We start from the raw sequence: 57,671 nt of genomic DNA on the forward strand, positions 1-57,671 counted from the left end.
AATCTATCTCCAATTGTAGCCTTTTATGATATTCGGAATGGGTATTGGTTTGTCAAGCGGACTCAAAAAAGAAAATTGAAGACTTTTACGGCTTTCTGTTATGCATACTATAAGGCATTAAAAAAACTCTTAAAAGTATTTATTATGAATCAGAATAAAAAGTGGAGAAGATTATTGTATATCCATCGAGCGTTAGTCAATATCGGTAAATAACCGTTTTTTATGCAATTTTTGATCCTTTACCAAAAGTTGTACTTTGACTATTCCAGAACATACCTTCCTTGCACTCACAAAGAAATTTGGATGTGAATCTATGTTAGTGAATTTGTTTCACTACAGTAAATGATATTTGGAAGAATGGTTTGAACTTTTTTCTCTCCTGTCAACCTTGGTGATTTGATGTTGTTTCAAATACGTTTTTGATACAAGCATTATTGGAAGAGGATAAAATTATGAAACATCTTAACAGTGCCTCTAAAAGAGATTATTTTTTATTTTATTCACTATTATTTTTTTTATTAGGGTTGTGTTTTCCTCTTAAACTTGAGATGTATAAGATTTTTTCTGAAAAATATTTTTATGACTCTTATAAAATTTTATATTTAATGCGTTCCGGGGTTAATTTAGGTGATAAGGCTTTCGATTTCAGTGCTAAATTTTACAATTTTTTAAATATATTTAATATTTATATCTGGGATGTATGGGCCTTAATTCTAACTTTTATAACCGTATTTATTCTTTTATTATCAATGTCTTTCATAAGAATACCAAGAATGGATTTGCTTTTGGCGTTTTGGTTGCCAATGTCAATAGTATTATTGGTGATTTATGTTACTCATATTAGTAAAGAGTGGATTACATTTCTATTCTCCCTCCTGTTTTCAGTGGTCTTAAAAAAAATGAAGAGTAAAAAATTGTTTTTGGTCCTGTGTATTTTGATATTTTTATATTCTTATTTTTTTCGAACTTATTTCGGGTTGGTTTTTATATATTTTTGTATCTTCTTTATGTTTTTCAATCATAAAAAATCTAGACTTTGGATAGCATTAATTGTGATTTTTATTTTAATTGTGGTTCCAAATAAATATTTGTTCGGAATATTCTACATTAGAGAAGATTTAAATTATTATCGAATGGGTTCTGTAGATGCTCAAACTATAATATCAGATGTGCTCATTTCAAATAATAATTTTATAATGTTTTTTAATTATTTACTAAATATCTTTAGATTGCTATTTCCTTTAGAGATAATGTTTGTGTCGCTAAATATAAAATATGTTTTTTTTGTCATATATATGTTATTAAACTCATACATTATTTTCTTCAATATTAAAAACTATAATAAATTGTCAACAACACAAAAAAATATACTCATTTTTTTGCTAAGCATAATTGCTGTCCATGGTATTTTCGAACCTGATTATGGCTCGTATATAAGGCATTTTATATCATACTTCTTTATTATCTATCTCAATGTTTTAATTTATATTCATTTGAAGTTTAATAAGATTAATTTGAGAGATTGATATAGGTAGAGGCTTTTACGCTAAGCAATAGAGCCTTTATATAAGTTTCTGTAGATGAGCATTTTTGATTACAATAATTTCCATGTTCTGAGAGGCAAACAGGGTACCCCTTAGGCGACATGGAGCTGTTTTTTGATCACATCAATGGGAATATCTTGCCTATTTTACCCAAGGAGTCCGGTTCATGTCTCCTTTTTTGTTTGGTTGTCAATTTATGTTAGTGAATTTGCTCATCTACAGTAAGTTTGAAAATTAATCTATATACCCGTGGTGCTAGTTGAGTCTTAACGCTCAACTAGCCCAAGAACAACAAGCGAGTAAGCCAGTAAAATACCATCCAGTGCCGTTTCAAATCCAGAAACCGAGTTCGCTCGAATCTCGGTGATCCGATACGAATCGACTAAAATCGAAAACACGGTTTCCACCACTTTGCGTTTTCGCTTCATCCACTGTTTCCATGCGTCCGATTGGCGAATTCGCTGATTTTTTCGAACGGGCGTCCAAAAAGCGACTCGGTGCTCTTCGTACAGCTTCTTTTGCAGCTTTTGGCTGATATACCCTTTGTCACCGAGGTTATACGATCGTTGAGCCGATACAAAAAGCAAAATCGATGCATATTGTTTTGGAAGTTTAACACGATCTGTTGTAAAATGAAAGTGCTCTTGCATGGGAACTTCTTCTTTTGATGTTTGGTTGCACTTTCATTTTAAGGAGATCCTCATGCAAGGGCTATTTTTTATGCTTGTCTGATTTTATCTAGCACCACGGGTATCTATATACATCCAAATTGACATCTTAATCTCTGATTTGTGCAGCACATCCGGTAAGGGGAGCACCTCATTTGGATGCTGTAAGATCTATTGTTCACAGCATGTAGGGGCAGTATAATCATGAAAAAGGGTTCATACAGAAGTCATTACTTTAATTTGATGCAAAAAAGCTTTCACCATATACATGCCCATTAAAAGATTAACCTTCGTATAACCAGTGCCCACTCCGGTTATCCTGTTTCGAAGGAAACCAATGGAAAAGGAGCGGGATCATTTATGAAACGTCCGCGCATCACCAACGATCACGGATGGACACCTCGGACACTTCGCAAACAGGAACGGAAAATCAAAAATGCCCTTCTTCGCCAACGGGTGATGGCGGTTCGCCTGGTCATGGAAGGCTATTTGGGCAAAGAGGTGGCCTCCATGGTCAACGTGTGCCGACAAACCGTTTCCCATTATGTGTCGCTGTTCAACGAAGGCGGTCTGGAGCTCTTGCTTCATCGGGATTTCGCCCCCGGGCGGGAGCCGTTTCTCACCGAAGAACAGCAGGAAGAGATCAAACAGCTTGTGTTGACCACCACTCCCGTGGGAACTGGGCTGGGACGTCGCTTCGACGTGGAACACCAAACTCCTGCAATCCTATGTCGCCAAGCAATTCGGTGTTTCCATTTCCCGCGAAGCGCTGCGAAAACTCCTGCACCGTCAAGGTCTGTCATGGACTCGCCCGACGTACACACTGGCGAAAGGAAATCCGGATCGACAAAAGCAATTGGAAAAGCAAATGGATCTGATCAAAAAACTTGATCACCAAGGAGACAGAAGATGCCGTTCTTCTGTACATCGATGAAACCCATATCCGCTCTTACCATGTCTTGCGGTCCACATGGTCGGAAGTCGGCCGCCAAAAACAAGTGCCGGCGTTCGGCCATCATGCCCACGTATCGCGGTTTGGCGCGGTCAACATCCACGATGGTGAAACGGTGCTTCATCCAACGACCGCTGCCCATGCCGCGACGTTCTTGGATTTCTTGAGAATGCTTAAAGAGCGCGATCCAGACCGTCTCATCATCTTGGTGTTGGATCACGCCCGCATTCACCATGCCAACATGGTCAAGGAATTTTGGCGGGAAGAAGGGCAGTGTTTTCACTTTCTTTCCCTTCCTCCCTATTCGTCACAGCTGAACCCGATTGAACGCTTATGGAAATGGCTGAAAGACACCGTGATCGCCAATGTGTTTCACCAAAATCGAGACGATATCGTCCAGGCCATTGCTCGGTTTGTGGACGACATCCACGAACGTCCGGAGGAAGTGCTGCAGCGCTTAGGATGTGCAGGATAACGGAAAGGCTAACTCTTCATGTTGTATGTATATAATTTTGGGTAACCAACACTCGTGATAATTAACAGGTGAATAAAAATGAACATTTGTCTAATTTGTATTAATTCCTCGAGGAGTGCAATAGGAGATTCTTTTAAAAGTCTATGTAATAATTTATCAGAAAAAAAGAACATCTATATAATTAAAAGCTTTTGTTACAACGATTCAGAATTTGATTACGAAAGTCACAGAATACTAAGTGTTAATTTTGATAAAAGAGACAAGAATATTTTTAAAAAAATTGATTCATTAATAAAAATCAAAAGATTTATCAAAGAAAATGATATTCAGCATTTATTCTTTTATTCGGATAATCCTTTTAATTCTTTGGTCAAGATATTGAATAATAAAATTGATTACAGTTTTTGGTGGCACGATCCCAAACCTCATACAGGTGTTAAATTATTAAATAAGATCTTGTTTAAAATCAATGAAAGTGTGTTGTTAACAGGTAAAAGGCTTAATAATATATTTGTAGCTAGTAACTATCTAAAAGAATTGGCAGAAGAAAATCCTTTGACTGATTCGAAAAAGATAAAAGTAATTTACCTACCTTATATGGAAGAAATAACATCGTTAGTTCAGGAGGAAGTACCATATGATAAAAGGTATTATGATTTTATATTTTTTGGTCGAATTGAGCAATACAAAGGATTGGATGTACTAGAGCAAGCTTTGTATAAGTTACATATAAACGGAATTGATTATAAAGCATTAATTGTTGGTCCTGGAAATCTTAACAATTGTACCAATGGTCTTCTCATGAAATTAAAAGATAAAGTTGAAGTTATTAATAAATATGTATCTAATGATGAGTTAGCTAAATATATTCTTAATAGTAGAGTTGCTGTGTTTCCTTATAGGGATTCGACAGGTACACAAACAGTGCAAACTGCTATATATCTCGGATGTATTGTAGTAGCAACTGATACAGGTAGTTTTAAAGAGTACCTTTCAGTGAAAAGTCCTATATTAGGATATGTAATAAAACCTAATGATAGTAATGAGTTATATGAAGTTTTACTTAATTTTTTAGAGAATGATATGACTTGCGGGAATAACAAAAGTACCATCGATGAATTTTTTCATCCTAAAACCATGGCATGTAATTTATACAGTGCCATTCATAACAAAAATAGGGATTAGACGGTCTCTGTGTGTTTGGTTGGTGAAGAGACCGAACGAATGAATGTTAGAACAAGGGTGCGCGGTACATTGATGATCGGAAGATCATCGATCTGAAGTTTCCAGTACGGTTTTTGGATGGATTCGTCTGAGCTCTCGAGATTCAACAATTTTCTCAATATCACACCAATCAAATATACAATCAAGCAAATAGTCTAATCAATGAGGCAACAAAGCTTGTTATCCCTTTGTTTTGGATGCTAAGTGTGTGACTGCTTTAGTGATGGCTGGAAACGACGGCAGTGGCAAGCTTTTTTGCGTTTAGCCGTTGAAACTCAAGGGAAAATCGCGAGTGTAGAGGATAAACTTTTGACAATGCCACATTTCTAGAGGAAGGGTGAAAAATTGGAGAAGGTAAGACTACTATATATATGTGAAGCTATGGGTGGAGGAGTGCGGAGACATCTTTTGGATATTATTAAAAATATTGATTTAGGTTCGTATGATATACATCTAATTTATGGAAAAAAAAGAGCTGATAAAGTATTTTTTGATAACATTCCAAATTTAAAACGAAAAGGTATCCATCTGTATGAACTTAAGGAATTAGATCGAGAAATATCGATCAAAAAAGATAGCAAGGCATTAATAAAAATAATGAAAATAATTAATCGGATTAATCCTGATATTGTTCATTGTCATAGTTCGAAAGCTGGAGCATTAGGTAGAGTTGCAGCCTACTTATGTGGCATTAAAAATATAATTTATACTCCACATGCGTATATAGCACAGTCACCGAATCTTTCCCAAACAAAAGTAAAGTTTTACGTGGGGTTAGAAAAAATATTTGGTAAAATCACAAAAGTAACTATAAATGTTTCTGAAGGGGAAAGACAGTTTGCCCTACAAAGTGGAATAGTTACAACTAGCAATAGTATGGTTATTTATAATGGCATATCTAAAAAAGATAGATCAAAAAAAATTCAGAAAAAAAACAGAATAATTATTGGGACAGTTGCAAGACTGTCCGAACAAAAAGATCCTATTACGTTCTATAACATAGCTAAAAATATAGTGTCTAAATATGACCCTGTGGATTTTCGGTATGTAGGAGATGGACCTTTTTATGAAATATTAAAGAATAAAATTGAAAAAGATAATCTTCATAAAAGAATTCAATTGGTTGGCTTTAAAAACAATATTTCTGGTGAACTAGCAGAATTTGATATTTTTATTACAACTTCCTTATATGAAGGGATGCCATATGCACTTATTGAAGCACTTTCCCAAGGATTACCTATTGTTGGTACTAATGTAACCGGAAATAACGAAATAATTTTCCATGATATAAACGGTTACTTATTTAATATTAAGGATGTCAATGGAGCAGTTCAGATTTTAGAATTTCTAATTAATAATCCACAAAAAATTAAAAGTTTAGGTGAGCAGAGTTATAAAATTTATATAGAAAAGTTTACTATAGACAAAATGATAGAAAAACTAGAAAAAACGTATGAACAATTTAGAAGAAGGTGAATGCTGATGAAGATAATTTTACTTTCCGGCGGCTCGGGCAAACGCCTTTGGCCCCTATCGAACGACGCACGTTCAAAGCAATTTTTAAAAGTGCTAGAAAATCAAAATGGTGAGTTACAATCAATGGTGCAGCGCGTATGGGGACAATTAACAAATGTCGGCCTAGCTGATTCCGCTGTGATTGCGACAAGCAAATCCCAAGTGGATATGATTCAAAGCCAATTAGGACAAGATGTCCCGATGATCATTGAACCGATGCGGCGCGATACGTTTCCAGCGATCGCGTTAGCATCGGTTTATTTGTATAGCGTTGAAGGAATTGGTTTAGATGAAGTCATTGCGGTGTTGCCTGTCGATCCGTATGTTGAGGATCGTTTTTTTGATAGAGTGAAAGATTTAGAGGAAACTGTGCTCACGAGTGGGGCTGATTTGGCGTTAATCGGTGTCGAGCCAACGTATCCATCAGCGAAGTACGGTTATATTGTTCCCGCTTTTAAATCTAGTGATGGTCATTATTTAAAAGTGATCCATTTTACAGAGAAGCCAACCGAAGAAAAAGCAGCAGAGTTAATCAAGCAAGGTGCGCTTTGGAACTGCGGGGTGTTTGGGTTTCGGTTGGGTTATGTGATTTCGTTATTGAAGGAGAAGGGATATTCTGTTCAATATGAGGAATTGTTGGTGCAATACAATGAACTGCCGAAAATCAGCTTTGACTATGAGATTGTTGAAAAGACGAAGCATATTGTCGTGTTGCCGTATGATGGGTATTGGAAAGACCTTGGCACGTGGAATACGTTAACCGAAGAAATGGGGACCAACCAAATCGGCAAGGGGATTGTGGTGGAGTCGGAAAACACCCACTTGATTAATGAGCTTGACATTCCTGTCGCTGTGCTGGGAGTGTCCAACGCCATTGTAGCGGTAAGCCCGGACGGAATTTTAGTCGCCGATAAAGCAAAAAGCCCGAAGATTAAAGACCTCGTCAATGGGTTTGATCAACGTCCGATGTATGAGGAACGCCGCTGGGGCTGGTATCGGGTGCTGGATTATACAAAATTCGAAGACGGTCGGGAAGTATTAACAAAACGGATTGGCGTGGCGGCAGGAAAAAATTTAAGTTATCACATGCATCGCTATCGAAGGGAAGTATGGACGATCATTCGAGGTGAAGGGGAATTTGCGTTGAATGGTGAAATTCGCCGCGTGAAGTCGGGGGATGTGCTTGACATTCCAGTTGGCATGAAACATGGGATGAAGGCGATTACGGACTTAGAGTTGATTGAAGTGCAGATAGGAACACCATTAATGGAGGAAGATATTATTCGCATTTTTATGTCATGGGATGAGATTGAGCAGTTTTGTCGTTATGCGAGGTGATTTTTTAATAAAATGTCGAAAATTGCTATATCTTAATTGCCAACTTGTGATAAAATAAAGAGAGAAATTAACTTTACTACTATGAATTTCAATTTTCTGTTGCAATTTGGTCGGGATATGGGGGAATCGTTATGATTCGAGGACGAGAACGATTTTTGACAAAGGTTTATGCTTCGATGGATTTTGCGATCGTTCAGTTCGCATTTATTCTATCATGGGTGATAAAGTTTCATCTATTTCACGATGGGACTGATGCCCATTTGCCATTGAAAAATTATTGGTTTTGGAGCCTCATTTATGGTGCGATTGCTGTTTTAGTGGGATATCTTATAGAATTGTACAAATCGAAACGAAAGCAGAAGTTTTTGAATGAATTAGCGAAAGTATTGCAAGTACATACGCTGAGTATGTTTCTATTATTAAGCGTATTGTTTACGTCGAAAACGGTTGATATCTCAAGGATATTTCTCTTGCTGTATTTTATATGGAACGTCACGCTTGTCTCGACATATCGCTATATAGTGAAGCAAAGTCTTCGTCAATTACGAAAAAAGGGGTATAATAAGCAATTTGTCCTAATTGTTGGAGCAGGATCGATCGGAAGGAAGTACTTTGAAAATCTCCAAATGCATCCGGAATATGGGCTTGAGGTCGTCGGGTTCTTGGACGACTTTCGGACAAAGCATGAGCCGCGCTTTGCTCACTATAAACCTATTATTGGGAAAGTATCGGATTTGGAACATATTTTGATCCACCAGTTAATTGATGAAGTGGTTGTGGCGCTCCCGTTGCAAGCCTATCCCAAATATCGAGAGATTATATCGGTTTGCGAGAAAATGGGAGTGCGTGCTTCGATTATTCCTGATTTTTATGATATCCTTCCAGCTTCGCCTCATTTTGAATTGTTTGGCGATTTGCCGATCATCAATGTGCGGGATGTGCCGTTGGATGAATTGCGAAATAGAGTGCTGAAAAGATTATTTGATATTCTGTTTTCACTGCTGGCTATTATCTTAACGGCCCCGCTGATGATTGCCATTGCCATTGGAATCAAGCTGACTTCGCCAGGTCCAATTATTTTTAAACAAGAGCGGGTTGGATTGAATAGAAGGACGTTTTATATGTATAAATTTCGTTCCATGAACCATATGCCTCAGTCCGTTTCCGATACTCAATGGACAGTCGAAAACGATCCGCGTCGGACGAAATTTGGAGCGTTTTTGCGGAAAACAAGCTTAGATGAGTTGCCTCAGTTTTTCAATGTCTTGAAAGGAGATATGAGTGTAGTTGGCCCACGGCCTGAGCGTCCTTATTTTGTTGACAAGTTTAAAGAAGAAATTCCGAAATATATGATTAAGCATCATGTCCGTCCAGGGATCACTGGCTGGGCTCAAGTGTGCGGCTGGCGTGGTGACACATCGATTCGTGCGAGAATTGAACATGATCTTTTTTATATAGAGAACTGGAGTTTATGGCTAGATATTAAAATCATTTTACGTACGATTACAAATGGTTTGGTGAATAAAAATGCCTATTAGGATTCCCGTGAACGGGTGTACTTATGTGATTGGTGACAATCCATTGAAGAAAGTCAACATTATACTCCCCGCCGCGAAAGTTAGGCAATACTTGTGTAAATTAGCACATTATTTCAGAATCACTTTTTCAAATTATTTCAGATGGATTCTGAAATAATGTGCAAAATTTTTGCGGATTGTTCCGGATTTTGCACATTCTTTCGGAATGTTTGCACGCTCTTTCAGATGAAGATTTCCAGCGTGCCTGATGGACCGATGAAAAAGAGAAGGCACAAAAGAGGCCGATTCGGCCCCTTTCGTGCTAATACCCCATTTCCTCTGCAGCCATGCGCACCACTTCTTCGTCAATGACGTCCTTTTTCAGCTGATGCCCGTACAGCAGGCACGTCGTGGCCAACGTGTTGATGACACGGGGCCAACCACGTGATTGCAGGGCAATCGCCTCTAACGCCGATGGAGTGAAGATCGGATGCTTCGCCCCAGCCTGTTTCATCCGATGCTCGATGTAGCCCGCCACCTCTTCCTTCTCCAGCGGCCCCATCCGGTACCGCATGATGATCCGCTGATCGAGAGGGCGGTGCTGATTGAGCCGCAGCTTCCCCTGTAAATGGGGCAGCCCGGCCAACATCAAGACAAATGGGTTGGTCGAATCCATCTCAAAGTTGAACAAGATGGCGATGTCCTGTAAAAAGGCATCCTTTGCTAAATGCATCTCGTCCAACATGAACACCGGCGTGATCCGTCGTTCATGATACAAACGCTCGATCGCCTGCTGGATTTGGCGGAAGAGGTCTACCTTGCGGTACTTCGGTTCCTCTCCTAATCCCAAGGCCAGTCCACGGTAAAAATCCATCACGCCTCCGGTCGATAACGGGAAGTAGATCACATGATACAACGAAGGGGACAACGATTCCTTCCACGCCCGAAGGGCGAACGTCTTGCCCGCCCCCGGCTCTCCGATCAACAGCCCGATCCCCCGGGTTCGCTTCACGTACTCCAGCGCCCGCAACGCTTCTTGAAACGCCGCCCCTTGATACGCCTCGGACGGGTCGGTTTCTTTCGCAAACGGCTCCCGCGAGAGGGAATAAAACGTTTTATACATCCTGTTCGCCCTCCTTCGCCGAAACCGCCGCAAACGGCGACCGGTGGCGCTTCACATAGGCATTGTCCTCCAAACGCACCCGAATGGCTTCTGCCACCTGTTTGCCATCTTCGTACACATAGACGCCTCGTTCATCATAGCGGAGCTCAATCGATTGCCCAATGAACCGAGGCGGCACTTCATATAGCTGTTTATTCAGGGTGATCGTGCCATCGGCTTTCACCTTGCGGTGCTCCCGTTTCAGAAAAATCGCATCCAGCCAATCGCCATCTTCGATGAACGACACGAGATGCACTTGCGATTGAAACACCTCATGCGGCGTTTTTCCGTCCAGTGAGGCGTGCGGTTTTCGATGATACTCCTCTTCAAGCCACTTCCAAAAACGCTCGTTCAACTCGTCAAGCGATTTCGGCGGATTCAGCTCCAACAGTGGATAAAACCGTGTCTGTACGGTGCGGAAGAACCGTTCGATTTTTCCCTTGCTTTGCGGGTCATACGGCTGGGTGTGGATGAGTGTAATCCCCATCTCGGCGCACGCATACTGCAGCACCTCGGACCGATAAATTTTCCCGTTGTCCGAGTAAATGCGTTTCGGCTTCCCGCAACGAAGCACCGCTTCCTTCGTGACGATCCGCAGCCCGTCAAACTTCTCCGAAGGGAAAAATTGGGCATATGGCACTAACCGCGAGCAGTCATCGATATACGCGATCAAAAACGTTTTCTGGGCTTTCCCATGGACGCGAATCGTGGGTCCATGGGATAAGTCCCCTTGCCATAGCTCATTGATCTGGTCATACGCAAAACGCTTTCGCTCCGGCATCGGCAAGATTTCTTTTCCGTGTGAGTAAAATATTTGTGGGTGACATTCCGAAATGATCCCCGACGAGGGTTGCGAACTTTTGTTCGCGACGCTCGTCGGGGCCACCAAGCGAAGCGCGGTAGAAAAAAGCAAATGTCATGCAAAAAGGACTCTCTCCCTGCTATGATGGTGATTGTCAACATCAACCGAAAACAGGAGGGAGAGAGTCCATGAAACATCTTACCACAGAATGGCCTTTATTAAAAGAGCTGGAGGAACAATTAGTCAGAACTCTTCAAAAGGTGTTCGCTGTCTTGTTGGCGGCCCTTTTGGAGGAGATTGATCAACAACTGGCGGAAGCGCGGGACAAGCGCCGGTATCAGCTGAAAGACAAACGGCCGACTACGATCCAAACGCTGTTTGGGGAAGTGACGTTCCGACGGAACTACTACTATGATCGACAAACGGGGGCGTATACGTTCTTGCTGGATGCCGAACTGGGCTTTGATGGAGCGCAGTCGATCAGCCCTTGCCTCGAGGAAACGGCGGTCGAGTTGGCCGTCGAGTGCTCTTCCTACCGCAAAGCGGCTCGCACGCTGGAGTCGATCGTGGGGTATGCGGTCCTCAGCCACGAGGCGATTCGCCAACTGGTGCTGGAGGCCCCTGTCTCGCTGCATCACCCTGTTTCCAAACGGCACGGCCGGGTGCTGTTTGTGGAGGCCGATGGACTGTTTATTTCCCGCCAGGGGAAAGGGAAACGGGCGAAAGAAGAGAAAATCCTGGCGGTTCACGAGGGATGGAGACGAAACGGGTCGCAGCTTGAGCTGGTGAACCGGCGCCACTACCTCCATGAAGGGACGGGGGACGTGTGGGAACAGTTTGAGGAGTGGCTGATGAAGGAATATGCCTATGATCCGTGCCAAGACCTGTTGGTCATCAACGGCGACGCGGCGTCGTGGATCACGGCCTGCCGGGAGTATTTTGGGAAGCGGGCGTGCTTTCAGCTGGATCGATTTCATGTGGCGCGGGAGCTGCGTCAGTGTCTGTCCGGCCATCCGCGTTGGCGGGAGGTGCGGAAGAAGCTGGCGAAACAAGACGAAGAGGGGCTTCTCGTGGAGCTGAACAGCGCGGTCGGCACGTTGGAGGACGAAGCGAAAGAGAAGCAGATGGCTGCCATGATCCGCCGGATCGAGTCGATGCCGGGATGCATCCGGGACTATCGGGAGTGGCTGTCGGAGCAAGGGGTGGAGACGACCGGCATGCGTCCGATGGGCCACGCCGAGAGCGTGATGAGCCGGTTTGCGCATCGGGTGAAATCCCGCCGCAGCTGGAAAGACCAAGGGCTTCGGGCGTTTCTGAGGGCGATGGCAGCCCGAATCGACGGGATTTGGCGGAGAAATGGGCAGTTGGTGGAGGAAGAAGAGACCCGAACGGCGGCCTCGGCCTCAACAAAGTCCAAGCGGATCGAACAGGCCAAACGGAAGGCCGGACGGTTATGGGCAGATGTGGTGCGTCAGAATCTACCGTGTCTGCAACAGTCATCCGGGACGCCGATCCATCAAGCGTTGTCGGCGCTCCGGGATGGTGGTTGGGTGTAAAAAAATGGAATATCGTATCATCGCCTCAAGATGAGGGATGAGAGTCCGAAAGCGCTTACGATATGAATTCCTGAAAATGGTTCGCTAACTATATACATGCAACATGAAGAGTTAACTTCTCAGTCATCCTGCACACCCTAAGCGCTGCAGCACTTCCTCCGGACGTTCGTGGATGTAGTGGACAAACCGAGTAATGGCTTGAATGATATCGTTGCGATCCTTGTGAAATACATTGGCAATCACCGTATCTTTCAGCCATTTCCATAAGCGTTCGATCGGGTTCAGCTGTGGCGAATAGGGAGGAAGGTAAATAAAGTGAAAACACTGCCCTTCTTCCTGCAAAAACTCCTTGACCATTTTGGCATGGTGAATGCGGGCGTTATCCAACACCAAGACCATGAGACGGTCCGGATAGCGCTCTTTGAGCATTCTCAAGAAATCCAAGAACGTCGCGGCATTGGCAGCGGTCGTTTGATGAAGCACCGTTTCGCCATCGTGGATGTTGACCGCGCCAAACAGCGATACGTGGGCATGATGGCCGAACGTCGGCACTTGTTTTTGGCGGCCGACTTCCGACCATGTGGACCGCAAGACATGGTAAGAGCGGATATGTGTTTCATCAAGGTACAACAAGACCGAATCAGGATCCATTAAGTTTTTTTTTATGAAGTCGATCTGTTTCTCAAAATTCTTTTGTCGATCCGGATCGCCTTTCGCCAATGTGTAGGTCGGCCGTGTCCACGACAGCCCTTTGCGGTGCAGGAGTTTTCGCAACGCTTCGCGGGAAATGGAAACACCGAAGTGCTTTTCGACATAGGATTGCAGGAGTTTGGTGTTCCACGCCGAAGCGACGTCCCAGCCCAGTTCCGCGGGAGTGGTGGTCAACACAAGCTGTTTGATCTCTTCCTGCTGTTCTTCGGTGAGAAACGGCTCCCGCCCGGGGGCGAAATCCCGATGAAGCAAGAGCTCCAGACCGCCTTCGTTGAACAGCGACACATAATGGGAAACGGTTTGTCGGCACACGTTGACCATGGAGGCCACCTCTTTGCCCAAATAGCCTTCCATGACCAGGCGAACCGCCATCACCCGTTGGCGAAGAAGGGTGTTTTTGATTTTCCGTTCCTGTTTGCGAAGTGTCCGAGGTGTCCATCCGTGATCGTTGGTGATTTTGAGACGTTTCATGCAGAATTCCGCTCCTTTTCCATGCTTTTCCTTAGGAGCAGTATAACCGGAGTGGGCACCACTTATACGAAGGTTAACTTTTCAATGAGCATATATATAGTGATTGACAACGCCCGTAGTGAACCGAAAAAATGTTCTCCACAAAGTCTTGACTGACTCCATCCGAAACAAGTTTTTGCATCAAATTCGGGAGTGTGGTATGCTTGTTCATAGAGAGCACCTCCTGGGTTTGTTTGTGTTGCTACTCACATTCTACAGGAAAGGTGCTCTTTTTTCTATACCCTTTGGATTTTATTGGATAATCAACACGCCTGTTTTAGGAATATACCCACAAAGGAACGGTATAATAATTATTACTTTGAGCTTTTCAAACAATTATCGGCGAAGAAACAGCTATACATTATATCGATGGAAACCATTTATCAATTAGAAAAAGGAATGACGAAAAAGCAATACATATTTGATGCGATGAAACAACTAGCTTTGGAAGCTTTCAGAGTAAATAGAGATATTATTCATAACCTGGAACGATGTGAATTATCCTCTTTTTCGGATCTTCCGAAATTGAGACAAATCATTTTACATAACGGAAATAATGCAGGAGAGCGCTTTATTTGTTTTTTCTCATTATTGCTTGTTCATCAGTACTACGGTCCTGCCTATATATGTAGTGATGACGGCAAAGGTGTATATACGATGTATAATACTTTTGTAAATAACGAAAGTTTATTTGGAATATTAGGTATCGATGATTTTTTAGGATTTAAACAGCAATACATCCTGCTGTCTTATGACCGTATTCTACAATTATCCATTCAAAATACGAAATTAAGCTCCGAAGAAATCTATGCTTTTGTGCACAGCAGCGGTCGAAACGAGTCGAGGAAGGTCATTTATTCGTTAGATGGACAGTCATTCCATACAGAAATTAAAAATGCCAATTTGGCAAAATGGATTGAAGAAGGAAAAATAGAGATTTCCTTTTAACGGAGGGGCATCCGTTGCTTCTCAAAAGTTGCGAAAGCTCGATAGAGGCAGAGAGCCGCAAGGAAGATCCGTTATGAATGTAAAAAAGAAGATTGAAAAGATCAACCATCCCCAAGAATAGGACATTGTGCTTTCCTCTATCTCTTTCGATATTGTCTGTTTATTTCCTCTATTTTTTTGTTTGTTTTTTCTATCAAAATTTTGTTGCTTTTATGGTAATATGTATAGAGATGACAATGATTTGATCTGAGTGAGGGGGATGGACATTGAAAAAACGGAAGAAATACGCGGCGGCGAGCGTGGTGTTGGCGTTGGGGCTGCTTGCTCCGGCTGTGTTGCCGACCGCAGCGGGCGCGGAAGATCGAGATGTCGTCAAGCTGCGCATTTTAGAGACGACGGACGTACATATGAATCTCGTCAACTACGATTATTTCAAAGATAGTCCGACGAATGAGTTTGGGTTGTCGAAGACAGCGCGTTTGATCGAGCAGGCGCGCGCTGAGCAGCCGAATACGCTTCTGTTTGACAACGGGGATTTGATTCAAGGAACGCCGCTTGGCGACTATGTGGCGAAAGTGAAGCCGCTGCAAGACGGCGAAGTGCATCCAGCGGTGAAACTGTTGCATTTGTTGAAGTACGATGCGGCGACGGTTGGGAACCATGAGTTCAACTATGGCTTGGATTTCCTCAATGAAGTGTATGACGATGCCAAGCTGCCGATCGTGAATGCGAACGTGTACCGTGACGATCATGACCAAAATCCGGATAACGATGTCAACTATTTCACGCCGTATCAAATTTTAGCGAAAGAAGTCGTTGATGAAGACGGGGAGAAGCATACGCTGAAGATCGGCGTCATCGGCTTTGTGCCGCCGCAAATTATGGATTGGGACAAAGCGAATTTGCAAGGGAAAGTGATTGCGAAAGACATTGTGCAGTCGGCGCAAAAGTATATTCCAAAAATGAAAGCGGAAGGGGCCGATTTGATCGTTGTGCTATCGCACTCGGGCATTGAGACCGGCGGAAACAGCCCGAATATGGAAAACGCATCGTATTATTTGACGCAAATTCCGGGGGTCGACGCCGTGTTGACCGGCCACCAGCATAAAAAATTCCCGGCGCTTCCGGGAACGACGCCCGATTTTCCGGATGGGAACGGTATCAACAATGAAACAGGCACGATCAACGGTGTTCCGGTGACGATGCCGGGGGCGTGGGGCGATACGCTCGGCGTGATCGACTTGACGGTCGAGCAAATCGACGGAAAATGGAAAGTGACGCAAGCGAAAGCCCAACTCCGTCCAGTGTATGACAAGGCGACGAAAACGCCGTTGGTTGACAGCGATTCGGCCGTTGAGCAGGCCATTCAGGCGGAGCACGAAGCGACGATCCAGTATGTCCGCAGCCCGGTGGGAAAAACTACGAGCCCGATCAACAGCTATTTTGCGCTTATCAAAGACGATCCGTCCGTGCAAATCGTCACGAATGCGCAAAAATGGTATGTCGAAAAGATGTTGAAAGGGACGAAATATGAAGGCCTTCCGGTGCTGTCGGCCGGCGCTCCGTTCAAAGCCGGCGGACGCGGCGGGGCGAGCTATTATACCGACATCCCGGCAGGGGAAATCGCCATTAAAAACGTCGCCGATTTGTACTTGTATCCGAACACGGTGTATGCGTTGAAAATTACGGGAGCCGAGTTGAAAGAATGGCTTGAGTGGTCGGCGGGGCAATTCAACCAAATCGACCCGAACAAGACAGACGTTCAGCCGCTTGTGAACAACGACTTCCCGACGTACAACTTCGACATTATTGATGGAGTGACGTACGAGATCGATGTGACCGAGCCGGCGAAATACGACAAAAACCAAAATGTGATCAATCCGAATGCGAACCGGATTAAAAACTTGAAATTCGAAGGCAAGCCAGTGACGCCGAACATGGAATTTATCGTCGCAACGAACAACTATCGGGCGACGACAAACCGGATCATCAATCCGGGCGGGAAAAACACGATTTTGGCTGCGCCGGATGAAAACCGGCAAGTGATCATCGATTACATTCGGGAAAACGGAACGATCAACCCGTCAGCGGATGGCAACTGGCGGTTTGCGCCAGTGAAAGGGAAAGCGCCGGTGACCGTCACGTTTGAATCGTCGCCGGAAGCGCAAAAATACTTGCCGCACGACGGCAGCATCCGCTATGTCACCGCCTTGCCGAGCGGATTTGCCCAATATGAATTTGCCTTGCCGCTTTGGAAGGAAGAAAAGCCCAACCCGCCAAAGCAGCCGGAGAAGCCAACCACTCCTCCAGGCCAAGTGAAAAAAGTGTACTGGGATGGCGTGGAGTTGAAAAAAGGGCAAATCGGCCGCTTGACGGTGCAAAAGCCAATCAATCTATGGAAACGGACGAAGGATGGGCGCCTTGTGTTCGTCCGCATCTTAAAGCCTGGGGAAGTATACCGCGTCTACGGGTATGACGCGCGCTTCGGCGGGCAGTACGCGGTCGGCGGCGGGTATTACGTAACAGACATTGACACGCACATCCGCTACGAAACGCCGTCAAAGGAGAAGTTGAAGTTGGTGAATGGGCAATAAAGTGAAATAGCTGTCTTAGCCGTCAGGGATGTATGCCTGTTTCGGCTAAAGGCAGCTTTTTTCCTTCAAGTGGAGTGGATGACGTTTTCATGAGTGAAAGCGTTCGATATGAAGTGTGAACATAACGGTAGGAATTTCACTTATTATCAGAATATAGTAATAAATGCATGCATTCAGATAAACAGAGGAATATTCTGTGGATTTTCCCGATAAATTCTTGACTGACTCATCAATTGAATTTTTGTGTGATAATGTACAATGAAAATGGTATAATATGTTTAAAGAGTTCCGCTTTATCATCTCCCGCCTCGAACGCCTCGAAGCGTAAGCGTAGGTGGGAGAGCGTTCAATGAAAGGAGCGAAGAAGCATGGATTTTGTGAGAGTAATAAAAAACAGCAATGATCTAGAAAAGTTCATAGATATACCTGAATCATTAAAAAATAGGAAAGTGGAAGTCATTATCCTTCCCTATGTAGACGAAGAAAATTCAGAACAATCAGAAAGAAAGAGCTTAAGAGGGGCTCTGTCAAAATACAAAAATGAGGATTTGCAGGCTCAAGAAAGCGATGCCTGGTCTCAAGCTGTGGTGGATCAATATGAAAATCATTGATGCAAACATTATTCTAAGATACCTGCTTAATGATCATGATGATTTGTCGGCTAAAGCGGCAACGATTATTGAAAATAACAAGGTGTTATTGCTAAAGGAAGTAGTCGTTGAAGTTATCTATGTTCTTGAAAAAGTGTACAATGTCGCAAATGCTGAGATCAGCGATACTCTTTTAGAACTGTTCAAATACGATAATATCGACGTGGATGATATCGAGATAGTAGAGGAAGCGCTCATTCTGTTTGGCAGAAGACGACTGGACTTTGTGGATGCCCTTTTGTACGCCTATCATAAAGTAAAGGGATACGAGGTATATACTTTTGATAAGAAGCTGAACAAGGTACTTGAGGAATAGACATCATGATATACTTGTTACAGACCCGCGAGTGGGAAAGCTTACTCCTTTAGGGGTGGGATGAAAGTGAGTCGTTTTACTAATATTGAATAATTATAAAAACATGGTATCATGTCATCGCTAGAAGGAGGTGAATCCATGCCGACGATCACGCTAAGGCTGGAACTGCACAAGCCGACGAAAGCCAAACAAGACATGTACGAACGGATGACAGAAGTGAATACCGCGTTTGCGAATTGGCTGTTGAATCATCCCAAGCTGAATCAAGCGACGAGCAAATTATTTAAAGCGTTTTCGTCGCAGCGGTTTCCTTGCGCCGTCGTGAATCAGACGATTCGAGAAGTGAAGTCCCAAAAGAAAAACCAGAAAACAAAGAAGTTCCGGACATTCTGGTGTTGCTTTAACAATCAAAACGTGAAGGTGGAAAAGAAAGGAGCGTTCTACACGGTTTCTTTCCCCACGCTGGAGAAGCGAATCGGCGTGCCGGTCGTCACGCGCCCCTATCAAGAAGCGTGGATGAATCGGCTGCTCGATGGAACCGCCAAACAAGGGGCCGCCAAGCTCTACAAAAAGAGAAAAAAATGGTGCTTGGCGATCGCGATCACCTTTGACGTGAAGCCGCGGCACGAAACAAAGGTGATGGGGGTTGACCTAGGGCTTCGCTATATCGCCGTGGCCAGCGTAGGAACGAAATCATGGTTTTTCAAAGGGAACCAATGCGCCTTTGTACGTCGACGATATGCGGCTTTGCGGCGAAGGCTGGGCCAAGCCAAGAAGCTTCATATGATTCGCAAAATCGGCCGCAAAGAGTCCCGCTGGATGAAGGATCAAAATCACAAAATCAGCCGTCAAATCGTGAATGCTGCGCTCGCCAACGGTGTTGGCGTGATTCGGATGGAAGCGTTGACGGGAATTCGGAAACGGGCAAAATCGGCCAAAGAAGCGGGGCGAAGCCTTCATGCTTGGGCGTTCCATCAATTGCAAACGATGATCGCCTATAAAGCGGAAATGGCAGGCATTCGCGTGGAGTGGGTGAATCCAACCTACACGAGCCAAACGTGTCAATGTGGTCATCAAGAGAAAGCGAACCGAAATGGCATCCGCTTCCGATGCCAAAGGTGCGGATACACTCTCCACGCCGACTTGAATGGCGCCATCAACATCGCCAAAGCGATTTCGGGCTTTGCCGTCTAACCTAGCGCACTGGTCACAGGTGCGCCGCCCATCGGGGTACATCCTAACCCGATGGGACGGGGTGATGGCACACCCTTGAAGCTTTTGCGTTGTCCGAACCAGAAATGGATGAGGACGCAAACGACCCAAGAATCCCACGCCTTTAGGCGTGTGGAGTGTCAAGATTCCGAACAGCTTGAACGGCTGGAACACAGGGGCCTGGGAGATGTCGCGCAACGGTGCGGTGACGCCCGATTGGCAATTTACCGTCGAGGTGCAGGAAGGGGAAACGATCACCTATAAGTATGTGAAAGGCGGATCGTGGGATCAAGAGGGGTTGGCCGACCATACGCGTGAGGACGACAACGATGATGACGTGAGCTACTACGGCTATGGGGCGATTGGCACCGACTTGAAAGTGACGGTCCACAATGAAGGAAACAATACGATGATTGTGCAAGATCGAATTTTGCGCTGGATCGATATGCCGGTCGTCATCGAAGAGGTGCAAAAACAAGGGAGTCAAGTGACGATCAAGGGCAATGTCATTAAAAACGGTGTTTTGACGATCAATGGCGAGCGGGTGCCGATTGATGGCCGGATGGCATTCTCGTACACGTTTACGCCGGCCAGCCATCAAAAAGAAGTGTCGATTCATATTGAACCATCGGCTGAAAGCAAAACAGCCATTTTCAACAACGACGGCGGAGCGATTGCGAAAAACACGAAAGATTATGTGCTGAATTTAGAAACGAAGCAATTGCGCGAAGGGAAGTTGACAACGCCGCCAAGCAACGGCGATTCTCCGGAAAGCGATTGGCCGGGCAGCGAAACGCCGTCCCATGACGGAGGGGCAACGCCAGGCAACGGCACCTCTCCGGGCAGCGGTGGTCCATCGGATGGCACATCCCCTGGGGGGAGCGTTCCGCCGGGCGGCACAGCTCCTCCGGGAAACGGAGCGCCTCCATCAGCACCGCCGCAAAAACCGTCTCCATCGAAACCAAAAGAGAAACCGAGAAAGCCAACCACTCCTCCAAGCCAAGTGAAAAAAGTCTACTGGGATGGCGTGGAGTTGAAAAAAGGGCAAATCGGCCGCTTGACAGTGCAAAAGCCGATCAATCTATGGAAACGGGCGAAGGATGGGCGCCTTGTGTTCGTCCGCATCTTACAGCCTGGGGAAGTGTACCGCGTCTATGGGTATGACGCGCGCTTCGGCGGGCAGTACGCGGTCGGCGGCGGGTATTACGTGACCGACATCGACACGCACATCCGCTACGAAACGCCGTCGAAGGAGAAGTTGAAGTTGGTGAATGGGGAGTAAGCAAGAAAGCGAGACTGTCCGAATCAATAGGGCAGACTCGCTTTTATATGTGAAAATAACGGCAGGAATTTTACTTATGGTCGGCATATAATAATAAGTGAATGCATTAAGGTGAAAAAAGAGGGATATGGTGAGTAATCGAGAATAAGTATATTAAACGTTTGCAATGAGTGATAAATGCCGACGTTTAGATGAAAAGAGTGGTGATCATGAATGAATAAAGAAGTAAGCAAAATCATAAAAGATATTTTTATGCGTCAAAAAGGATTTGCGAAGACAGAAGACTTAACCAGAGAAGGAGTGAGCAAATATTATATTCGAAAGTTCGAGCAAAATGGAGAAATCATTAGGATCAAACGTGGGCTGTACCGTTATGCTGCATTTGAAAGTGATCAAAATGAAGAAGTGATTGAAGTATCAAAAGTGATCCCGAATGGCGTTCTTTGTCTTTTGTCGGCATTGTCTTTTTATGAGTTAACCACTTATAACCCGTGGGAGTACCAAATTGCTATTGAAAGAAAATCAAGGAAACCCCGTTTGCCCGATTATCCGCCAATTAAAATTTTCTATTTTTCAAAAAAACAGTTTGAATATGGAATTGAAGAAGTGGAAATAGGCGGCCATAAAATAAGCATTTATAATCGTGAAAAAACGATTTGCGACATTATTCGATACAGAGAAAAAATAGGAATCGATTTAATGAAAGAAGGTTTGCGAAATTATTTACAAAGTTCTGAAAAAAATATAAGCAAACTGGTGGAATGTGCTGAGAAAATGCGCATCAAGACGGTTTTATTAAAATACTTAGAGGTGCTTTTATAATGGGAAATGTTAAAAATATACCTGCTTCAGTTGGAGAAAGACTAAAGAATATTGCCAAACAAAGTGGAAAAACCTTTGATTTCATTTTACTGTTGTATTTTCAAGAAAGGTTGCTATACCGACTTTCCATTTCTAATTATCGGGATAAATTTGTTCTAAAAGGCGGTCTCTTTTTATTTTCCTTAACACAATTTCAATCTAGGCCAACCAAAGATATTGACTTTTTAGCTAGACAAATTTCAAATGATATTCAATATATCAAAACTGCGTTTGAGTCCATTTGTACGTTAACTGCTGAAGAAGATGGAGTCGAATTTGATGTAAAGGGCATTACGGCTGAACGAATTAAGGAGGGTGCTGATTATGAAGGAATTCGTATTAAAATTCCGGCAGCACTTGGCAAAATAAAAAAGCAATTGCAACTGGATATTGGATTTGGTGATGTCGTGATCCCAAAACCACAAGAGATGCAGTATCCTACTTTATTAAATATGAAGCCCCCGGAAATTCGAGTCTACTCCACTTATTCAGTAATAGCTGAAAAGTTTGAGGCGATGATCTCACTATCTGTTGTCAACAGTAGGATGAAGGATTTTTATGATGTTTTCATGCTTTTATCAACCGAGAATTTTGATGGACGCGTCTTATGGGAAGCCATATTTGAAACCTTTCAAAGACGTCGAACGAATTTAGAAAAAGAACATCCTGTGTTTTCACCTTCTTTCGCAGAAGATGAGAGCCGAAACAAACAGTGGAAGGCATTTTTGCAAAGAACGGGTATAAAAGAAGATCTACAGTTTCCCTTCGTCATGGAGAAAATTCGAGATTTTCTTTTTCCTGTATATGAATCAATTTTAAAAGAAAATGAATATTGGAAAATGTGGAATAGCCGGGCTCTTAAATGGGAGTAACGAAGAAGACAACAGCTCAAAAATTAGAAAAGCATAGGGTAGACTACATGAATTGAGCAGTAATATTTGAGAGCCTGACAAAAACGAGACAAGAAAAACTGGCTGACGGTGATCAACGTGTACCGCTTTTTCAGCGGTACGACGAATTCATTCGCGACGAGGTCATGGGGATTGGCTGGCCGCTGATTGGCAATTTGGACGGCATAAGCAAAGATGAACGGACAACGTGTAAGACATCGACACGCACATCCGCTACGAAACGCCGTCGAAGGAGAAGTTGAAGTTGGTGAATGGGGAGTAAGCAAGAAAGCGAGGCTGTCCGAATCAATAGGGCAGCCTCGCTTTTTGCACGTTATTGTTCACTCGTGACCGTAACCGCCAACCCGTCCGCATCATAGGAAAGGGCAATCACAAGGCCGTCTTTGTGAAATGCGAGTGCAGGCGGGTAGCCTTGGGTAGAATCGGACTGTTCATACTTGTTTCCAAATAGCGTGATGAGCTGTTGTTTCAGATTGTTGTAAATCGCTGTGAGCTGATCGTTTGTATACTCCTTTCCGGCATCGAACGAGTAGCCGTAGAAGGCCAGCTTTCCGTTCTCAAATCCATAGACGAGCAGCGTATCGTATCCAAAAAGAGAAGTCGAATAGACCCAGGCTTGGCCGCCGTCTATATTTTCTTGTAGGATCAATTTTGCGGTTTCCAACTTCTTGACTTGAGAAGCGGACATGCCGAGCTTGACTCCGCGGAACAGTTGCTCCATTTTGACTTGATTGAGTTTGGCTTTGGACGGCGTTTCGTATTTTACCCGAGCATCGCGATCGACATAATATCCACCGCCCAGCCCTAACATGCCCGGTTTAAACGTGTAAATGCGGTACGTTCCGCCGGCTTTTAACGTTTTTATGTAAACTTTCTTCTCTCCTTGCAACTTATAAAGCTCGGTATCTTTTAAAACGGTCAACTTGCCGATCTGTCCCTGCACCAATTCCATGCCGTTCCACCAAACTTTTGCTTGCGCATCGTGGGCGTGAAACGGCGACAGAAGGATTCCGGCGCTTAGTGCTGAGACGGCTAGAAATTTTTTCATGATCTTCATCAAGTATGCTCCTCTCTTAACAAAGATAGAAGAATAATATGATCCATTTTATCCTATCTTTCACTCTTTAGCCAAGTCTGTTGGAAATCTTGTTTGACGAAATATTGACCTTTGCACCGCCAAAGCACCCTCTTTTTCTTCGAAATCATTCTTTTTTCTCTTTTCTTTTGACGGAAAGACATCTATGATGAAAGAAAAAGAGAAAGGAAGGAGCGGGCGGAAGTGAGGAAATGGATGCAGGCGGCGGCAATTGGAATGCTGTTGGCTGTGGCTGGATGGCTTTTGATGCCCAGTTCATCAACGGTTAAAGCGGAGGATTGCGGGGAGCTTGTCGGAACGGAAAAAGTGTGGTGGGACGGTGCTGAACTGAAGCCCGGGCAAATCGGCCGGTTGACGGTCACAGCGCCGACAGAGCTATGGTTGTCGAACAAAGCTGTCAAGACGCTGCCAAGCGGCGCGGTGTACCGCGTGTACGCGCTGGGCGGCGGTTATTTTGATGTCGGCCGAGGATATGCGATCAAGAACGATGCCCGCGTCCGCTATGAAACGCCGTCAAAAGAGAAATTGGCCGCTGTTTTATGCGTGCAGCGAGTGAAGGCGAACATGGTCGATGTCACGATGAACGGGGTGGCGATCGGCGATCCGCGCGCGAAGGTCGAAGCGATGTACGGCAAGGCGAAGCGGAAGACGAAAAACGCCTACGGCCTATATTGGGAGGCGTATGATCAGGGCGGCTACCAAAACTTTTTGCTGGTGAGCTATGACCGTGATCGGGTGGCGGCGATGTACACGAATCAGCCGATTGTCCAAACGAAAAAAGGAACGGGCATCGGAACGGCGAAAACGGCGGTGGAAGCGCGCTACGGCCGGCCGCTCGCCTTCATCCAAAAAAAGGATGCCGTCTACAACATTCAAAATGACGAATACGGGATCTATCTTGTCAACGGCCGCTACGTCACCTTCTTTTATGACCGGTACAACAACAACCGGGTGGATGGCGTGCTTGTCGTCAATCGGGCGCTCGAGGATGAAAAGCCCGGGTTTTACGGAACGCCGACGGAGGAGCTGCGCACGGCCTATGAATATCAAATTTTTGATTTAGCAAACGCGGCGCGCCGCTTGCACGGGCTTCCGGCGCTCGCGTGGGATGCGAAGGCGGCGGCGGCCGCCCGTGAACATAGCGAAGATATGGCGGTCCATCACTACTTCTCTCATACGAACTTGCAAGGCCTGTCGCCGTTTGACCGCCTGAAGCGCCGTGGCATCGCGTATCGCGTGGCGGGAGAGAACATCGCCTACGGACAATACGATGCGATTTTTGTCCATGAAGCGTGGATGCACTCGCTCGGTCATCGGCAAAACCTTTTATATCCGGACTTTACCCGCCTCGGCGTTGGGGTGGCGTTCAATTCATTTCATCAACCCTACTACTCTCAAGAGTTTTATGCTCCGTGACCGCGGATGATCCTTTCGCTTCTCAAGAGCGTCCCAGCAGTGCTGGGACATTTTTTTGACCAGATAAATGGAAAAAGATCCCCCTTTTTGTAGAAGTTTGTCGTATAATAGAATCAGTGGCAACAAAATGATAGAAAGAGAGGAAAATAGGACTAGTGGGAAAAGCGAAGAACATCATCCGCATTGGGGTCGGGGCGGTGTTGGCCGCATGGACGGCGCTGCAGGCGGCAGAAGCGGATGCCGGAGCGAATGTCGTCTACTGGGAAGGCATGCGCCTTGTGCAGGGGCAGATTGGAAAATTGGAGATCGTGAAACCGATTAACCTATGGAAACGGGAAAACGGGGCGCTGACGTTTGTCCGCGTGTTGCAGCCTGGAGAACAGTACCGGGTGTATTCGTATGACGAGGCGTTTGGCGGCCAATACGGGGTTGGCGGTGGATATTACGTCACCAATATCAAAGGGCATGTTGTGTATAAAACGCCGTCAAAGGAGAAGCTGAAGCTTGTCAATCCTGGGCGGTACGGAGCGAAACAACTGGCGGTCGGCACGGTGGTAAAGGAGGTGTCGACGCGCATCGCCTCCGGGGTGGAAAAAGAGGAAATGGAAATCGTCGGAACGCGCGGCAAGCAGCATGTGTACAAGCTTGACATCGATACGTCGAATGAGAGGCTGGCCATTGAGACGGCGCTGTCCAATGATCAAGTGCTTGGCATTGAACCGGTGCTTGAGCAGGCAAAACGGTACGATGGCCGCGACGGAATCGTACTGGCGGCGGTGAACGGCGATTATTTCAAAGAGGATGGTTCGCCGACCGATTTGATGGTGCACCGGGGAGAGATCGTGATGACGAATACAACGCCGGCGGCGGAACGGACGATTTTTGGCATCAGCGCTGATGGGAAGCCGATGATTGGAAACCCAGATGTTCAAATTGGCGTTCGAATTGGAGAAGGAGGCTCATATCCCGTCGATGGCATCAACAAGCCGCGGCGCGCTCATCAGTTGATTTTGTACACCCCGTATTTCGCTGCTTCCACGAAAACGAACGCTCTTGGGACGGAAGTCGTGCTGACGAATGTACAAGGGGTGTTGAACGGGAATGGAACGGTCACCGGAACGGTGAAGAAAGTGGTAGTCGGTCAAGGCGATGAACCGCTCCAGCCTGGAGAGCTCGTGCTATCGGGCCATGGCCGGGCGAGCGACTATTTGCGGCAGGCGAAAGAAGGGGATGCGGTGGAAATTTCCCTTCAGTATGACCAGCCCGAATGGAGTGGGGTGAAAGAAGCGCTCGGCGGCCGATACCGGTTGGTGGCGGATGGAAAAGTGCAGCCGTTTTCGATTGAAGGAGTCCATCCGCGTACAGCCGTCGGCATTGACAAGAACGGAAATGTCATGCTCGTCGTTGTCGATGGCCGCCAGCCTGCCCATAGCCAAGGAATGACATTGAATGAGCTGGCCAAGCTGATGTATGAGCTTGGCGCCGTCGATGCGATGACGCTCGATGGCGGCGGTTCTTCGACCTTTGTCGTCCGCCAGCCAAACGGGCAGCTCAAAGTCGAAAACAAACCGTCTGATGGATTTGCGCGTCCGGTGGCGAATGCGCTTCTTGTTGTGTACAAAGAGACGCAAGAGAACGGGGAAAGCGAAGAAGTGCTTGATGACTTTGAAACGGAGTCGAAGTGGAATGCATCGGGCGTCAACTATGTGGGGGCTGCGGTCGAGCGGACGACAGAAAAGGTGAGAGAAGGAAAGCAGGCGCTGAAAATTTCATATGATTTTCGCGGGATGCCAGGGACATCCGGCGTCTATGCTAGTCGGGAGGAAGCGATTTGGATTTCGAAACGGCCGCAAGCGATTGGCATGTGGGTGTATGGAGACGGAAGCGGCCATTGGCTGCGCGCCCAGCTGCGGGATGGAAGCGGGCGCCGCATCTGGATCGATTTTGCCCGCCATGTCAATTGGACCGGTTGGAAATATGTGCAGGCCGCTGTGCCTAGCGATGTCGCGCTTCCGCTCATGCTGGAGATGCCGGTGCGTTATATGGAAACGGATATCGGACGGAAAAACGCCGGAGCGATTTACATCGACGGCCTTCGCGCCATCTTCCGCTGATGGGCGCGCCTCCCCTGCTTGCCTAGAAGGATGGTGAATGAACAAGGGATGTTGCTCATCGATAGGGGTTCCGAAATCGAGAAAGTCCTTGCATGCTGTTCTTCTGGGCATTTGCATTTCTCTGAAAAGTATTGTATATATGTGGATAGGCAAACCGCAAGGGAGGCAAAAGCTTGACGATGGACGAACAAACGTTGTTGGAGCAGTTGCGGAAAAACCCGCCGAAGCTGGTCGGAGGATATAAAAAACAAGGATGGGCGATCAAAGTGTTGGAGCGAATCGCCAATCCGGATGTGGAAGAGGAAGGAGGCGGCCGGGTGACGGCCAAAGCAGTGCTGTGGGCGCAAGACGGCACGTATTATCCGGCTTTTTTAACGATTGACCTCCATCAACAAGGGAGAGTTGTTGGCGTCTATTTCATCGCCGAAAACAAGGAACAGTTCGATTTGATTCCGTTCGAATGGGCGAAAGAGTTTCTTGGAAAGCCAGAACAGGCCATCATTCCGTTTCGCTACCGGACGCTAAGCAAAATCGACGGGGATCAGCAGCAAACGAACTGGCCGCACTTTCGTTGATCAAGGCTGGCTCTGACAGTCAAAAAGGTGGCTGAAGAGTCAGCCTTATTTATGCTTGGAAGGGCTTACGTTGGATTTTTTTTCAGGGCATATTGTCATTTTGCCTCTTTTCCAGTAAAATTGAAATACATGTTTACTATTTTTGTAGATAGCAGGTGAAAGCGTGAGGAGAAAACGGAGAAAAGCATTTTCCATCATCGGATGGCTGGCGGTGTTTTGGCTATCTTTTTCACTGTTGGCCGTTCAGACGGAAGCGGCCTCGTTCCCGAATGTGGAGCGGCTTGAACAGCATGCCGCCCAGCTTGAGCGGGCGATGAAAGCCAATCAATGGTCCAAGCCGTACCGTCTCTTCAACCAAGTCAAACGCGATTATGAGGCGGCAAAAAAAGAAGTGGCGCGCGTGCGTCCACAAACGGCAAGGGCGCAGTTGGAAAAACGGATCGCGGCCGGAGAACAGACGATGAAAAAGGCTTCCGCCTATATCAGCGCCGTCGAAAGCGGGGAGCGATTGCGCGCCTTGACGGCCAACGTCGACCGGGCGCTGCGGACGGGGGATGTGGATGTTGTGTACGATTCCTACGGTCCGCTGGAATATCAAATTCGCAAAACAGCGATTCTCATCGGCCGCGTTCCGGGAGCGTCGCTGCGCGAAAAGATGGAAGGATGGTTTCAACGCCCGGCTTTGGCTGTCAAGCAGCGCGCGTATGATCCCATCAATATTATGAAAGCCATGGACAAGTTGCTTGATGCGTATGATGAAGGGGATATCGCGCGGGCGGAGCGGTTGCTGTCGCTTTGCGACCGGTGGCTGCCAAACGTGGTGGATGCGGCGACGCGCAAGCAGCTGGCGGTGTATATCGATGATTTTAAAGCGCCGGTTGTCTTAGATGTCGATATCGAATAAACTGGCGCATGTCGGGAGAGGAGAGACGGATATGAAGGTGATTCAGCGATGGACGGCGGCTCTTCTATTGCTTGCGGCCTCATTTTCGGTTTGGAGTCCGCCGGCGGAGGCGGCGACGGCTCCGGCGTCAACGAAGGTGCTCGAAGAAGTGCGGAAAATTGTCCGCCAGTATTATGTGGAACCAGTGAGCGATCAAGTGCTGAAGGCGAGCACCCCGCAAGATATTGTCAAACAGCTTGACCCGTATTCTGCCTATATGACAAAGGAAGAATACGAGGAATTTTTGAAGTGGATTGATATGGAGTCTGTCGGCATCGGCGTGATGATTGAGGAAGATGAGAACGGCGTCCACATCATGTCTGTCTTGGACAATGGGCCAGCCGCCCGCGCCGGACTGCAGCCGGGCGATGTGATTCAGGCTGTTGACGGGCAGCCGGTAACGAATGAGACAATGGAAAAAGTATTGAGCTTGATCGCAGGGGAAGAAGGAACGACGGTGGCCGTAACCGTTTGGCGGCCGTCGACCGAGGAAACCGTCAGCGTCACCATCAAGCAGGAAAAAATCGACTGGCCGAACGTGGAGTTCAAACGGCTGGCAGGGAATATCGGCTATATTCAGCTATATAGTTTTGATGAGACAGCGCCTGCTGAGATCGAACGCGCCATTCGCTCGTTAAGCGGGGTGAAAGGGTGGATTTTTGACCTCCGCGACAATCCGGGGGGATATGTGGAAACGGCGCAGCAAATCGCCGGCTTTTTCCCGAATGTGAAACAGGCGTTTCAGTTGCGCGACCGTTCGAATCACCCAGAAGTGTATGCCGCTGTCAAACAGCCGGTGCAAATGGCGGGTCCGATCCGGCTGCTTGTCAACGCGTCGAGCGCGAGCGCGTCGGAAATGTTGGCGGCGGCGGTGAAGGAGCAAAAGGCGGCCGTTTTGTATGGGCAACGGACGTTTGGCAAAGGATCGATGCAGGAAATGTTTGAGCTGTCGGACGGCAGCATGTTGAAGTTGACCGTCGCCCACTTTTTCTCGCCAAAAGGGACGCCGATTCATCATGTTGGGGTGAAGCCGGATGTGCCGACGGTTGTTGGGAAAGAGCTGTATGCCGCTCACCGCGATTTGCTGATTGGCCAGCTGAAAGGGTATCAGTCGCTCGGCAAGCTGCGCAATGCGCCGGTCGATAAGACGTTTGTCGTCCGCTTCTCTCGTCCGCTCGCCAATACCGCGGTAAGCGGAGTAAAATTGTATCAATTAGGCGGACGGGAAGCGGCGGTGACGGCGCAAATCCGCCGGGGGACGGAGCTTTTGATCAAACCGGCAGCGAAGCTGGCCAAAGGGCAGAGCTATTTATTGGTCATTCCGCCGGTGTTGAAAAGCAAAGACGGCGTGGCGATGAAAAAAGGTGCTTACATGGAGATTCAAACCGCTGCTTCTACGAAATAAGGCCCTCCCGTCGAGATGGGTTGGATAGCCGTCGTTCTTGATGATGCAATGTTCGGCTGTTGCGTCTAAGGCTCAACGGACAACGGGAGCGCGGTCGTTTTGAACGGAACGATGCAAAGAAAGCTGGCCTCCATCGGTCGTTTGGCGACCATGGGGGCCAGCTTTTTGCCGGTTACTCCTCGCTTGATTGCGTTTCTTGCTTTTCGCTCTGTGCCGGGGAGGATGGGATCGTCACCTTCCAGGACGTCCAATCCGGTTCTGCTTTGCGCAGCAATTCCGGTGGGAAGAGGAACGTCCATGGTTTGCTGGTGTGGGCTTTCACTTCCAGATGGCACGGAAATAATCCGCGGGCGACGATATCGCCAGCATAATCCCGCACTTCAAGCGGGATTTGTTCAAAATGGATATGTTTGTCGCTGCCGTTGCGAATGAGCAACGTGACGCCTAGTTCACCGGAAGGCAGCTGTTTCGCTTCAATGCCCATGAAGTTCACCTCTCCGGGAGCGGGAGGCGGAACCGAGTCAACGAGGGCTTGCAGCTGTTGGCGCTGCTTGGCCGACAGCGTCTGCTCCCAGCTTTCCTCTAGATCGAGCCGATGCCGCGGTGTCAGTTCAAAGGCGATCTTCCATCCATCTTGAGGCAACTGATCGACGAGCTTGTCCTCGGCGGCGAACAAAAACCGCCACGGGCGGGCCGTCATTGGCGGCAGTTCGCCGAAAGCGCTCATATCAAACTCTTTGCGGGCAATCGCCGTGCCATCCTCGTCAAGCAGCAACAGGCGGATTCGTTCAAAGCGAACCGGCTTCGGCAGCGTGTTGCGCAAAATGGCGACAGCGACAAACCCATCGTTGTATTCGACCAGCTTGACGCCGGAAATGGAAATTTGGTTTGGCTGAAGCGGCGGCAGCTGTTCGTGGTAAAAGCGATAGACGTACGTTTCTTCCGGAGACAGCTGCCAGTCCGGATGAAACGACAGCGTCGTTTTCGTTCCGACCTCCGGCTGTTTGACATGTTGCGCCGGCAGCTCGGCTTCCGGTTGCGTGCGTTGTTTTCGTCGGAAAATCATAGGGAACCTCCCTCTAGAAATGTTGATTTATCAAGGCTTTTCGGCCCCTCAGGGGTGTCCAAAAAATATTTTTCGACAAAATCCCTTACATCCTTTTTCAGTTTTGTGGATATCTTACAGACCTAGGGTGCGCTTCGCGGTCGCGGCTGGGGATATTTTCCTGCCGTGGGGGGGAAGCATATTCGATGCACCCTTTGGATCTCCGCGTCGCTGATGAGGACGAACCCTCCCATGTCTCCGGGCGTCTTCGCGCCAACATTCCCTCGTTCGGTCTCGTCATCAGGCGGAGGCCGGCCAAGCTCCTTTAGGGACTCAAGGTCGAATGGATGAAATCACGCCAGCTTCTCCGGTGTCATCTCGTTGTCCAACGATTCTTCCGTTCGCAGGGGGAGGCCTTAGGCCGCCCGTTGCACCTGGGACAAGACGTCCTGTTTCATTCGCTCCGCGTCAAACGCTTGTTTCTTCGTACAAATCGCAAACAGCACATTCAACAGCTTCCGGCACAAGGCGACGATGGACTGCTTTCCGGTCAGCGGATTGACGGATCGGGTCGTATAATACTCATGCAGCTCGCGAAACGCCTCGTTGTGCCGAATCAGCGGAATCATCGCCCGAAACAGCACCGAGCGCAGCCGTTTCCGTCCCCGTTTGGAGATGTGCTTTTGCCCTTTGCGCTGGCCGGAGGAGTTCTCCTTGAGCGTCAGGCCCGCCAACTTCACCAATTGGCGCGGGTCCCGATAATGGGCGAAGCTGCCGATCTCCGCCAGCAGATCGATGATCGTGGCGTCTCCCAACCCGTCGACCGTTTTCAACCATTGGTACTCCATCGTCGTTTGAACCAATGCCTTCAACTCGGCGTCCAGTGCAGCGATCTCCGCCTCCAATTGGCGGTATCGGCGGACGAGCGCGGCGATCTCAAACCGGGCCATCGCTGTCCCTTCCGTCACCCCAATCGAGTCCTTCGCGGTGTTGATCAACGCCTGAATTTTGGCCTTCTGCGGGCATTTCATCCCTTCGCTTTGCCGGTACACCTCAAGAAGCTCCTCCACCGTCCGGCCGGCCATATCAGCCGGAAGCGGCGTCCACTCCAACACCGAAAGCGCCGTTTTCCCCAAGTCACGAAACACGGTCCAAAACTCTGGAAAATACCGATCCGTCCAGCGGACGATCGCGTTTTTCACCGCCGTCTGTTCCTTGCGGAGCTTCTCTTTGAGCGTGCTTCCCACGCGCAAATCGGCTTCAATCTCGTGCAGCAGCCGGGGAACGAGGAATCGTCCGTCTTTTGCCAGTCTGGCAATGACCAGGGCGTCTTTGGCGTCGTGTTTCGTCGGCAGGTTGTCATCAAGTTCTTTCGACCGGCACACATGCGCCGGGTTGACCATGACCAACGGGATCCCGTGCTCCTCGAGGAAGTAGGCCAGGTTCAACCAGTAGTGCCCGGTCGGCTCCACCGCGACGATCACCTCTGACTTCCCAAACGCTTGCATCGCCTCCTGAATCGCTTTATACAGCTGCTGAAACCCCTCTTTCGACTGGAAGATCGGGAACGACTTGCGAAGCACGCGCCCCCGGTCATCCACGAAGCAGGCGTAGTGGGTTCGTTTCGCGATATCGATGCCCACGACAAGCGTTTGTTCCGTAACTTGATCAATTTTATAGTTTTGTGTACAATTCATCTGAAGTCCTCCTTGGCATGATGGTAGGTATTGTTTGACACCCCTGCATCATACCAAGAGGGCTTTTTTTGATCAAGTCCCCGGAAAAGCTCCTAACGGGAATGCTCCTTTACGAGGCGGCGTGCTGCGCCGCGGTTATGGTTCGTTCGCGGCGGCGGCCGCTTCGTCATCGATGACAAACTGGCTTTTCAAATAGTTCATGGCTGTCGTGCAAATGCCGGCGTCGATCGCTTGCTGCAGCGCGACGAATTCGCGGTAGGCGTCCATTTCAAAGGCGCGGTACGGATCCTCTTGGCCGTAGCTGCGCAAATGAATCCCCTCTTTTAATACATTCAGTTGATTTAAGTGGCGAATCCAGTGGGCGTCGATGGTTTCAACCATCAAATGCTTAAGCCGCATCGTTTGTTCTTCGTCGCACGGAAGATCGGCGAGCGCCGCTTCAAGCGATTGGTATTCGTCCCAAACAAGTTGGGCGATTTCTTCTTTTTGCTTATGGCGAAGATCATCAATCGGATAGGCAAACCGGAAAAAGGCACGGCGCAGCTCGTTGTGCAGTCCTTCGATGTTCCACTCTTCAAAAAAGACGTTTTTCGGACAATAACGGTCGATCGTTTGCGTGATATAACGCTGAATGTGCCGAAGGAGCTCGGACAGCACCTCTGCTTGCTTTAGCGCCAAGACGCGATCACGCATATGGTAGATGACTTTGCTTTGTTGGTCGATCACGGTGTCCAATTTCAATAAATGCAATCGCGCCGAATAATGGGCGTTTTCGATCGTTGTTTGCACTTTTTGGACGAACTTGATCGGGTCGGGCGACACGATGAGCCCGGTTTCATCCGTCTTGACTTTGCTTCGCCATTTTTCCAGTTCCTCTTGATCGTACAGCTGAAATAAATCATCCTCCAGCGAAATGATAAACTGGGAAGACCCCGGATCCCCTTGGCGTCCTGCCCGGCCGCGCAGCTGCATATCAATGCGATGGCTTTCATGCCGCTCTGTGCCGATGATGTGCAGCCCGCCAAGTTCCTTGACGCCTTCTCCAAGCAAAATGTCGGTCCCGCGCCCGGCCATATTGGTCGCGATCATCACTTGCCCTTTTTGCCCGGCGGTCGCGATGATGCGCGCTTCTTCTTCCTCCGTTTTGGCATTGAGCAGGTGGTGAGGGATGCCTGCTTTCGAAAACGCCGCTGACAACCGTTCCGACTGTGCGACCGATGTCGTACCGATGAGAACGGGACGGCCGATGGCATTCATTTTTTTCACTTCGTCGATAATTTTCCGTACTTTCGCCTCGTACGTCTGGTAGACGAGGTCGTCCCAGTCGGTGCGGCGGGATGGCCGGTTTGTCGGAATCGTAATCACGCGCAGCCGGTACGTTTGCCAAAATTCTTCTTTCGACGGCGTAGCGCTGCCGGTCATCCCGGCTAGCTTCTCATACATGCGAAAATAGTTTTGGATCGTAATCGTGGCTTGGATGTCGTTTTCTTCGGTGATTTCCACACCTTCTTTCGCTTCAATGGCTTGATGCAGGCCGTCGCTGAACGAGCGTCCTTCCATCACCCGGCCGGTGAACGGGTCAACGATCATCACTTTGCCGTTTTTGACGATGTAATCGACATCCCGCCGCATGATAAACCAAGCGCGCAGCGACTGCATCGCATGATGGAGCAGCACGTGATGCTCCCAGTCGTATAGATTGTCGATGCCAAACGCCCGCTCGATTTTTTGCGCCCCTTCTTCGGTGAGGAAAATTTGTTTCGTCTCCAAAGACCGTTCATACTCTTTTCCTTCTTCGAAGGTGCGGACGATGCGCGCCATAATCGGGAACAATTCGGCTCCGATTCCCGACTTATTGGCGATAATGAGCGGGGTGCGCGCTTCGTCGATTAAAATGCTGTCGATTTCATCGATGATGGCGTAATACAGCGGGCGCTGCACTTTATCTTCGAGGCGGTACACCATGTTGTCGCGCAAATAATCAAAGCCGAACTCGGTGCCGGTGCCGTACGTGATATCGGCCGCGTACGCTTCTTTTTTCTCGCTGGCCGTCATTTGCGACAAATTCAGGCCGACGGTTAAGCCGAGAAAGCGGAACACACGGCCCATTTGTTCGCAGTCCCGGCGCGCCAAATATTCGTTGGCCGTAATAATGTGGACGCCTTTTCCAAGGAGGGCGTGCAAGTAGCTTGGCAAAGTGGCCGCCAACGTCTTTCCTTCCCCGGTCTGCATTTCGGCGATGTTTCCTTCATGCATCGCCAATCCGCCCATCAGTTGCACGTCGTAATGGCGCAGACCGAGCACGCGCCGCGCCGCCTCCCGGACGACGGCAAACGCCTCGGTTTTTATGTCATCGAGCGTCTCGCCGCGTTCGAGCCGTTCTTTGAAGACAACCGTTTTTTGGCGCAGTTGTTCATCGCTCAGCGAAGAAATGGTTGGTTCCCATTCATTGATTTGCGCCGCCAGCTTGGCAAGACGCTGCACGTCTCGCGCGCTTTCGTCAAATAGTTGCTTTACTTTTGCAAACATATGTCCATTCCTCTCCTAGACAGGCATGATTCACACCAAGTGCTTTAAACCTAATTATAGCACAAGATGTTTCCTGTGGAGGGAGGATGTAAAATGTGGAATCGTTCGCCGGATTGGCGCTCGAGCTTCTCGCGGCAAGGGAAAAAGAAATTTTCCATCCTTGGGGACAAAAAAGGGGTGTAAAAAAAGATTGATTTACTCATCGTATATGGTAACATAAAGATGATGTGTGTTTCCGCGATTTTATAAGGCCAAGGTGATTGCATATGAATATGGAAGCATTTTCCGCATGTTTGGCTTCGTTTATCACAGTATTGGTCATCACCCCGTTCGTGATTAAACTCGCGGTCAAAATTGGCGCGGTCGATCGGCCGAACGGGAGAAAAGTGCATACAAAAGTCATGCCAAGGCTTGGCGGATTGGCCATTTTTATCGGTGTCGCCGTCGGCTATTTTGTCGGCGGGGTGTATAAAGAGCAAGTGACGGGGATGACGGTCGGCGCCATCATCATCGTGCTCGTCGGGATGCTCGACGATTTGTACGAGCTGTCGCCAAAAGTGAAGCTGGCCGGCCAGCTGCTGGCGGCGTTCGTCGTTGTTGCTTCCGGGCTGAAGGTCGATCTTTTGACCGTTCCGTTTGTCGGCACGTTTGAGTTGGGGCTGTGGAGCTACCCGATCACGATATTTTGGATTGTCGCGATTACGAACGCCATCAACTTGATCGATGGATTGGATGGATTGTCCGCGGGCATTTCCGCCATTGGGATTGCGGCCATTGCCGTTATGGCGGGCATGGCAGGCAAAATGCTCATTTTCACGCTCTGCTTGATCCTCTTAGGCAGCGTCATCGCGTTCTTGTTTTACAATTTCCACCCGGCGAAAATTTTCATGGGGGATACCGGCGCGTTGTTTTTAGGATATGCGATTTCCGTCCTGTCGGTGCTAGGGCTTTACAAAAGCGTGACGCTCTTCAGCTTCGTCGTTCCGGTGATCATTTTGGGTGTGCCGATTTTCGATACGACATTTGCCATTATTCGCCGCATTGTGAATAAAAGGCCGATCTCGGCGCCGGATAAGTTGCATCTTCATCATCGGCTGCTGGCCCTTGGCTTTTCGCATCGCAACACGGTGCTGCTCATTTATGCGTTTGGCTTGATGTTTGCCATCAGCGCGATTTTGTTCTCCGCCTCGACGTTATGGCAGTCCATTCTCATCGTCTTTGCCTTGATCGTCTTCGTGGAACTGCTGGCTGAACTGATCGGCTTGGTCAATGATCAGTACAAACCGTTTATGACTTTTATTCGTAAGATGCTTCGGGGAAGCCGAAAAGTATACGGAAATGACCGATAAATAGCAAATGAGCCGTTTGTGCCATGAAAGGGACAAACGGCTTTTTTCAGGAATGCCCCGTCTTTGGAAAATTATGCCCTTCTTTTTCGTTGTTTATGCAGCTTCTGCCGTTCCTTCGCTGATTTTTTTGCGGCAAGGCCAAGATTGCCACAAAACTGTCATTATATATTGACGCAAAAATATGATAAACTAAACATGGTTATTCTACATATTTTTTGGATTCGGAGGAACTTGCGATGAACGTGCCAATGTTGGATTTAAGCGAACAGTATGAACAATTGAAGCCGGAGATCATGCGCGTATTGGATGAAGTGATGCGCTCCTCTCGCTTTATTTTAGGAGATTATGTCAAAAAGCTAGAAGCAGATATTGCTGCCTACAGCCGGGCGAAACACGGAATCGGCTGTGGCAACGGAAGCGATGCGATACATATTGCTTTGCAAGCAGCCGGCGTCGGGCCGGGCGATGAAGTCATCACAACGGCGTTCACCTTTTTCGCGACGGCAGGATCGATTGCGCGGGCCGGCGCCAAACCGGTGTTTGTCGATATCGATCCGGTGACGTTCAACATCGATCCAGCGCAAGTTGAAGCGGCGGTGACGGAGAAGACGAAAGCCATCATCCCGGTGCATTTGTACGGGCAAATGGCGGATATGGAGGCGATTGCCGCGATTGCCAAGCGGCATGGATTGGTTGTCATTGAGGACGCCGCCCAGGCGATCGGCGCGAAATACAACGGGAAATGCGTTGGCGAGCTTGGGACGGCGGCGACGTACAGTTTCTTCCCGACGAAAAACTTGGGCGCCTATGGGGATGGCGGCATGATCATTACGAATGATGACGAACTGGCCGAAAAATGCCGGGTCATCCGCGTTCATGGCAGCAAGCCGAAATATTACCATCATGTACTTGGCTACAACAGCCGCCTCGATGAGATGCAAGCGGCGATTTTAAGCGTCAAATTCCCGCATCTGGATCGGTGGACGGAACAGCGGCGCAAGCATGCGGCGACGTATACGCGCCTGCTCGAGGAGGCGGTCGGCGACCTTGTTGTGACGCCGAAAGAAGTCGACGGTCGCTATCATGTGTTCCATCAATACACGATTCGAGCGCCGAAGCGCGACGAGTTGCAAGCGTTTTTGAAAGAACAGGGGATCGCGACGATGGTGTACTATCCGCTGCCGCTGCATTTGCAGCCGGTGTTTGCTTCGCTCGGGTATAAGGAAGGGCAGTTGCCGGAGGCGGAAAAAGCGGCGAAAGAAGCGCTGTCGCTGCCGATGTTCCCAGAGCTGAAAGAGGAGCAGCAACAGTACGTCGTCGAGAAAATCGCGGAATTTTACCGTCATTTCGCTTGATCGTCCAACCGGCCAAAGGAAACGTCACTTGCGCACAGCAATGGCGTTTCCTTTGGCGTTGGATCATTTGTTTTGTTCACAACACTTTGTTATTTTATGATAAGGGGTGGTGGCCGGATTGACGGCGGAAAAACGACCGTTTGTGCTGTACGAATATTTGCGCTTTTTTTGGCAGCGAAAATGGTGGTTTCTTGTTGTTCCGCTTGCGACGATCGTGTTGACCGTCATCGCAGGGCGGCTTTTGCTGCAGGGGGAGAAGTATACGGGGAAAGCTGTCGTGTTTACCGGATCGATTGGTGTAAAAGAGTTGACGGATCCGAAAAATATAGAAGCGAAGTTTCCAGATGTGAAAAACTTGGATGTCGTCGTTCCTGAAGAACAGTACGTGCAAATCACGGTCAAAGGCGACGATGAACAAGACGTGAGTCGAGAATTGAAGCTTGTTGTGTCGGAATACAGCCAGGAGCTCAAGCGCCATTCGCAAGAGCGGATTGATGTCACCACGAAATACTTGCATGCGCTGGAAGAACGGGAGCGCGCCTTGCAGCAAAAAGTCGATTATTATAGCGAACAAATACAGTCGGGCCGCTTGAACCCAGAACAGCTCCATGACATCAGCGACTTGTTGGTCGAGTCGGAAAACAACTTGACTGAAGTGATGGAGCGTGTCAATCGCATCCGCGGCAATCTTGTCTTTTACGAAAAACCGGCCGTGTTGTCGGAAACGGTGGCGAAATCGAAAACGTATACGGGGCAGCTGATGGCCGTCGGCCTTGTCCTCGGCCTGTTTTTGACGGTCGTTTGGCTCGTGCTTTGGAAGTATATATTGGACGCGAGGAGGTACTATTCTTCATGATCCGTTTTGCCATTGTCGGCATGGGGCATATCGCCAAAAAACATATCGATGCCATTGAAAAGGCGGACGGCGCCGAGCTGGCGGCAGTGTGCGACACGAATCCGGAACGTTTGCGCGACGTGTCGGACGTTCCTGTTTACACTGATATGGAGACGATGTTGAAGGAGAACGAACAGATCGATGTCGTCAACATTTGTGTTCCGTCTGGATTGCACGCGCGGCTGGCCAAGCTGGCGGCCCGCTATCGCCGTCATATCATTGTGGAAAAGCCGATGGCGCTCCGTGTGAGCGACGCTGAAGAGATGATCCGCGCGGCGAAAGAATACGACGTGAAGCTCGCGGTCGTTCATCCGAACCGCTTCCGTCCGGCTATTCGGAAGCTGAAAGAGGCGATGGAGCGTGGGATGTTCGGAAAACTGAGCCATGCGAACGCCACGGTGCGCTGGAATCGAAATCAAGCCTATTATGACCAGGCGGCGTGGCGGGGGACGAAAGAGTTTGACGGCGGCGTCTTGATGAATCAAGCCATTCACAATTTGGATTTGCTGCTTTGGCTGATGGGGCCGGTCAAGGCGGTGCAAGCGATGGCGGCGACCCGTCTGCGCAAGATTGAGACGGAAGACGTCGCGGCGGCGGTCGTCGAGTTTGAAAGCGGGGCGCTTGGCGTCATTGAGGCAGCGACGACGATTTATCCGCAAAACTTGGAGGAATCGATCGCCATTTTCGGCGAAACGGCATCAGTGAAAATCGGCGGCCGGACGGCCAACTTTATCGAAACGTGGGAAGCGGAAGGCGTCAGCGAGGAAGAACGGGCAAAGCTCATCGATGAGATCAACGCCGACCCGTTTGGCAAGCCGGGGCACCAATGGATCATTGAAGATATGGTGCAAGCGATTCGCGAAGACCGCGAGCCGATCGTCACGGGTTTGGACGGATTGGCTCCTGTTCGGCTGATCGAAGCGATTTTGCGTTCGGCGGAAACGGGGACAAGAGTGCAACTATCTGAGTAGAAAGGAATGAGAGGAATGAACTACGCGGAACGGCTGTTGAAAAAGTTTGAGAAACGCGACGCGGTCATCGGCGTGGTCGGGCTTGGCTACGTCGGGTTGCCGCTGGCAGTCGAAAAAGCAAAAGCAGGGTTTCATGTCATTGGCTTTGACATCCAACAAAGCCGCGTCGATCAAGTGAACAATGGGATCAACTACATCGGCGATGTCGTCGATGAAGATTTGCATGAGATGGTCAAACAAGGGCGGCTTGTGGCGACGACCGATTACGCCCGGATCGCGGAAGTCGATGCCGTGGCGATCGCGGTGCCGACCCCGCTCGATGAGCATCATCAGCCGGATACGTCCTACGTCGAAAACTCGGCGAAGGAAATCGCTAAATACGCCCATGAAGGGATGCTTGTCGTGTTGGAATCGACCACCTATCCAGGCACGACGGAAGAAATCGTGAAACCGGCGCTGGAGAAAAAGGGGCTCGTCGTCGGGAAAACGGTGTTCGTTGCCTATTCGCCGGAGCGGGTTGACCCGGGCAACAAGCAGTTTAAGACGAAAAATACGCCGAAAGTCGTCGGCGGCGTGACAAAGACGTGCACGAAAGTGGCAGCGGCCATGTATCGAGCTGTGCTTGAAGGCGATGTCCACGAAGTGTCGAGTCCGGCGGTGGCGGAAATGGAGAAAATTTTTGAAAATACGTTCCGCCATATCAACATTGCGTTGGCGAACGAAATGGCCATTTTGTGCGAACGGATGGGCATTGACGTTTGGGAAGTGATCGAGGCGGCGAAAACGAAGCCGTACGGATTTATGGCGTTTTATCCGGGACCGGGGCTTGGCGGCCATTGCATTCCAATCGACCCGTTTTATTTGACATGGAAGGCGCGCGAATACAACTACCATACGCGCCTGATCGAGCTGGCCGGCGAAATCAATAATGCCATGCCGGAATACGTTGTCAATCGCGCAATGCTCATTTTGAACGAAGAAGGGAAGGCGATGCGCGGTTCGAAGGTGACGGTGCTCGGCGTCGCCTACAAAAAAGACATTGATGATGTGCGCGAATCGCCAGTGTTGAAAATCGTCGAGCTGCTCGAGCAATACGGAGCGGAATTTTCCGTCGTCGACCCGTATGTTCCGTCGTTCCGGGCGTGCAACCGGGTGATTGAGACGGTCGAGCTGACGCCGGAACTGCTTGCACAGTCAGATCTTGTCTTGATTACGACGGATCATTCCAACATCGACTATGAAATGGTCGCTCGTCACAGCCGGGTCGTGTTTGACACACGCAATGCTATGAAAGATGTGTCGAAACCGGCCAAATACGTCAAATTGTAAGCGAAGGAGACGAAACCATGAACGTTGTCGATCCCTCTGTTGTTTGCGGTGAACGTGTCGAAATCGGCCATTTCACGGTCATCGAGGCGAATGTCAAAATCGGAAACGACGTTAAAATCGGACATCGCGTCACGATTCACGAAGGAACCGTCGTCGGCGACGGCGTGACGATCGCCGACGGAGCGGTGCTCGGCAAACCGCCGAAGCCGGCGAAAACGAGCACCGTCAAGCTGTCGGGTGAGCTGCCGCCGCTTGTCATCGGCGACCATTGCACGATCGGCGCCAACGCTGTCATCTATCGAGGAGCAGTGATCGGCGCCTACACATTGATCGCTGATTTGGCGAGCGTGCGCGAAAACGTGCACATCGGCCAATATGTGATCGTCGGGCGCGGGGTGTGCGTCGAAAACCACGTCCAAATCGGCGATCGGACGAAAATCCAGTCGAACTCCTACATCACGGCCTACACGACGCTCGAAGACCATGTGTTCATCGCCCCGTGCGTCACGACGACCAATGACAACTACATGGGGCGGACGGAAGAACGGTTCGCCAAAATCAAAGGGGCGACCGTCAAGCGCGGGGCGCGCGTCGGAGGCGGAGCGATTTTGCTGCCGGGCGTGACGGTGGCGGAAGAGACGTTTGTCGCCGCTGGGGCGCTCGTCACAAAAGATACGGAACCGAGGACGGTCGTGAAAGGATTCCCGGCGCGCTTCAGCAAAATGGTCGACGAGCGGGAGTTGTTATAAATTGTTCTCGGCATTCAAGCGTTTAGGAGCGGACTCGCTCCTTTACGCGTTTATGAACGTCGGCACGAAGCTGATTGCCTTTTTGATGCTGCCGATTTATACAAGCTATTTGTCCAAGGCGCAGTACGGGGCGGTCTACTTGATCGACCAATGGACGTCGATGCTGACATTTCTCGTCATTTTCGGTACGGATTCGGCGCTCTCTTTTTACTATTACGACACGGACGACAAAGAGAAGCGCCTTTTGTATGTGCGCAACGTCATGTACTTCCGGCTGTTTGTCGTCGCCATCTTATTTTTGGCTGTCGTTTTGGCCGGTCCGTGGATCGCAGGCGCGCTGTTTCAAGAACCTCGCTATGTCGATTTGCTGTACATCAGTATCGCGACGTTGCTGCTCGATACGATTTTCGTCATGGCGACGACGGTGCTGCGGTTTGAATTTCAGACGAAAAAAGTCGTGATTTGGACGCTCGTGAAAATGCTGCTTGTCGCTGTGCTGTCGTATGCGGCGCTCCGGTGGTTCGCGGCGACGCCGGAAGGGCTGCTCATCGGCCGGCTCGTGAGCAGCGCGCTCGTGTTTTTGTTGATGCTGCATTTGACCGTAAAGTATATGGTGTGGCGCGTGCGCTTTGACGTGTTAAAGGAGCTGCTTGCCTACGCCGCCCCGCTCGTGCCGACTTCGCTCGCCTTTTGGGTGATCGCCAACGTCAGCACGTTTTTCATCCAACGGTTTGCGTCGTTGGAGGAAGTCGGGGTGTTTGGGGTTGCCTTGCGTCTCGCGACCGTGATCACGCTCATCACGAGCGGCGTGCAGATGGCGTGGCGTCCGTATTCGATGTCGATGAAAGACCGGCCGGAAAGCCGTGCGCTGTTTGCGAAAGTGTATATGGCGCTTTTGCTCATTGGAGCGTTTGGGTTGCTTTTGATCGCCACGGCGAGCCCGTGGCTTGTGGAAACCTTTTTCAAACCGGAATATCGCGATGCAGCGTCCTATATCCCGTTTTTATCGGCCGTCACGTTTTTGAACTTTTATTATCTGATTGTTTCCACCGGCTTGTTTTTGACAAAGGAAACCGGCTATATTTCACGGGTGTTCACGCTAGCGGCGCTTCTTCATCTTGCATTGAACGCCGTTTTGGTGCCGCTTTGGCTCAGCTGGGGGGCGGTCGCGGCCAGCCTCATGACGTATATGGTCGCTGTGGCTTTCATTTTTCGCAAAAGCCAGCAAGTGTATCCTGTGCCAGTGTCATGGAAAAAGATGGCTTTGGTTTTGGTCGGCACATTGCTCTCCCTCATCGTCATCGTCTACGTTCAGCAGGCGCCGATTGCTGACGGCTGGGTGCTCGCTGGTTGGGGCCTGTTTGCCGCCACACTCTTTGCCAGCCGGGTTGATCGTGATTTGCGCCGTCCGGTGCGCACGATCGAGGATGAAAATGCGCAAAATACTTGATAACCGCTCATCTGATCTAGGAGGTGCTTCGGATGAAAATCGCCACCGTGTTAGGCGCCAGACCGCAGTTTATCAAGGCTGCCCCCGTCTCGCGCGTCTTGCGAAAACAATATACCGAAGTGCTGATCCATACCGGGCAGCACTATGACCCGAATATGTCGGCCATTTTTTTTGAGGAGTTGAACATTCCGACGCCTGACTACTATCTAGGGGTGGGTTCAGGCAGCCATGGAAAGCAAACGGGCGAAATGCTGATGAAAATTGAAGAAATTGTCATGCAGGAAAAACCGGATTATGTGCTCGTCTATGGCGATACGAACTCGACGCTCGCGGGCGCTCTTGTCGCAGCGAAGCTCCATATTCCCGTCATCCACGTCGAAGCCGGACTGCGCAGCTTCAACAAGCAGATGCCGGAAGAAATCAACCGCATCATGACCGATCATGTCTCCGAGCTCTTATTTTGTCCAACGGAGACGGCCGTGGAAAATTTACGAAAAGAAAATATTACGCGAAACGTCTGGAATGTCGGCGACGTCATGTATGACGCCATTTTGTACAACAAGGAGCTCGCACAGCGCCAATCGACGATTTTGGCTGATTTGTCGCTGGCGGAACAATCCTACTACTTGATCACCATTCACCGAGCGGAAAATACCGATGACCCCGACAAATTGAAAGCCATTTTGGCTGCTTTTCGGGATATTGACGGAACGAAAGTGTGGCCGATTCATCCTCGGACGCGGCATAAGCTTGAAGAGTACGGCTTGGACGCTTCGGCGATTCCAGGGCTTCGGCTGATCGATCCGGTCGGTTATTTGGACATGCTTCGGTTAGAGAGCGGCGCGAAAAAAATCATCACCGATTCAGGAGGCGTACAAAAGGAAGCGTATTTCCTTCGTGTGCCTTGCGTGACGGTGCGCGAACAAACCGAATGGGTGGAAACGCTCGAAGGCGGGGCGAACATCTTAACCGGCACGGACCGCGAGAAGATCGTCGCGGCGGTCCACAAGGAAGTCGCCCCTGTTTATGCGGACGTCTTTGGCGATGGGCATGCGGCGGAGAAAATCGTGGCGGCGATCGGACAGCGATAAGGGTGCGTCGGCATGTTGGACGTGTTGATTGGGTTGATTGTTCTTGTCGTCTCCACCTTGATGTTTCGCTATGCAGCGGGGACGCTTTCATGGACGGCGCCGAATCTCGTGTCGATTGTGTACTATTACTCGTTCCTTCTGTCAAGCTTCATCGGCGCGCTGCTGATCGCCTTGGGGATGGACGATTACTACATGATTCGCAAGCTGTTTCGGCCCGAGGAATACCGGCAGATTGGATTTGCTGTCGTATGCTTTGTCATGATCGTGTTCCCGCTGTCGATGGTGGTCGTTTCAAGGCTGTGCGGATTTGAAGCGAGGCAGGAGTTTCGCGCCTATTTGCAAAAGCCGCTTTCTCCGTTGGCTGGAGCGACGGGCAGCCAAGTGTTTTATGCGTTTTTGGCGCTGTCGCTCCTCAGTTTTGCCGCCATTGCGTATATGATTTGGAAAACGCCGACGATTCCGGTGTTTGCGCTCTTGACAGGGACGGATGAGAGCTTGGCTGCGTTGCGCATTGAGGCGTCGCGCCATTTTGCCGGAAACGTGCTCGTTCGCAATATTTTTGCCATTACGCTCACGCCGCTTTTGTCGTTTATCGCTTATTTGTTTGCCGAGCTGACGCACGAGTGGCGGTGGAAGCTGCTGTTTATCTGTCTGTTTGTCGGAGCGGTGTTCGTCAATGTGTATGATTTGGCCAAATCGCCGATTTTCTTTTACGTGATGATGTTTTTGCTGATTCGCATCTACATTGGAAAAACAAGGCTGTCGGCGGCGAAATTGGCGTTGTATGGGGGAGTGGGGGCGGCGGTGCTCGTCGGCATGTACACCGTCATTCAAGGGGTGCAAGATGTTGCGACCTTTTTGTCTTACAACAAAGGCCCGATCGGCCGCATGATTTTGGCGCAAATCGCGCCGATGTTTCTTCATTTGAATTTGTTCGGCGAAGCGCTGCCATTTCTTTATGGAAAAAGCTTGCCCTCGATTTTAACAGGGTTGTTTGACGTCGAGAATGTCCGCTCCGCCCGCCTCGTGATGGCGCACGTGTTCCCAGAGCGGATTGAAGACGGGACAGGGGGAGTGTTGAACACCCTTTTTGTCGCTGAGGCGTATGCCAATTTCGGTTATGTGGGGATCGTCATCGGCACGCTGTATGTCGGTGTCGTGACGCAGCTGTTGTATATTGGGTTTCTACGGCTGCCAAAAAATCCTTTGTTTTTAAGTTTGTTCGTTTATTTTTCCATTAACATCCCCCGCACGCTCGTCGGTGGATTCACCGATTTTTTGTTCAATCCGACCTGGGTGCTGCTCGTGGCATTGTTTGGCGGAATGGCGTTGTGGCTGCGGGTGCAGGGGGATTTACGGGCATGGTTTGCAGCGAAAAGGCGAATCACGGATGAGGGATGAATGATGAAAACCGTATTGATTTATTACCCGTTTTCACTCGTCGCGGAACGAAACAGCGGGTCAAAGCTGCGGCCGTATGAAATGCATCAGGCGTTTTTGCGCTGGGGAGCGAAAGAGGGAGTGGACGTTCTTCTGATCGCCGGCACGTCAGCCGAGCGGGAGAAGCAATTTCAAGAGCTCCGCAGCCAAGGCAAGCTCGATGATGTCTGGTTTTGTTATATGGAAAACCAGACGATTCCGCTTTGGCTCACGGACCCAGGACACCGGCCGCAACGTCCGTTCGTCGATCGGGATGTGCTCCGCTACCTGAAAGGCCGCAACGTTCCCATTGGCGTCTTTTACCGCGACGTCTATTGGAAGTTTCCTGATTTGTATCCGCTCCGCGGTTGGAAAAAAGCGGCCATGCAAATGATGTACCGTTGGGAAGAACGGTTTTACGAGCGGTACTGCGATGTCATCTTTTTGCCGAGCCTCGAAATGGGAACATATGTCGCGATCCGCCGCCCGATGGTCGATTTGCCGCCGGGTGGGAAGCAAAAGCCGTTTCAGCGGTTCGGGACGGCGAAACAGCCGCTGAATGCCATTTATGTTGGCGGCATCAACAATGCCGACTATGGGCTTTTGCTCCTGCTTGAGGCGATTCGCTTGGCAAACCGCCGCAAGCCGCTTGTTTCGCTCACCGTCGTCTGCCGAAAAGACGAGTACGAGCGGCAGCCGCTTGCGGTGAAAGAAGAGCTTGCCGCCTTGCAAGTGCGCGTCGAGCACGTCAGCGGCGAAGCGCTCGACCGTTTGTATGCGGAGATGGATTTCGCCTTCATCCCGCGGCGGCGGAGCGAGTATAATGATTTTTCCGTTCCCGTCAAACTGGTCGACTATCTGTCGAGCGGCCTGCCGATTGTCGCCACCGCTTGCTCGGCGCAAAAGCGATTGATTGAAGCGGATGGGTATGGCGTCATTTGCGACGACAACCCGTCGTCGATGGCAGAAGCGATCGCCAAGATGGCGGACATGCTCGAGGAGTGCCGCTTGCGCATTGCGCGGACGTTTATGGCGAAACATTCATGGGAAGCGAGAGTGGAAAAGGTGAAAGAAACGTTGGTGGGGGGCCTCCGATGAAAGTCGCCTTATTGGCTCCAAGCAAATCGATCCATACGCATAAGTGGGCCCGCTTTTACCAAACGCAAGGCATCGATGTGAAAGTCGTGACGTTTAAAGACCATTACGGGCCGGAGCAAGCGAAAGAAGTCGAGACAGTCGTGCTGCCGAAATGGCTGCCGGGGAAGTTGTCGTATTTTTCCACTGTCTTTTCATTAAAGCGGCTGCTCGCTTCGTTTCGACCAGATATTTTGCACGCCCATTATGCCTCCAGCTACGGGTTGATCGGGGCGCTTGCTTCGTATCATCCGTTTTACGTCTCCGTCTGGGGACGCGACGTGTATCAGTTTCCGAATGCCAATCGCTGGAACCGACGGATGCTTGAATATACATTGCAGCGAGCGGATGTCATTTGTTCGACAAGTCATGTGATGGCGAAAGAAACCGGAAAGTATACGGACAAACCGATCGAGGTGACGCCGTTTGGGGTGGATGTCGCCCGCTTCAAACCATTGCCGAAACAGCCGAAACGGACCGTGACGATCGGCACAGTGAAAGCTCTTTCGGACAAGTACGGGATCGCTGATTTGATTCGAGCGTTTGCCGTTGTGCACGAGCGGCATCCACAAACGGAGCTGTTGATCGTCGGCGATGGGCCGCAGCGAAGTGAATACGAGGAGCTGTGCGCCCGCCTCGGCATCCAATCCGTGACGACGTTTGTCGGCAAAGTTCCGAACGAACAAGTGCCACTGTACATCAATCAAATGGATATTTTCGCCGTGCCTTCGACTGAAGACAGCGAAAGTTTTGGCGTTGCCGCCGTCGAGGCGATGGCGTGCGGCGTTCCCGTTGTCGTCTCCAACGTCGGTGGATTGCCGGAAGTCGTCCGTGAGGGAACAACGGGGTTGATTGTGCCGAAAAACAGTCCGGAAAAGCTAGCGGAGGCGTTCGAACGGCTGTTGCTTGATGAGAGGCTGCGGCAACGAATGGGGGAAAACGGCGTCAACCATGTTCATGAACATTACGATTGGACGGAAAATGCGATGCGCATGATCCGATTGTATGAACAAACGTTGAAAGGCGGTGGAGGGAGTCGATGAGGAACAAAGCCGTCATATCAGCCGCCGCGGTTGGTGCTCGTTTGTTGCCGAAAGCGGCGGCTAGGACGCGAAGCCGGCGGCTTTCCGTTGGCAAGCTCGTGATGGCCGTTGGCTTACGGCAACGACTATACATCCAAGGACAGCGGAACGATGCCAGGGGGGCGTTGCCCTTTTTCCACGCCTCGTTTGCGCTCGCCTCTTGGCGCTCGAAATGGAACGTTCGTTTGCGATTTTGGGGGAAAGTGGTGTGGAGCGGACGATGAGGATCATTTACCTATGCCAACACTTCCCGCCGGAAACGGGCGCACCGCAAATTCGTGTGTATGAGGTGAGCAAAGAGCTGATCAAACGGGGGCATCAAGTGGAAGTGCTTACGGCATTCCCGCATCATCCGCACGGCGTCATCCCCAAGCCATACCGCGGCCTGTTTTATTTGTTCGAACAATGGGAGGGCATTCCCGTTCATCGGACATGGATTTATCCGTCGCCAAAGGGGAGCTTTTGGAAGCGACTCGCTTCGTATTTTTCGTTTACGTTCAGCTCGTTTTATTCGCTGCTTGTGAAAGCGAAGCCGACGGATGTGATCATTTGCAATTCCCCGCCGTTGTTTTTAGGGATCACCGGGTACGTGGGCGCAAAGTTGAAACGGGCGAAGTTTGTCTTCAACGTCGCTGACATTTGGCCGGAATCGGCCGTTGAGCTCGGCATTTTGAAAAATCGGCTGTTCATCCGAATGGCGAGATGGCTCGAGCTGTTTTTATACCGGAAGGCTTGGAAAATCGCTGCCGCGACAGAAGGCATTCGCGATTATATGATTGAACAAGGAAAGGCGCCCGAGGATGTCTTTTTATTGCCGAACGGCGTCAACACGGATGTGTTTCGCCCGCTGCCGAAAAACAAAGAGTTGCTTGCGGAATTAGGGCTCGAAGGAAAAGTGGTGTTTACGTACGCCGGAACGATGGGATACGCCCAAGGGCTCGATTCGGTGCTGCGGGCGGCGGCCATCGTCAAAGCAAAAGATGAACGGGCGCATTTCCTGTTTGTCGGCGATGGCCAAGAGCGAGAAAAGCTGATGGCGTTAAAAGAAGAGCTCGGCCTTGACAATGTGACGTTTTACGGATCCGTTCCGGTTGAGAAGATGCCGGAGATTTTCTCCATCACCGATTACAGCATCGTTTCGCTGCGCAACATCGATTTGTTTAAAGGGGCAAGGCCGTCGAAAATTTTCCCGGCGATCGCCACCGGAACCCCGGTGCTGTATTGCGGCGAAGGGGAGAGCGCCGAGATTTTAGAAACATACCATTGCGGAAAAATCGCTCCTCCAGAAAATCCTGAACAGATCGCTGCCGCGGTTCTCGAGTTGCTTTGCCTTCCGAGCGAGGAATACGAAAAGATGGCGGAAAATGGGCGTAAGTTGGCGGTGGAGCAATACTCATGGATTCGCATTGTCGACGATTTGCTTCACGCCCTTGGCGATGAAACAAAACGCGAATCCGTCAGATGGACAGAAAAATAGAAAAAGAAGAAAGGGCGTTCCGCTCACAAAGAAGGACGCCCTTTTTTGTTCCCGAGTGATGCCGAGGTGGAGAGCAAAATCCCGTATGACATCATGGACTCTGTCGCTAGAACGAGACTTCAGCACCGGGGAAGTAGTGTTCTAAAATTTGCTCCGCCGTCCATCCACGCTCGGCAAATGCTTTTGCTCCGTATTGGCTCATGCCGATCCGGTGCCCCCATCCTTTTCCCGTGACAGTGATCGAGCTAACCCCTGACGGCGAGGCGGAAAGCGGCACGATGCCATCCGTTGTTTGCACCTTGATTCCTTCGACGCCGGCGAGCGAAACGGTTCCGCTCCCTGTTTGGACGGAGTAAGATGACAAGGAAGAGGCGGCGATGTTGCCGCTGGCCGTTTGAATCGACACGGATGGGCCGCTTTTTTGCACTTGAATGTCAAACCAGTTGGACGGCAAGATGCCGTAAAATTGATTGCCGTCTAGCGGGAACAGTTTGCGGATGATCGCTTCATTGCCTTTCACCGTTTTTTCGCCTGCCGAGGTTTCAATCGTGACGGCCCCCACTTCTCCGTTCGCGCCGGTTTTGGCGATCGAGACGTCGTATAAAACAACCGATGGATCGTTGAACCCGAACGAACGCAACAGCACAGCTGGGGAGAAGGTGAATGACCATCGGCTGTACGGCGATGATTCATACGGGTCATCGACGCTCGCCAAATATGGGTAGGCGGTTTGCGACGAGTTCCAGACGTCGCTTACATTGGCGGTTCTGCCGCCGCTTGTCGAGTGGTAATACGTTTCAATGATACTGCCATTATATTTCAGATACCATCCTCTTGTCGCATCCACTGCCTCGTTCGATCGGGGAGATTCTCCATCATATCCTTTATACGTCTGTGTGTTTGGATTGGTCGTCAAACTTGTTTTATGTTTATAGGCATAGTTTCGGGCTGCAATGGCTTGCGCCTTCAGCGCCTCAAGCGGCCAAGAGGCAGGCATCTCGCTCGGCACGACTCCTTTTAAATAATCTTCCATATCTAAAATATTGACAACATACAAGGCGCTGTTTTGCAGGCGAATGTCGACGCTTCCCCGATACCGCGTTTGGTTCACCTTGACAAGCGACAACGGCGCCGCGCCGATCGTTTCTTGAATGGTAAATCCGGTGCTTGAAAAATCCGTCTTTCCATTGTACGTGACAAACACGGTCGAAGAGGAAGACTGAAATGTCAGATTTGTCCCGCTTGGCAGCGGGGTGATCGTCAACGTCTCTTTATTGACGATTTGATAGTTTCCTTCGACGGCGACTGTCACCGATGTCCCTTTATATAAAAGGACTTGCACGGTATTGTTGTACGTTTTCACCCCAGCGGCGTTCGACGCGGAAGGAGAGACGATGAGCCAAAACAGGCCGACGGCCAACCACGCCAATTTTTTCACCGTCTACTTCACCTCACCAAATTCAGCGGCCATCCAACCCTGACGCCCATCAGACAGTTGCACGTTGTACCATTTCTCCCCTTTGCTGTTGGTAAACGGCTGAATATAGACCATCTCTGTCCCTTTTGGAACGGTCGCAATAATCGGATAAGAAGTCGTCGCTCCTTTTCGAATATTGACCGCGGCCGTGGCGATGACGTGCTTGGTGCTGTCGCTGCTGACGGCGGATGTCGAGACATCGCCGGAATAAATCCAACCTTTCAACGATGAGGGGAGGATGATGTTGTACCACAATCCTTGGGAAGTAAGGTACGCCCCGACCACTTGCAGTGAAGCCCCTTTCTGTTTATAAGTGATGACGCGGTATCTCGTTGCCGCTCCGCTGCGGACGGCCGCATTGTTTTTCGCTACATAGACGACAGAAGGCAAAGAAGGCGAAGCGGGTTTGCTGGCAAGTTGTTGTTGAAGTTGTTGAATTTGTTGTTGCTGGGCGGCCAGTTGTGCTTTCAGGTTGGCAATGTCGTTTTTCATCGGGTTGAGCTGGGAAGTCACCCAGTCGACGCTCGCTAACACGACTTCTTCTGATGCTTTCATCGCCGATGGCGTAAACAAGAGGGCGCCTGCCGTCATTCCGACCGCCAGGCTGGCAGCAACGGCCCATTTGGCTTTTCGTTTCATCATGTTCATCTCCCCCGTTTTTGGATATGGAAAGAAAGGAGAATAATAGCTTTCCTAAAAGGCCGGTGAAAAACAACGGATTCGCTCGGTTCATGAGGAATCGCAAGGAATGAAAACGCGATGCTGCCATGTTTCTCAGTTTGACGAACTCCGTCGTAAAGCTTTGCAATCCGTTGCATTACCGGCCTTCTCATGCTATTATTCTCCGAACGCGAACAAACTAGAATTGGCTGAAATACTCTTCCAGTCCTTCGCGAATGCCGACGGCCGCTTTTTGGCGGAACGCTTTCGTTTTGAGCTGCGCCTCTTCATTTGGATTGGAGATGAAGGCGAGCTCAACGAGAATGCTCGGCAGCTCGTTTTTCCGGTTGACGTAAAAGTTTTGCGTTTTATGGCCGCGGTCATATGTTCCGAGCTGTTGGACAAGATGTTTTTGCACGATGGCGGCCAACTGCTCGCTTTTTGGCCCATTGAAGTTGCTCGATACGTTGTAGTACGTTGTCGTTCCGCGAGATGTCCGCGAGTACGAGTCGGCGTGAATGCTGATAAAGGCGTCGTAGTCGGAACTGTTGGCGATCCATGTCCGTTCAGACAGCTCCAAAAAGATGTCGGTGCTTCGCGTCAATTTCACGATCGCTCCGGCCCGCTCCAATTCTTCTTTTAGCAATAAGGCGGTGTCGAGAGTAATATCTTTTTCCCGCGTGCCGCCAGGGCCGATCGCCCCGGTGTCGTGCGCCCCATGCCCTGCGTCAATGATGATTTTTTTGCCCTTGAGTCCGGTCTCGAGAATTTTCAGCGCCAATCGGTCGCTGTAATGGCGAAGGGTGAACGTGTACCCCGGTTCAAAGGTGATGAGCAGGCTGCTGCCGGTCCATTCCACGGTTTGTATGCCTGGAATATCGGTCGACGGGACTTCAGCGTAGGAAAACGAGCCGGTGATTTTCAGACGATTGCCCGGCAACAACGAATAGGAGACGCGGAAATTAGACGTTTTTTTCCACATCAAATAGGCATTGTCGTTGATGGTCGAAAAAGTCGGTTCAACGAGACTATTTAAGGCGACGGTAGAGGTGCTTGATTCCTCCACCCATCCGCGGACGCCATTGGATGTTTCGACATTCAGCCATCCATGATATTCGTAAAGGACAGCAAGCCGCTCATTCGCTGCCAACGCCTTCAACGATTGATAGTTCGAAGATGCACCTCGGCGCAGCGGAGTGCCCGCCTGTTTGACGTATACGTAGGATGGGGCTTTTACTTCAAACACCGGCATCCATCCCGTTTTCCCCGATGCAGAGGTGACTTGCACCCAGTCGAACGGAGATGCTTCTGTCGTCTTCAAAACCGTGACCGTTCGGTTTTTCGCAATCCGCTCGATGACGGCGGCGCTCAACGAAGGTTCGGCAAACAGCGCCGCATTAGCGGTTGTCACCTGCTTTTGCATCCCCTGGTTGGCTGGTGGGGAAAGGTAGGATTTGGTTACGACCGTCTCGTGCACCCAGCCGAGCGTTTTTCCATTGAGGGACACTTTGTACCAAAGCGCTCCCGACGCATCTTTGGCGCTTGACAGGCTGTTCAGTTTGGTTCCTTTTTTCAGTTGGGTGACGACTTTTGCTTTTAAAGATGGAGCTTGCCGCACATTGGCGACCGAAACGCTGACCGTCAGCGGCTGGCCTGAGACGCTGGACGTATCCGAGACACCGCTTGGAACCGACATGGTTGATGACATCGTCAACACTTTTTCCGACACCCATCCCCGGACATGTCCGAGATCAACGCGGCACCAAAGTTCCTGACCATTTGTGACGAACAAATCGATCACTTTGACAGATTGACCGCGTGACACTGTAGCGACGGCGCGGTAATGGACGCTCGCCCCGCGGCGAACCGGGGAGGACTGCACAACGTTCATGAATGTCGGCAAAAGTGTCGGAAGCTGTTTGGGTATGTAGATCTGTTCCGTTTTCACCCATCCTTTGACTCCCGCCCACTCCACACGCACATACTGTTCCCCGAGCGAATTGGTGAACTCGGCAATGATGGAGACGACATCACCGTTAGACAGTGTTTTGACGACCGGATAGTAAGGGGATGCCCCCTTGCGCATCGCGATGTCGTTGGCGGCGATCACCGCACGCTTTCCGACGAGCATGGAAGGCGGTTGGTTAGAAAAGCTGTTCGCACGCGTCCAGCCGGTGACGCCTCCGTACTCGATGCGGTACCACGTTTCACCATAGGCATTTTGAAACTCGTCTATGACTTTCACTTGTTGGCCAGCGGGAATCGAGCCAACGGACCGATATGAATCGGTTGCCCCTCTTCTCAGCAACGAGTCTTGCTTGGCGAACATCACGTTAGGGAAGGCGGAAGAGACATGCGCTTCAGAAAAGTCGTCTGCCCGCGCCCAGCCTGTGATGCCCTTATATTCGATGCGATACCACGTTTCGCCAGCAGCGTTTTGGAACTTGTCGATGACCTTTACTTGTTGGCCAGCGGAAATGGATTCGACGATTTGATAGGAATCCGTCGCTCCTCTCCTCAGCAAAGCGTTATGCTCCGCGACCATGAGTGTCGGTGAGGATGAGGACGGACTTCCATCGGCGGCCAAGGCGGCCGACGGCCACAGCGGGCAAGTCGCTAACAAGACGGAAAGAAGCGTTTTTTTCAAGGATTCGATCCCCCCTTTTTTCTCAAGTTTGCGTTTTCTATACTATCATAGCGAATTTTGCCGTTTTATCCAACCCGAATTCAGTCCTATTATGAGAAAAAATGAAAAGTTTTGTTGAAAAAGAGAAAAAAACAGAGGACATGAAAAGTTGTGTTCTTTCATCATCATTGCGGCATGATATACGCTGTAAATGGAAAAAGGCGCCCCATTGCTTTTGGGAGCACCTTCTTTGTGATCGTTAATTTTGGTTTTGTGTGGATGGTGAATTGCTGCGCGTGAGGGAGGCGTTGGACGTCTCGAGCGCTTGCCGCAGCGTTTCATTGATTGAGCTGACCGATTGCTCGTCGGGGATGTAGTAGTACACGCCGTTGATTGTTTCGTCGTATCCTTTCAAATGCAAATTTTCTACATCCGCGTTTTTCATTTTTTGATAGACATAGATGAACGATAACAAATCGGCCGGAGGGATGTTCGTCCGCACGTGATCCCCTAAATCGGCGATGATGTCATCCAGCTTCGGCAGCGAGGTGATGGATGTGCTTTTGTCAATAATGGCACGGATGACTTGTTTCTGCCGTTCATTCCGCCCAAGATCGCCGCGAGGGTCCGATTTTCTCATGCGCACATAGGCGAGCGCTTCATTGCCGTTCAACTCTTGTTTGCCTTTATGGAACGTATGCCATTTGAGGGAGCCGGTCAGTTGGGCTTTGAATGTGAACGGAACATCCACCGTGACGCCGCCTAAGGAATCGACAATTTTCTGGAACCCGTCAAAATCGGTTGTCACGTAATAGTCAATCGGTACATCGATCAGCTCATTGACGGCTGCAATCGTCGATTGAATGCCGCCGTAGCTGTAGGAATGGGTGATTTTGTCTTTCCGCCCTTCGCTCGGGATGTAAACGCGCGTGTCGCGCGGAATGCTCAACAAATACACTTTGTTCGTCTTCGGATTGACGGTCAAAAGCATGACGACATCAGACCGCCCCTCCTCGTCGTGGTACTGGTTTTCCACTCCGACTAACAGAACGGTAAATGGGTCTTTGCGCATCTCAATGTTTCTTGCCGGCTTGCCTGATGGATCAAGCGCTTGATACATTTTGCTTGACGCCTGTTTCGTCTCGGAGTAAATATTGTAGCCAAAGGCGCCGACACCCCCGAGCAAAAGAAGAAACACGAGCAAAAATAATCGGCGGAGCCGTTTTTTTTTCTTTCGCTTTTTCACCGTTTTTCTTGTATGATTCATCGTTTAACCCTTCTTTCCTTTCCAGTTTCGTTTTAGGAAGACGGAAGCAACCGTTCGGCATACTCCATCGCTCCCGCCTGAATGTCCGCCCTTCCGTTTGTCAGTTCGGTCATCCACTCGCCGAACGAAGACTGGCTGTCCTCGGGAACGAGAACATCAAACGTGACGCGGTCGGCATATTGGATATTTTTAATAGTATATACGGAAGAGCGCAGCTCATTTTCCACCTTCCCAAGCCACGAATAGTCAATCGTCACCTGCATGACGCGCATGAGCCGGCGTTCGACGATGCCTGCGGCGTTCAGGCCTTCTGAGACGGCGCGGCTGTATGCACGCACCAAGCCGCCCGCACCGAGCTTGATGCCGCCGAAGTAGCGGGTGACGACGGCGACGGTGTCTTTCAATCCTTTTTTCTTCAGCACTTCAAGCATCGGCACCCCTGCGGTGCCGCTCGGCTCACCGTCATCGTTCGCTTTTTGGATTTGGTCATGCTCCCCAATCAAATAGGCGGAGCAGTTGTGGGTGGCATCCCAATGCTTCTTCTTGATCTGTTGAATAAAGGCGATAGCCTCTTCTTCCGTTTCCGCGCGGTTGACATAGCAGATAAACCGTGATTTTTCAATTACGATTTCGTGTTCACCGTATCCTTTAACCGTGTAATATTTTTGTAACAAAACGAAACACCTCAACGATCAACATCGTGCAAACGGTTTATTTGTTTATTTTTGCAAGAACGGCTAGCGCTCTACTCTCATTATGGTAAACTAAAAATAGAGCATGCTTTTATTATTATAAATCGACAACTTTTTTCCTTCAAACAAATTTTGCTGGCGCCCATGCGCACCGCTTGGCAGCGCTGTTGGAGGTTGGCAAATGGCTAAGGCAAAACAGTGGGACGTAAAGCAGTTAGATCGGATTGTCGAAAAAATGATCGACACCGTTCAACATAGCAAAGACGAAATTTTCCGCATCGGGGAGCAGTCGCGTCAAGAGCACGACCATTTGCTTCGTGAACTCGAGGAGGTGAAGCGGCTGACCGTGCAGGCGATCGAAGAAGCGGACCGGCTCGAAATGGAGGCGCGCCGGGCGCGCCGCCGCCTGTCGGAAGTGAGCCAAAACTTTTCGACCCACTCGGAGCAAGATATTCGCGAGGCGTATGAAGCGGCGCACGAGCTGCATATGAAGCTGACGATGGTGCGCGAGCGGGAGAAACAGCTGCGGCTGCGCCGTGATGAACTTGAGCGGAGATTGGCGAGCCTTGCGCAAATTACAGAACGCGCCGATTATTTAGTCGGGCAAATTACGGTCGTGCTCCACTACTTAAACAGCGATTTCCGCCAGGTCAGCGAGCTCGTTGAAGGAGCGAAGCAAAAGCAGGAATTTGGGCTGAAAATCATCGAAGCCCAGGAAGAAGAGCGGCGGCGGCTGTCGCGGGAAATCCATGACGGCCCGGCGCAGCTGCTTGCGCATGTCCTGCTTCGATCGGATCTCGTCGAAAAGGTGATCAAAGAGCGAGGGACAGAGGCGGCGATCGCCGAGATTCGTGATTTTCGCAAAATGGTGCATTCGGCTTTGTCCGAAGTGCGCCGCATCATTTACGATTTGCGGCCGATGGCGCTTGATGATTTAGGATTGGTTCCGACGCTAAAAAAATACTTGCAAACGACCGAAGAATATAATAACGGAGTCCACATTTCCTTTGTACATATCGGCGAAGAAATTCGGCTGCCGTCGCGGATGGAGGCGGCCGTGTTTCGCCTTGTCCAAGAATC

Annotated in this window: 45 protein-coding genes and 4 pseudogenes (2 of these 49 running past the window's edge); 36 read left to right on the top strand and 13 right to left on the bottom strand. The window is 49.5% G+C overall.

Translation table 11 applies throughout. The features are described from left to right. Positions 1–213, top strand: partial view of a glycosyltransferase family 2 protein gene (locus NSS88_RS10070; RefSeq protein ID WP_025949790.1) — the final stretch only. 711 nt of this gene lie to the left of the window's left edge; the window shows 213 of its 924 coding nt (coding positions 712–924); its start codon lies beyond the left edge, outside the window; it ends in the stop codon at positions 211–213. A gap of 1,597 nt (positions 214–1,810) precedes the next feature. Here NSS88_RS10070 and NSS88_RS10075 read toward each other — a convergent pair. Further along, positions 1,811–2,104 (bottom strand): annotated as a pseudogene (locus NSS88_RS10075) (transposase); the annotation flags it as partial. A gap of 585 nt (positions 2,105–2,689) precedes the next feature. Here NSS88_RS10075 and NSS88_RS16755 point away from each other — a divergent pair. The 7 genes and pseudogenes from NSS88_RS16755 to NSS88_RS10105 form a co-directional block, all read left to right on the top strand. Beyond that, positions 2,690–2,788, top strand: a pseudogene (locus NSS88_RS16755) (hypothetical protein); the annotation flags it as partial. 178 nt (positions 2,789–2,966) lie between these two features. Further along, entirely contained in the window at positions 2,967–3,146 is a 180-nt protein-coding gene (locus NSS88_RS16760) for a winged helix-turn-helix domain-containing protein (RefSeq protein ID WP_425268994.1), read from the top strand. Continuing rightward, positions 3,100–3,639 (top strand): IS630 family transposase, encoded by a 540-nt coding sequence (locus NSS88_RS10085; RefSeq protein WP_053915469.1) that lies wholly within the window; start codon positions 3,100–3,102, stop codon positions 3,637–3,639. The genes NSS88_RS16760 and NSS88_RS10085 overlap by 47 nt, the downstream gene beginning before the upstream one ends. A gap of 78 nt (positions 3,640–3,717) precedes the next feature. Further along, a complete protein-coding gene (locus NSS88_RS10090) occupies positions 3,718–4,824 on the top strand; it encodes a glycosyltransferase family 4 protein (RefSeq protein ID WP_025950806.1) in 1,107 nt (368 codons plus the stop codon). Between the two features lie 384 nt (positions 4,825–5,208). Next, positions 5,209–6,339 (top strand): glycosyltransferase family 4 protein, encoded by a 1,131-nt coding sequence (locus NSS88_RS10095; protein WP_341084291.1) that lies wholly within the window; start codon positions 5,209–5,211, stop codon positions 6,337–6,339. Positions 6,340–6,345: 6 nt separating this feature from the next. Then, the gene (locus NSS88_RS10100; RefSeq protein WP_025950808.1) at positions 6,346–7,716 is read left to right on the top strand and encodes a sugar phosphate nucleotidyltransferase; all 1,371 of its coding nucleotides are present in this window, start codon (positions 6,346–6,348) and stop codon (positions 7,714–7,716) included. 131 nt (positions 7,717–7,847) lie between these two features. Continuing rightward, the gene (locus tag NSS88_RS10105) at positions 7,848–9,254 is read left to right on the top strand and encodes an undecaprenyl-phosphate glucose phosphotransferase (RefSeq protein ID WP_025950809.1); all 1,407 of its coding nucleotides are present in this window, start codon (positions 7,848–7,850) and stop codon (positions 9,252–9,254) included. Between the two features lie 301 nt (positions 9,255–9,555). Here the strand turns inward: NSS88_RS10105 and NSS88_RS10110 are convergent, their stop codons facing one another. Then, positions 9,556–10,356, bottom strand: a complete 801-nt coding sequence (locus tag NSS88_RS10110) for an ExeA family protein (protein WP_094248674.1) — start codon at positions 10,354–10,356, stop codon at positions 9,556–9,558. Beyond that, positions 10,349–11,194, bottom strand: a pseudogene (locus tag NSS88_RS10115) (DDE-type integrase/transposase/recombinase); the annotation flags it as partial. The pseudogene NSS88_RS10115 and the gene NSS88_RS10110, both read right to left, overlap by 8 nt. 191 nt (positions 11,195–11,385) lie before the next feature. Here NSS88_RS10115 and NSS88_RS10120 point away from each other — a divergent pair. Then, entirely contained in the window at positions 11,386–12,753 is a 1,368-nt protein-coding gene (locus tag NSS88_RS10120; RefSeq protein ID WP_341084296.1) for an ISLre2-like element ISGsp3 family transposase, read from the top strand. Positions 12,754–12,876: 123 nt separating this feature from the next. Here NSS88_RS10120 and NSS88_RS10125 read toward each other — a convergent pair whose 3' ends face one another. After that, on the bottom strand, positions 12,877–13,935 hold the full coding sequence (locus NSS88_RS10125) for an IS630 family transposase (protein ID WP_339239467.1): 1,059 nt from the start codon (positions 13,933–13,935) through the stop codon (positions 12,877–12,879). Between the two features lie 408 nt (positions 13,936–14,343). Here NSS88_RS10125 and NSS88_RS10130 point away from each other — a divergent pair, with 408 nt between their 5' ends. The 8 genes and pseudogenes from NSS88_RS10130 to NSS88_RS10165 all read left to right on the top strand — a co-directional run bounded on the left by NSS88_RS10130 (position 14,344) and on the right by NSS88_RS10165 (position 22,709). After that, a complete protein-coding gene (locus NSS88_RS10130) occupies positions 14,344–14,922 on the top strand; it encodes a hypothetical protein (protein WP_341084297.1) in 579 nt (192 codons plus the stop codon). 266 nt (positions 14,923–15,188) lie between these two features. Then, positions 15,189–17,516, top strand: coding sequence for a bifunctional 2',3'-cyclic-nucleotide 2'-phosphodiesterase/3'-nucleotidase (locus NSS88_RS10135; protein WP_341084299.1), 2,328 nt, complete (start codon positions 15,189–15,191; stop codon positions 17,514–17,516). 368 nt (positions 17,517–17,884) lie between these two features. Next, complete coding sequence (locus NSS88_RS10140; protein ID WP_025949136.1) at positions 17,885–18,127, top strand: hypothetical protein; 243 nt, start codon at positions 17,885–17,887, stop codon at positions 18,125–18,127. Then, positions 18,114–18,482, top strand: coding sequence for a PIN domain-containing protein (locus tag NSS88_RS10145; protein ID WP_025949135.1), 369 nt, complete (start codon positions 18,114–18,116; stop codon positions 18,480–18,482). Before NSS88_RS10140 ends, NSS88_RS10145 begins: the two co-directional genes overlap by 14 nt. A 138-nt stretch (positions 18,483–18,620) precedes the next feature. After that, positions 18,621–19,676, top strand: coding sequence for an RNA-guided endonuclease TnpB family protein (locus tag NSS88_RS10150; RefSeq protein ID WP_049626219.1), 1,056 nt, complete (start codon positions 18,621–18,623; stop codon positions 19,674–19,676). Positions 19,677–19,836: 160 nt separating this feature from the next. Then, positions 19,837–20,976 (top strand): annotated as a pseudogene (locus NSS88_RS10155) (alpha-amylase family glycosyl hydrolase); the annotation flags it as partial. A gap of 213 nt (positions 20,977–21,189) precedes the next feature. Beyond that, complete coding sequence (locus NSS88_RS10160; RefSeq protein WP_025951212.1) at positions 21,190–21,798, top strand: type IV toxin-antitoxin system AbiEi family antitoxin domain-containing protein; 609 nt, start codon at positions 21,190–21,192, stop codon at positions 21,796–21,798. Beyond that, a complete protein-coding gene (locus tag NSS88_RS10165) occupies positions 21,798–22,709 on the top strand; it encodes a nucleotidyl transferase AbiEii/AbiGii toxin family protein (RefSeq protein WP_049626221.1) in 912 nt (303 codons plus the stop codon). The genes NSS88_RS10160 and NSS88_RS10165 overlap by 1 nt, the downstream gene beginning before the upstream one ends. Before the next feature lie 352 nt (positions 22,710–23,061). Here the strand turns inward: NSS88_RS10165 and NSS88_RS10170 are convergent, their stop codons facing one another. After that, on the bottom strand, positions 23,062–23,805 hold the full coding sequence (locus NSS88_RS10170; protein ID WP_049626222.1) for a hypothetical protein: 744 nt from the start codon (positions 23,803–23,805) through the stop codon (positions 23,062–23,064). Positions 23,806–24,027: 222 nt separating this feature from the next. Here NSS88_RS10170 and NSS88_RS10175 point away from each other — a divergent pair, with 222 nt between their 5' ends. The 5 genes from NSS88_RS10175 (at position 24,028) to NSS88_RS10195 (ending at position 30,297) form a co-directional block, all read left to right on the top strand. Then, a complete protein-coding gene (locus NSS88_RS10175) occupies positions 24,028–25,260 on the top strand; it encodes a CAP domain-containing protein (protein WP_341084306.1) in 1,233 nt (410 codons plus the stop codon). 155 nt (positions 25,261–25,415) lie between these two features. After that, a complete protein-coding gene (locus NSS88_RS10180) occupies positions 25,416–27,374 on the top strand; it encodes a phosphodiester glycosidase family protein (protein ID WP_055358530.1) in 1,959 nt (652 codons plus the stop codon). Between the two features lie 173 nt (positions 27,375–27,547). Continuing rightward, positions 27,548–27,949, top strand: coding sequence for a hypothetical protein (locus NSS88_RS10185; RefSeq protein ID WP_049624559.1), 402 nt, complete (start codon positions 27,548–27,550; stop codon positions 27,947–27,949). Positions 27,950–28,112: 163 nt separating this feature from the next. Continuing rightward, entirely contained in the window at positions 28,113–28,853 is a 741-nt protein-coding gene (locus NSS88_RS10190; RefSeq protein WP_055358531.1) for a hypothetical protein, read from the top strand. Positions 28,854–28,884: 31 nt separating this feature from the next. Beyond that, positions 28,885–30,297: a S41 family peptidase gene (locus NSS88_RS10195; RefSeq protein WP_341084310.1), complete on the top strand. Its 1,413-nt coding sequence runs from the start codon at positions 28,885–28,887 to the stop codon at positions 30,295–30,297. Positions 30,298–30,469: 172 nt separating this feature from the next. Here NSS88_RS10195 and NSS88_RS10200 read toward each other — a convergent pair whose 3' ends face one another. The 3 genes from NSS88_RS10200 to secA2 form a co-directional block, all read right to left on the bottom strand. Further along, a complete protein-coding gene (locus NSS88_RS10200) occupies positions 30,470–31,363 on the bottom strand; it encodes an accessory Sec system S-layer assembly protein (RefSeq protein WP_049626153.1) in 894 nt (297 codons plus the stop codon). 395 nt (positions 31,364–31,758) lie between these two features. Continuing rightward, positions 31,759–33,039, bottom strand: coding sequence for an IS110 family transposase (locus NSS88_RS10205; protein WP_055358439.1), 1,281 nt, complete (start codon positions 33,037–33,039; stop codon positions 31,759–31,761). Positions 33,040–33,174: 135 nt separating this feature from the next. Further along, positions 33,175–35,568 carry an accessory Sec system translocase SecA2 gene (gene secA2 / locus NSS88_RS10210; RefSeq protein WP_341084316.1) on the bottom strand — a complete coding sequence of 798 codons (2,394 nt, stop codon included), beginning with the start codon at positions 35,566–35,568 and terminating at the stop codon, positions 33,175–33,177. Positions 35,569–35,834: 266 nt separating this feature from the next. Between secA2 and NSS88_RS10215 the strand changes: the two genes are divergently transcribed. The 13 genes from NSS88_RS10215 (at position 35,835) to NSS88_RS10275 (ending at position 49,869) form a co-directional block, all read left to right on the top strand. Continuing rightward, on the top strand, positions 35,835–36,917 hold the full coding sequence (locus NSS88_RS10215) for a glycosyltransferase family 4 protein (protein ID WP_328058484.1): 1,083 nt from the start codon (positions 35,835–35,837) through the stop codon (positions 36,915–36,917). 236 nt (positions 36,918–37,153) lie between these two features. Beyond that, a complete protein-coding gene (locus tag NSS88_RS10220; protein ID WP_033014895.1) occupies positions 37,154–38,272 on the top strand; it encodes a DegT/DnrJ/EryC1/StrS family aminotransferase in 1,119 nt (372 codons plus the stop codon). Between the two features lie 118 nt (positions 38,273–38,390). Next, on the top strand, positions 38,391–39,128 hold the full coding sequence (locus NSS88_RS10225) for a lipopolysaccharide biosynthesis protein (protein ID WP_341085382.1): 738 nt from the start codon (positions 38,391–38,393) through the stop codon (positions 39,126–39,128). Further along, the gene (locus NSS88_RS10230; RefSeq protein ID WP_013524681.1) at positions 39,125–40,138 is read left to right on the top strand and encodes a Gfo/Idh/MocA family protein; all 1,014 of its coding nucleotides are present in this window, start codon (positions 39,125–39,127) and stop codon (positions 40,136–40,138) included. The genes NSS88_RS10225 and NSS88_RS10230 overlap by 4 nt, the downstream gene beginning before the upstream one ends. Before the next feature lie 15 nt (positions 40,139–40,153). After that, positions 40,154–41,467 (top strand): nucleotide sugar dehydrogenase, encoded by a 1,314-nt coding sequence (locus NSS88_RS10235; RefSeq protein WP_232854581.1) that lies wholly within the window; start codon positions 40,154–40,156, stop codon positions 41,465–41,467. Between the two features lie 17 nt (positions 41,468–41,484). Further along, positions 41,485–42,216 (top strand): N-acetyltransferase, encoded by a 732-nt coding sequence (locus NSS88_RS10240; protein WP_033014903.1) that lies wholly within the window; start codon positions 41,485–41,487, stop codon positions 42,214–42,216. Position 42,217: 1 nt separating this feature from the next. Beyond that, complete coding sequence (locus tag NSS88_RS10245; RefSeq protein ID WP_341084332.1) at positions 42,218–43,666, top strand: lipopolysaccharide biosynthesis protein; 1,449 nt, start codon at positions 42,218–42,220, stop codon at positions 43,664–43,666. Between the two features lie 32 nt (positions 43,667–43,698). Further along, positions 43,699–44,757: a non-hydrolyzing UDP-N-acetylglucosamine 2-epimerase gene (gene wecB, locus NSS88_RS10250; RefSeq protein WP_025950142.1), complete on the top strand. Its 1,059-nt coding sequence runs from the start codon at positions 43,699–43,701 to the stop codon at positions 44,755–44,757. 12 nt (positions 44,758–44,769) lie between these two features. After that, positions 44,770–46,158, top strand: coding sequence for an O-antigen polymerase (locus NSS88_RS10255; RefSeq protein ID WP_053532157.1), 1,389 nt, complete (start codon positions 44,770–44,772; stop codon positions 46,156–46,158). Next, entirely contained in the window at positions 46,159–47,274 is a 1,116-nt protein-coding gene (locus tag NSS88_RS10260) for a glycosyltransferase (RefSeq protein ID WP_049624566.1), read from the top strand. It abuts the gene before it with no gap. Next, the gene (locus NSS88_RS10265; protein ID WP_033014914.1) at positions 47,271–48,353 is read left to right on the top strand and encodes a glycosyltransferase; all 1,083 of its coding nucleotides are present in this window, start codon (positions 47,271–47,273) and stop codon (positions 48,351–48,353) included. Before NSS88_RS10260 ends, NSS88_RS10265 begins: the two co-directional genes overlap by 4 nt. Beyond that, complete coding sequence (locus NSS88_RS10270) at positions 48,350–48,616, top strand: hypothetical protein (RefSeq protein ID WP_033014916.1); 267 nt, start codon at positions 48,350–48,352, stop codon at positions 48,614–48,616. Before NSS88_RS10265 ends, NSS88_RS10270 begins: the two co-directional genes overlap by 4 nt. Then, positions 48,613–49,869, top strand: a complete 1,257-nt coding sequence (locus NSS88_RS10275) for a glycosyltransferase family 4 protein (protein ID WP_033014918.1) — start codon at positions 48,613–48,615, stop codon at positions 49,867–49,869. The genes NSS88_RS10270 and NSS88_RS10275 overlap by 4 nt, the downstream gene beginning before the upstream one ends. A gap of 106 nt (positions 49,870–49,975) precedes the next feature. Here the strand turns inward: NSS88_RS10275 and NSS88_RS10280 are convergent, their stop codons facing one another. The 5 genes from NSS88_RS10280 to NSS88_RS10300 all read right to left on the bottom strand — a co-directional run bounded on the left by NSS88_RS10280 (position 49,976) and on the right by NSS88_RS10300 (position 56,573). Further along, on the bottom strand, positions 49,976–51,307 hold the full coding sequence (locus tag NSS88_RS10280) for a SpoIID/LytB domain-containing protein (protein WP_341084341.1): 1,332 nt from the start codon (positions 51,305–51,307) through the stop codon (positions 49,976–49,978). Between the two features lie 3 nt (positions 51,308–51,310). After that, complete coding sequence (locus NSS88_RS10285; RefSeq protein ID WP_061580562.1) at positions 51,311–51,988, bottom strand: SH3 domain-containing protein; 678 nt, start codon at positions 51,986–51,988, stop codon at positions 51,311–51,313. Positions 51,989–52,205: 217 nt separating this feature from the next. After that, positions 52,206–54,653, bottom strand: a complete 2,448-nt coding sequence (locus NSS88_RS10290; RefSeq protein ID WP_341084346.1) for an SH3 domain-containing protein — start codon at positions 54,651–54,653, stop codon at positions 52,206–52,208. Between the two features lie 238 nt (positions 54,654–54,891). Beyond that, positions 54,892–55,899: an LCP family protein gene (locus NSS88_RS10295; protein ID WP_341084349.1), complete on the bottom strand. Its 1,008-nt coding sequence runs from the start codon at positions 55,897–55,899 to the stop codon at positions 54,892–54,894. Positions 55,900–55,931: 32 nt separating this feature from the next. After that, positions 55,932–56,573, bottom strand: coding sequence for a YigZ family protein (locus NSS88_RS10300; RefSeq protein ID WP_055358247.1), 642 nt, complete (start codon positions 56,571–56,573; stop codon positions 55,932–55,934). Positions 56,574–56,772: 199 nt separating this feature from the next. On the opposite strand from NSS88_RS10300, the gene NSS88_RS10305 reads away from it, so the two are divergent. After that, positions 56,773–57,671 carry the 5' portion of a sensor histidine kinase gene (locus NSS88_RS10305; protein WP_339239611.1) on the top strand. 283 nt of this gene lie beyond the right edge of the window, so the window shows 899 of its 1,182 coding nt (coding positions 1–899); it begins with the start codon at positions 56,773–56,775; the stop codon falls past the right edge of the window.

This window comes from Geobacillus sp. FSL W8-1251 (genome assembly GCF_038005945.1).
In the GTDB taxonomy this organism is placed as follows: domain Bacteria; phylum Bacillota; class Bacilli; order Bacillales; family Anoxybacillaceae; genus Geobacillus; species Geobacillus stearothermophilus.

Excerpts from the sequence above, each read along its gene's own strand:
- NSS88_RS10275 (WP_033014918.1), top strand. The coding sequence starts at position 48,613 with ATGAGGATCATTTACCTATGCCAACACTTCCCGCCGGAAACGGGCGCA.
- NSS88_RS10130 (WP_341084297.1), top strand. The coding sequence starts at position 14,344 with ATGGAAACCATTTATCAATTAGAAAAAGGAATGACGAAAAAGCAATAC.
- NSS88_RS10230 (WP_013524681.1), top strand. The coding sequence starts at position 39,125 with ATGATCCGTTTTGCCATTGTCGGCATGGGGCATATCGCCAAAAAACAT.
- NSS88_RS10125 (WP_339239467.1), bottom strand. The coding sequence starts at position 13,935 with ATGAAACGTCTCAAAATCACCAACGATCACGGATGGACACCTCGGACA.
- NSS88_RS10120 (WP_341084296.1), top strand. The coding sequence starts at position 11,386 with ATGAAACATCTTACCACAGAATGGCCTTTATTAAAAGAGCTGGAGGAA.
- NSS88_RS10270 (WP_033014916.1), top strand. The coding sequence starts at position 48,350 with ATGAGGAACAAAGCCGTCATATCAGCCGCCGCGGTTGGTGCTCGTTTG.
- NSS88_RS10160 (WP_025951212.1), top strand. The coding sequence starts at position 21,190 with ATGAATAAAGAAGTAAGCAAAATCATAAAAGATATTTTTATGCGTCAA.
- NSS88_RS10235 (WP_232854581.1), top strand. The coding sequence starts at position 40,154 with ATGAACTACGCGGAACGGCTGTTGAAAAAGTTTGAGAAACGCGACGCG.
- NSS88_RS10285 (WP_061580562.1), bottom strand. The coding sequence starts at position 51,988 with ATGATGAAACGAAAAGCCAAATGGGCCGTTGCTGCCAGCCTGGCGGTC.
- NSS88_RS10220 (WP_033014895.1), top strand. The coding sequence starts at position 37,154 with ATGAACGTGCCAATGTTGGATTTAAGCGAACAGTATGAACAATTGAAG.
- NSS88_RS10105 (WP_025950809.1), top strand. The coding sequence starts at position 7,848 with ATGATTCGAGGACGAGAACGATTTTTGACAAAGGTTTATGCTTCGATG.
- secA2 (WP_341084316.1), bottom strand. The coding sequence starts at position 35,568 with ATGTTTGCAAAAGTAAAGCAACTATTTGACGAAAGCGCGCGAGACGTG.
- NSS88_RS10295 (WP_341084349.1), bottom strand. The coding sequence starts at position 55,899 with ATGAATCATACAAGAAAAACGGTGAAAAAGCGAAAGAAAAAAAAACGG.
- wecB (WP_025950142.1), top strand. The coding sequence starts at position 43,699 with ATGAAAATCGCCACCGTGTTAGGCGCCAGACCGCAGTTTATCAAGGCT.
- NSS88_RS10205 (WP_055358439.1), bottom strand. The coding sequence starts at position 33,039 with ATGAATTGTACACAAAACTATAAAATTGATCAAGTTACGGAACAAACG.
- NSS88_RS10195 (WP_341084310.1), top strand. The coding sequence starts at position 28,885 with ATGAAGGTGATTCAGCGATGGACGGCGGCTCTTCTATTGCTTGCGGCC.
- NSS88_RS10140 (WP_025949136.1), top strand. The coding sequence starts at position 17,885 with ATGGATTTTGTGAGAGTAATAAAAAACAGCAATGATCTAGAAAAGTTC.
- NSS88_RS10240 (WP_033014903.1), top strand. The coding sequence starts at position 41,485 with ATGAACGTTGTCGATCCCTCTGTTGTTTGCGGTGAACGTGTCGAAATC.
- NSS88_RS10255 (WP_053532157.1), top strand. The coding sequence starts at position 44,770 with ATGTTGGACGTGTTGATTGGGTTGATTGTTCTTGTCGTCTCCACCTTG.
- NSS88_RS10260 (WP_049624566.1), top strand. The coding sequence starts at position 46,159 with ATGATGAAAACCGTATTGATTTATTACCCGTTTTCACTCGTCGCGGAA.
- NSS88_RS10145 (WP_025949135.1), top strand. The coding sequence starts at position 18,114 with ATGAAAATCATTGATGCAAACATTATTCTAAGATACCTGCTTAATGAT.
- NSS88_RS10100 (WP_025950808.1), top strand. The coding sequence starts at position 6,346 with ATGAAGATAATTTTACTTTCCGGCGGCTCGGGCAAACGCCTTTGGCCC.
- NSS88_RS10150 (WP_049626219.1), top strand. The coding sequence starts at position 18,621 with ATGCCGACGATCACGCTAAGGCTGGAACTGCACAAGCCGACGAAAGCC.
- NSS88_RS10265 (WP_033014914.1), top strand. The coding sequence starts at position 47,271 with ATGAAAGTCGCCTTATTGGCTCCAAGCAAATCGATCCATACGCATAAG.
- NSS88_RS10200 (WP_049626153.1), bottom strand. The coding sequence starts at position 31,363 with ATGATTTTCCGACGAAAACAACGCACGCAACCGGAAGCCGAGCTGCCG.
- NSS88_RS10090 (WP_025950806.1), top strand. The coding sequence starts at position 3,718 with ATGAACATTTGTCTAATTTGTATTAATTCCTCGAGGAGTGCAATAGGA.
- NSS88_RS10110 (WP_094248674.1), bottom strand. The coding sequence starts at position 10,356 with ATGTATAAAACGTTTTATTCCCTCTCGCGGGAGCCGTTTGCGAAAGAA.
- NSS88_RS10170 (WP_049626222.1), bottom strand. The coding sequence starts at position 23,805 with ATGAAGATCATGAAAAAATTTCTAGCCGTCTCAGCACTAAGCGCCGGA.
- NSS88_RS10215 (WP_328058484.1), top strand. The coding sequence starts at position 35,835 with ATGAATATGGAAGCATTTTCCGCATGTTTGGCTTCGTTTATCACAGTA.
- NSS88_RS10165 (WP_049626221.1), top strand. The coding sequence starts at position 21,798 with ATGGGAAATGTTAAAAATATACCTGCTTCAGTTGGAGAAAGACTAAAG.